Raw genomic sequence first — 57671 nt, 5'->3', positions numbered from 1 at the left:
GGAGTTCACCATGCGCACGATCTCCATCGCAGGGATAATTTCGCAAACGAGCTTGGCCATTTCTGTTTCAATTTTGGTTGGTGCTCCGAAACTTGTGCCGTGTTCTGTCACCTTTTTTAAGGCTTCGATGACAACCGGATGAGCATGTCCCAAAATGAGTGGCCCCCAGGAACCCACATAATCGATGTACTCATTTCCATCGACATCATATACTTTGGAGCCAGCCCCTCGTTCTATAAATAAGGGAGACATGCCAACGGAGCGAAAAGCTCGTACAGGGCTATTTACCCCACCAGGTATGTACTTCTTTGATTCATCAAAATACAATTCAGACTGCCTGTGACTTTTTCCCATAATACGCCTCCTGCTTCTTTCACTTCTGTACTACGTCGAATCCTCCCCTTGCAAAGAAGTAATCTAGTTGTCCTGGTGAGGGCTTCTACTAGCGGTTTGCGATCTACCTCGAATGTACATTCCTTCGCAAACCATTTAGTGGTCCTTTAGGGCTTTATTGTTCTTTCAACCAGCGTGCAGCATCTTTTGAAAAATAAGTAAGGATTAGATCTGCTCCAGCACGTTTAAAGCCAGTTAGCATTTCTAACGTTACCGCTCTCTCATCAATCCAACCGTTCAAGGCGGCTGCCTTAATCATTGCATACTCACCACTAACATTATAGGCAACAACGGGCAAATTAAAGTTGTCGCGAACAAGGCTAATGATATCCATGTAAGCCATAGCCGGTTTAACCATTAAAAAGTCTGCCCCTTCCTCTACATCGGAAGCTGCTTCGCGTAAGGCTTCTCGCTTATTTGCTGGATCCATCTGATAAGTTTTGCGATCCCCAAATTGTGGTGTAGAATGTGCGGCTTCGCGGAAAGGACCATAAAAGGCAGAAGCATATTTTACTGCATAAGACATCACAGGAATCTGGCTGAAACCCGCTTCATCCAATCCCTGTCGAATGGCAGCAACAAAACCGTCCATCATATTTGACGGTGCTATCACGTCAGCACCGGCTTTCGCTTGAGAAACTGCTGTTTTCACTAACAATTCCAAGGAAGGATCGTTATCCACCTCTCCATCACAAATGACTCCGCAATGACCATGGTCAGTATACTGGCATAAACAGGTATCAGCAATGACAACAAGCTGTGGAGCCCATTCCTTTACCTTGCGAATCGCCTGTTGAACGATTCCGTTATCATTATACGCCTCGCTCCCTACCTCATCTTTATGTTCAGGAACCCCAAACATCATAACCGATTGGATACCAAGCGAAACCACTTCCTCAATTTCTTCCCGCAGCAGATCCAATGAATAATGATAAACACCAGGCATCGAGGAAATCTCTTCTTTTACTCCCTCACCTTCAACAACAAAAAGCGGGTAAATAAAATCTTCTACACGCAGTTGATTCTCCCGAATCATATTCCGCATGGCTGCACTGCTGCGTAATCTTCTATGTCTTTGAAACATCGTGATTCCTCCTTTAAATTCTCGCCAACAAATTCACCAAATCTTCAATCGTAGATTTCTCCGCGATCCCGTCAACTTCTAACCCTAGCGAACGAGCTGTCTGCGCGGTAATAGGGCCAATACAGGCAATTTTGATGCCATCAAGAAGAGCGTGATCAGACTCCATATCGAGCATTTCACAGAAGTTCTTCACTGTACTAGAACTGGTGAAGGTCACTATATCGATTTTCCCTTGCTTTAATTCCGCTTGAATTGCTGCAATGCCTTCCCTGTTCTGTACGGTTTCATAGACAACGACATCATCAACCCGCATCCCCCATTCTAATAATTGCTCTGGCAATACTTTTCGAGCAATATTCGCCCGTGGTAATAACAGGCTTGTTCCAACTTGAATAGATGAGCCTAGTTCCTGCAGAAGGCCTTCTGCTGTATATTCCTTGGCAACCACGTCTACATGTAAACCATACGTTTCAAGGACGGAAGCTGTGCGAGGTCCCACCGCACCGATCTGCGAACGAAGGGATGAAATCTCCACCCCTAATTCCTCCATCCTTTTCATAAAAAAGTGGACGCCATTGACACTAGTAAAGAGTATCCAATCATAATGTTCGATATCGTGTATGACTTGATCTAATTTGGTTAAATCACGTGGAGGTAAAAGCTGAATGACAGGAAACTCCACAACCTCTCCGCCCAGCTGCCTGATTTTCTCCGTCATCTCACCTGCCTGGCTTTTTGCCCGTGTGACCAAAATTGTTTTTCCCTGAAGCGGTCTATCTGTCATATATGATTCTCTTCACGGACTTGGTCTAAAATCTCAGATGCTCCTTTTTCAACAAGTAATTTCCCAAGCTTTTGACCAAGTTCCTGTGCTTCATGTCCTTGAAGTGTTTCCTTTAAAACAAGTTTACCCTTTGGATCAGCCACAAGCCCAGTAAGAACACATAAACCATCTTCACCGATTTCACCGTGTGCAGCAATCGGAACTTGACAGCCCCCTTCCAACGTGCTTAAGAAGGCCCGCTCAGCCCGAACAGCCTTTTCCGTATCGGGATGATTAATTTTTTCAAGAAGCGCTAGTAGCTCCTTATCGTTTTCTCTGCATTCAATACTTAATGCCCCTTGACCAACAGCCGGAAGACTAATTTCGACGGGGAGAAATTGGCTGATCTGCCCATTCCAATCCATTCTTTCCAAACCAGCAGCAGCTAGAATAATCGCATCGTAATCTTCTTCTTCTAACTTACGAATTCTTGTACCGATATTCCCTCGAATCCATTTCATCTGCAAATCTGGTCGATAAGCAAGCAATTGCGCCCCACGCCGAAGACTACTTGTACCGATGATTGCACCTTCGGGGAGCTCGTTTAAGGTCTGTCCTTTTTTGCTAATTAGTACATCCCTTACATCTACCCGTTTGGGCACGGCACCAATCGTTAAACCCGGGGGTAAAATAGCGGGCATATCTTTCATACTATGAACCGCCATATCAATTTCCTTATCTAATAGGGCTTGTTCAATTTCCTTAACAAAAAGACCTTTTCCTCCAACCTTGGATAAGGTCACATCTAGAATCTGATCGCCTTTGGTGACGATATTTTTGATTTCAAATTCATAAGGCAAACCTAGGTTTTTCAACTCCTGTATCACCCATTTTGTTTGCGTCATCGCCAGTTCACTCTGTCTAGAGCCTACAATGATTTTTCTCATATGGATCCTCCATCTATATGTCTATTTTTTTCGTCTCTACCTTAACCATTGATGAAAAGAAGAGATGGAGCCTGATACCAGGTAATTCAGTAGAATGGTTGTAAAAGCCACAACATTTAATCTTGCAAGCTTCTTTCCCTGAGAGCTGGCAGTAATTCGCTGATAAAGATAAGTCCCATAACCAAAAATAACAACGAGGGACATTAAGACTTTAGGATCCAGCCATACACTGTGCTTCACAACTACATAAGCCCATATCATTCCTAAAATCAAGGCCAGAAGTAGTGTCGGAACACCAATCATAGCCAGCCGGTATGCATATAATTCCAAGATGCCCAAGCTTGGCAATTTTAATAATAGCGGATTCCACTTTTTTTCTTTCAACAATTTATTTTGCAATAAATACATACCAGAAAGAACGGACGAGATGGAAAGCGCACCATAGCTGATAAATGCTAGACTGATATGGATAAAAAGCAATTCAGAAGTCAGCTGTGAAGACAGCGCAGGTGTTGCATTCGGATTCGCGAACAAGGCAATTGCCATCACTGCAAAACCAATAATATTGGAAAAAAAGACAAGCAAGTGCATTTTAAATATATAGTTAATAATTAATGAAAGACTTACTATAATCCAGGAGTATAAAAACAATGTCTCGAACAAGGTTAAAACAGGGAAATAATCCTTTGCAACCATCTGCGTCACAAAAAACGCCGTTTGTAATATCCAAACCACAGCAAGCAACCAGAAGGCAGAACGATTCACCCTCCGGTTGCTTTGCATAAAGTCTGAAAAATAGAGAAGTACACTAGCAGCATAGATGTAAATGGTAACATCAAATACCCAGCTTTGGATCCACATCTTATTTCCCCCTTATATTAGGAGCGGACAGGGGCTTCACTGACTCCTAACGTCGGAAAGCGCAATTCAGTCTTCTCTGATTCAGCTCTTTCTTTTATTTCCTTTTGTTTTTTCATTTCCTCTTCCAAAGCAAAGATCTTTACGAATAACTCCAAGGCTTCTTCCCCGTTCGATTGACCAGCCATTTCCTTCATCCTCACAAGGGGATCATGGAGCATCTGGTTGACAATCGATTTGGAGTATTTACGAATTAAGCGCAATTGCTTCTCGTTCAATTCCGGAAGTTTATTTTCAATATTTTTCATAGCTTCTTCCTGAATGGCTACCGACTTTTCCCGAAGAGCTGTAATCAAGGGGACAACGCCCAAGGTATTCAGCCATGATTTAAACATCCCTACTTCTTCACCGATCATAACACCAATTTTCTCTGCTTCTCTCGCCCGCTCTTGAAGGTTGGCTTCGACGATCCCTTCCAGGTCATCGATATCATATAAGTATACATTATCTAGATCGTTAATGGCCGGATCCAAGTCTCTTGGCACAGCAATATCGATCATAAACAAGGGACGATGCTTCCGTTTGCGAGAGATCGTCTGAATATCCTGCTTGGTTACCACATATCCCTCTGCCCCTGTGGAACTTATGACAATATCCGCCTTAACCAAAGCCGTAAATAAGTCGTCCATAATATACGCTTTGCCGTCCAATTTTTCAGCAAGGCTTTGCGCTCTCTCAAACGTGCGGTTGACCACGAGCACATGGTTTACACCGTTTGCTCGAAGATGTTTTCCAGTCAGTTCGCCCATTTTTCCGGCCCCAAGGATCACAACCGTTTTATCATCAAAATATCCAAAAATTTTCTTTCCTAGCTCAATCGCTGCATAACTAACAGAGACGGCATTTTTACCGATATCTGTTTCTGAGTGAGCTCGCTTCGCCAATGTAACGGCCTGTTTAAACAGCGTATTGAAAATGGTTCCGGTTGCCTTAAGTCCTTGACTTAGAAGAAAACCCTCTCTAATCTGGCCCAAAATTTGCGTTTCCCCAAGAACCATCGAATCCAAGCCGCATACCACCCGAAATAGGTGCCGAATCGCTTGATCGTCTTCCTTTATATAGAGGGAATCTACAAATTCTTCTTTAGCAATCCCAAACCAGCCAGCAAGAAAAGTCTTGATGTAATGTCTGCCAGTATGAAGTTGGTCAACTACAGCATAGATTTCCGTCCGATTGCAGGTGCCAACAATAACACACTCCTGAATACTTCTCGTTGCCTTTAAGGTTTGGACAGCCGATTCTTTTAGTTCTTCTTTAAAGGCAAATCGTTCTCGGATTTCAACTGGTGCCGTTTTGTAATTCAAGCCAATGACCAGGATGTGCATGCTTACCACCCCAACTACTTTTAATTTATATTCTAGTCTACCCGAGTTTTTTATAAGTAGACGTGACAAATCTCACGAACAGGATCAAATCCTTTATTCACCAACGAACATTATACCATGAAATTCCCTCCATGTTTAGACAATTTATGATAGCTTTGTGACACGCACACTTTTTTCCAATGTTCATAGGATAGACTGAAGCCCAGTTAGATGTAAGAGGTGAGAAATGGGGGGAATTTGCCTATCGGGCCGGCAGAAAGATTTTTAGATAACAAGCGGGAGGTATTAGAAGTGAAGAATTGGTTGAAAACTCTAGGGATGATTACGATAATTGCTTCCCTATCCATCGTCTCCGCGTGTGGAGGGGGAAGTTCTAGCCCGGAAAAGATTCGGCTCTTTGAAGTAACGCATTCCATTTTTTATGCTCCTCAATATGTAGCTTTGGAAAAGGGATTTTTTGCCGAAGAGGGTCTTGATGTTGAACTATCCAACGCAAATGGCGGAGACAAGGCAATGACGGCACTGCTAAGCGAGAATGCAGAAATTATTTTAATGGGGGCAGAAGCCACCATTTATGTGAAAAATCAGGGTGCTAGCGACCCCGCCATAAACTTTGCGCAAGTAACCCAAACAGATGGGTCCTTCTTGGTTTCGCGGGAACCTATTCCCAATTTTAGCTGGGATATGCTAAAAGGGAAGACATTAATCGGGCAAAGACCCGGAGGAATGCCTGAGATGGTCAGCGAATATGTGCAGATGAAAAATGGCATTACACCATTTAAGGATGTCAATATCATTACCAACATAGATTTTGCTAATCTGGGCAGTGCCTTTGCCTCTGGTACAGGTGACTTCGTACAATTATTTGAGCCTGTTGCTTCTGCCCTTGAATTGCAAGGAAAAGGCCATGTTGTTGCTTCCTTTGGAAAAGACAGCGGAAAGCTTCCTTATACCGTGTACATTGCAAAACAAAGCTTTATAAATGAGCATCCTGAAACCATTCAAAAATTCACGAATGCAGTTTATAAGGCACAACAATGGGTAGAAAATGCTTCTATCGAAGAAATGGCCAAAGTCCTTGCTCCCTACTTTGATGGAATCGATCAGGAAACCATGTTAAAAGTTTTGGACCGCTATAAGTCGCAAGGCTCTTGGGCTACGGATCCCATTCTTGATGAGGAAGAATACCATAACTTAGAGGCTGTCATGGAGAATTCGGGAGAGCTAAAACAAAAGGTTGAGTATCATGAAATCGTCAATACCGAATTTGCCCAAAAAGCCATGGAAACAAAATAATCTCTACAAGGCCTTCCTTCATGGAGGGCCTTATTATGTCGGATAAATAGTCCATATTGGGGACACCCTATTGCATACCATAGTAATACGTTGGGGGAAGATTATGGCAATCAAAACCAAACACGGACTTTTTTATCGTTGGGGAAAAGCGCTAAACGAGGTACCAGATGATAAAAGGACACTTTTCCATACCGAACTAGGTTCTCAAGGGCGTTTGCTTGTCTTGGTCCACACCCTCTTTCTTTTATCTGAAGCATTATCCGGAACGTTTGTTAACGTTTACCTTTGGAAAGAAAACGTTGGCTACGCCTTAATCGGGTGGTATAACGTTTCGTTTTTTTTAGCGATGCAAATCACCTTTATGATGTCGGGAAAATGGGTAAAGGTTTACAATAAAATGTCCTGTTTGCGGACAGGGATTGCCGTAGCCGCATCCTTTTACCTGGCTGTTTTGCTTTTAGGTGATCTGGCCCCGAAACTAATTATTCCTTTAGGATTTTTACAAGGTGTTGGACATGGTTTTTTTTGGTTTTCCTATAATATCGTACTTTTTGAAATCACTAACCGCGCAAATCGGAATAAATTCAACGGGCTTGCAGGGGTCTTCGGGTCTTTAGTCGGAATGACAGCTCCACTTGGAGCAGGATACTTGATCTCGGAAATGACAGGCTTAAAGGGATATACCACAATCTTTGCCATCTCCTTAGGAATCTACGTAGGGGCAGTTATATTAAGCTTCTTCTTACGTAAAAGAAAATCAGGAGGTACATTCACACTTACTGAGACCTATACTGTTTACCGGAGAAGTCGTACCTGGAAAAAAATTTTCCTTGCTATGATTGGACAAGGGGCAAATGAGTCGATATTTAACTTCCTGGTCGGCCTGCTTGTCTTCATTGCCACAAACACAGAGTGGAAGCTTGGGATGTATACGTTTATTACATCGGCTGTTGCTTTTGTATCGTTCTATATTGCGGGTAAATTTCTTAGCAGCAAATGGCGAAGTCAAGCCTTACTTTTGGGAACGATCCTAACCACCCTTGCCGTTGTCCCCTTATTCTTTGAGTTAAACTATACTACGCTATTAATTATGGGGATCGGAATCAGCTTATTTAGCCCATTATTTTTCATCCCAGCTGTCTCCACAATTTTTGATGCGATCGGGAAAAGCTCTCAATCCGCTCAGTGGAAAGTGGAATATATTATTATTCGGGAAACTGGGTTAAACATCGGCAGATTAATTACCCTTGGCATTTTTATCGCCCTGGTTCATTGGCGTGATGATGCCCTGGTTTTAAACACCTTACTTTTAGCTGCGAGCATTGTTCAGCTTATGACCTGGTATTACTTAAAGAAGGTTCACGTCTAGCCATTCACCCATTTTTTCCTTCTTGAATAACATACAAGAAGGAGGTGGGGACGATGCAGTCCGATCATCTAATTTCCTTCGAACACGTAACCAAAACCTTTATCACCTGGGATGGCGAAACCCATGCTGTAGAGAATGTAAGCTTTTCGGTTAACGAAGGGGAATTTGTTACCCTTCTTGGTCCTAGCGGATGTGGAAAAAGCACTCTTCTATCCATCCTGGCAGGTTTAATTAAACCTACAAACGGAGAAGTTCATATTCGAAATGAAAAGGTTACTGGTACCTCTAAACATATTGGTTATATGCTGCAGCAGGATTACCTGCTAGGTTGGAGAACCATAAAAGAAAACATTTTTCTTGGATTGGAAATTCAAGGCTTGGAAACGGAGCAAAATCAGAAGAAAGCGCTCAAGCTGTTGGCTGAGATGGGATTGTTATCCTATAAGGATCATTATCCTAGTCAGTTGTCTGGTGGAATGAGACAGCGCGTAGCTTTGGTTCGGACACTGGCTACAAATCCGGACATTCTATTGCTTGATGAACCCTTTTCAGCCTTAGATTATCAAACTAAATTGAAACTGGAAGATCTTGTTATTGATACACTACGGCGCAAAAAGAAGACAGCTGTTCTTGTCACCCACGATATTTCAGAAGCCATCGCGATGTCTGATCGAATAATTATTCTTTCTCCTAATCCAGGGCGGATTAAGACAGTCATTGAAATTCCAGATGTCATTCGAACCCCTTTACCGTTTGCTAGTCGTGAGGTACCCGAATTTCAAAGCTACTTTCAAATGGTTTGGAAGGAGCTGAATTATTCATGAAGCCTCTTGAAGACTGGTTAACACGAGGGAAAATTTCTGAGGAGCATGGAAAGTATTTAAAGAAAGAGCGGCTTTACAGTTTTCTTGTTGGCGTTTCTCAACTAGTCATTCTGATCCTGTTTATTGGATTTTGGGAAATTGCCTCCACCTATAAATGGATTGATCCTCTTTTGTTTAGTAGCCCATCACGGATTTGGGAAACCTTCATTACCATGTTATTAGCGGGTGAACTACACCAGCATATTATCGCAACGGTATGGGAAACGATCGTCGGCTTCCTGTTAGGAACGATCCTTGGCACAGTAATCGCAATCGTTATATGGTGGTCTAAATTCTTATCAAGGGTGCTTGACCCCTACCTCGTCGTATTAAATGGCATGCCTAAAGTTGCTCTTGGTCCGCTGTTCATCGTTGCTTTCGGCGGAGGTTTTATGGCCACGATTGCGATGGCTATCGCGATTTCCATTGTCATTACAACGATTGTTGTTTACGGAAGTTTTAAAGAAGTTGATCCAAATTATATCAAATTGGTGCAAACCTTTGGAGCAAAGAAACAACAAATCTTCAGCAAAATCGTCCTCCCCGTATCCTTCCCTACGATTATTTCCACATTAAAAGTAAATGTAGGTTTGGCCTGGGTTGGGGTTATTGTTGGCGAGTTTCTCGTTTCAAAACTGGGTCTTGGGTATTTGATTATATACGGCTTCCAGGTTTTTAACTTAACCTTAGTTTTTGTCAGTTTATTTATTATTGCTGTCTGTGCTACGATCATGTATCACTTAGTGCAATATGTAGAAAAGCTGCTATTGAAGAACAGAAATTAATTTCCTAGGACAAAAATCAAAAAGCCGATCTTATTAGATAAGGTCGGCAATTTTAATGTGTTCTACAACATCGCAGTTAAATTTTACTCACAATCGATTTATAGTCCAGCCAGTGACAAGCCATTTCTATTTACTTAGAACTCTTCCACTCCTTTTTCTTTCCTACTGGTGATTTTTCTTTTCTTTCTGCTGCTGTATAATGGATAGAAAAAATGGGGGAATGGTTGTTGCAAAAGTCATGGCTTGCTGATTTAAGTTTGTTACTGGTGGCCTTTGTTTGGGGGACCACTTTTGTCATTGTACAAAATGCAATCTCCGTGCTGCCGCCGCACACGTTTAACGGGATTCGTTTTTTTCTGGCTTCAGTTTTCTTGTTTCTTGTCCTGCTCTTTTTGTATCCGCAGCAATTAAAGCAACTATCAAAAAAAATGGTTTTTGCTGGCGTGATTCTTGGTGTTTGGCTGTTTGGTGGATATGCCTTTCAAACCGTAGGCCTTTTATACACAACTTCCTCAAAGGCGGGATTTATTACTGGGCTCTCCGTCGTTTTAGTTCCCATCTTTGCGTTGTTTGTTTTAGGGCAAAGGCCAAAATGGCCAGCGGTTTTGGGTGTTGTGGCTGCCACGATTGGACTTTATCTGCTTACCTTGGGTGACTCGTTGAATTTAAATCGGGGAGATGTGTTTGTCTTTTTTTGTGCGATCTCTTTTGCCGGACAAATTATTTTAACAGGAAAATACGCGCCGAATTTCCCTTCCATGGCACTGGCTCTCATTCAAATTGCCACTGTATCCGTCCTAAGTATTATCGCTTCTTTTCTTTTTGAAGATTGGCAGCATGCCTGGCAGGCTTCCACGATATTGAATCGTGACGTATTGTGGGCTTTGTTAATTACGGCAGGGCCGGCGACAGCCTTAGCCTTTTTGGCGCAGACCATCTGTCAACGGTTTACCACGCCGACAAGGGTTGCTTTAATTTTTGCCATGGAGCCTGTTTTTGCCGCCTTAACCGCTTTTATTTGGACGGATGAAATACTCGGTACGAAAGCGATTAGTGGATGTCTGCTGATCTTTGTGGGAATGATTCTATCTGAGCTTAAACCCGAGCAATTAACCTTAAAAAAAAGAACAAATTTGGTGAATAGGTAGGTGAGAAAATGAAATATAAAATGATTACAATTGATGTGGATGATACACTTTTAAACGACGATGCTGAGGTCACCCCCCAAACAATTGAAGCTCTCCGGGCTGCTGTAGACCTGGGAGTCATTGTGACTTTAGCTACAGGGCGGATGTTTGCATCTGCTAAACAAATAGCCAAGAGAATTGAACTGAATGTTCCACTCATCACCTATCAAGGTTCATTAGTCAAAAATTTATTAGATGAGGAAGTTCTTTATGAACGAAATATCCCCGTAGAGGTGGGCGCCTTTTTATTTAAATATGCGATGAATCATGAAATACACTTGCAAGGATATTATAACGATGAACTGATTAGCCCTATGGAAAACCAATGGCTGAGAGAATATGCGAGTCTGTCCCGGGTGCCCTACCGAATTGAACCAGACCTTGCTGTCCTGGCAGGGAAATCTCACACTAAGCTGGTTTTTATCGATGATCCGAAAAAGCTAGATTTGGTTGCAAGAGATTTGGCAGGCTTGGTTGGAGACCAAGTGCATATTACCAAATCCAAACCGCACTTCTTGGAGATTGTCCATAAGGAAGCTACTAAAGGACATGCCGTAAGGTTTTTGGCCGATTATTTTGGCTGTAGCCTGGAACAGGTGATTGCAATCGGTGATAGCTGGAACGATCGGGAGATGATTGAGGTGGCTGGTTTGGGAGTAGCCATGGGAAATGCGGTGCCTGCTTTGAAGGATGTCGCTGATTTTGTGACGAAGAGCAATAATGAGGATGGAGTCCGGTATGTGATTGAGAGGTTTGTGCTATAGGGGGAGGGGGATGCGCAAGGGGTCTGACTCCTTGCGTACAAATAAGATCTTCGAAATAAATCGGACCGTATAGCCGCTAATTCTTACCAAATGCCCCAATTCGAGGGGCATCCGGACTTAAAGGCCGCTATTCCGTTGTTAGGCATCAATTATCCAAGGATTTTAAGCAAATAAGGTCCACTGAGTCCTCCAACCACGGTGGAAAGGGGGATTTCACCCAAATAAGGTCGCCTCAGTCCGACCCAGGACAAATCTCCCCCAATTCACACTACTTAATCCGCGCAAAAATCTCTTTCCACGCTTCGTCTTTTCCCAGCCCAGTTTCAGAAGAGAAGAGAATTAAACTGTCTTCCTTTTCCAGTCGTAAGGTTTCTTTTGTCACCTTTAGGTGCTTCTGCCACTGATTTTTAGATATTTTATCGGCTTTAGTAGCAACAATGATAATAGGAATTTGATGGTGTTTCAAAAATTGGTACATAGCAATATCATCGCGGGTCGGAGGATGGCGTAAATCTACAATTTGAACGACTGCCTTTAATTCTTCACGGCCCGTAAAATATTCTTCAATCATCCGCCCCCACTTTTCTTTCTCAGACTTTGAAACTTTCGCAAAGCCATAGCCAGGGACGTCGACAAAATAGAGTTGATCGTTGATCTTATAAAAATTTAGCGTTTGTGTCTTTCCTGGTTTGGAGGAGGTCCGCGCCAAATTTTTCCGATTTAGTAATGTATTGATGAATGAAGACTTTCCTACATTAGAACGCCCAGCCAGAGCAATTTCTGGCAGGGCATCCTCAGGATATTGTTTGGAACTTACTGCACTAATAACAATGTCTGCGGAAACTACTTTCATACAGAAACCTTCTTTTTCACCAAGGCCACTTCCAGCACTTGATCCAAATGCTCAACAGGAATAAAAGTTAAGTCTTCACGAACCGTTTCCGGAATTTCATCAATATCCTTTTCATTTTCTTTTGGGATAATAATGGTCTTCAATCCAGCACGATGGGCTGCCAAAGACTTCTCTTTGAGTCCTCCAATTGGAAGCACTCGGCCCCTTAATGTAATTTCTCCCGTCATACCAACTTCCCGTGAAACAGGGTATCCCGTTAACGCAGAGATCAGCGCTGTTGCCATAGTGATCCCGGCAGAAGGACCGTCCTTTGGAATTGCCCCTTCAGGAACGTGGATATGGATATCATTTTTCTCATGGAATTCTTCATCGATATCCCATTCTTTCGCCTTGGAGCGGATATAACTAAACGCAGCCTGTGCTGACTCCTTCATCACATCGCCCAATTGCCCGGTTAAAGTCAATTTGCCTTTTCCCGGCAGGACAGCGACTTCAATCGTAAGCGTATCGCCGCCGGTCTCTGTCCAAGCAAGTCCAGTAGCAGCACCTACCTGATCTTCTGTTTCAGCCAAACCATAGCGAAACTTTGGTTTACCCATTAATTCTTCCAGCGTTTCGGGGGTGACGGTGACTTTCTCTTTCTCTCCCCCAACAATAATCTTCGCCGCCTTTCGGCAGATCGTTTCCATCATTCGGTTTAGATTGCGGACTCCTGCTTCCCTGGTGTATAAACGAATGGCCTCTAGCAATGCTGCTTCATTTACCTCTAGTTGGTCATTCGTTAATCCGTGGTCCTCCATTTGCTTTGGAAGGAGATATTTTTCCGCTATTTTTAGCTTTTCAATCTCCGTGTAACCCGGGATGTACAGCATCTCCATGCGGTCCAGCAGTGGACGCGGAATATTATGCATGGCATTTGCTGTGGTTATAAACATCACGGAAGACAAGTTATAAGGTTCTTCAATATAATGATCGCTAAATGTATCATTTTGATTTGGGTCTAGTACTTCCAGAAGAGCAGCTGCCGGGTCTCCACGGAAATCATTGGCCATCTTGTCAATCTCATCTAGAAGAAATACCGGATTGACAGTCCCTGCTGTCTTCATTCCCTGAATCACCCGACCAGGCATAGCACCTACATAGGTCCGACGATGTCCGCGAATTTCCGCTTCATCGCGTACACCACCAAGAGAAATTCGGACAAACTCGCGGCCCAAGGCTCTTGCCACAGAGCGTGCGAGAGAGGTTTTTCCGACACCAGGCGGTCCTACTAAGCAAAGAATCGGTCCTTTCAGTCTTTCCACGAGTTTTTGCACAGCAAGATATTCCAAAACCCGTTCTTTTGCTTTTTCTAAGCCGTAGTGGTCCTCATCTAAAACCTTTTCGGCATTTTTAATATCCAAATTATCTTCGGTCCTCTTGGTCCACGGCAAGGCCATTAACCAATCTATATAAGTACGGACAACGTTGCCTTCAGCGGAGGTTGTCGGCATTTTTTCCAGACGTTCGATTTCTTTTTCGATCTTTTCCTTGACTCTCTCCGGTGCTTCTAATTCCGCCAATTGCTTGCGCAGTTCTTCAATTTCACCTGCGCGACCTTCTTTATCGCCAAGCTCTTTTTGAATCGCCTTCATTTGTTCACGCAAATAATATTCCTTTTGCGTTTTTTCCATTTGCTTTTTCACGCGCTGACCAATCTTTCGTTCAAGCTCTAGAACTTCTCGTTCATTGTTTAATATTTGCAGCAATGTTTCAAGCCGATCCTTCACACTTGTCTGTTCGAGTATCTCCTGTTTATCCTTCATCTTTAAGGTCAAATGCGACGTGATGACATCCGCTAGACGCCCCGGTTCTTCTATATCGGAGACTGAAGCTAGGGTTTCTGGCGTAATTTTTTTAGAAAGCTTGATATATTGCTCAAAGGAATTGAGGATTGTACGTTTTAGAGCTTCAATTTCGGAAATATCATCGATAATATCTTCGAGCATCGTAATATGTACTTCAAAAAACTCATCTTCTTTGACAAACTGATTAATCTTTGCACGCTTCAATCCCTCTACTAAGACACGGATCGTTCCGTTTGGCAGCTTCAACATTTGTTTAATGCGGGAAACCGTACCAACTTGATAAATCTGGTCTTTCGTCGGTTCTTCCAATTGAACTTCTTCTTGTGTTGCAAGCAGGATTAAATTATCATCGACCATGGACTTTTCCAGGGCTTTAACCGATTTCTCCCGGCCAACATCTAAGTGAAGAACCATACTAGGGAAAACAAGCAACCCCCTAAGCGGGAGCAATGGTATATCTCTTTCTCTCTCTGTTGTTCCCATCCTGACACCTCCACGGCACTCTTTGGACATTATTGTATCTTAACTATTACCTGTTGTCTAATATTAACAGTTTACAAACTGACTGAAGGGGATGCGGATAAAACATCCGTGGCAGCAGGTAAGATCAGAGAATCCTTTTCAGCGTCCTTTTCTATTAACGCCAACCCAAATACTTCTTCCACATGATCGACTGGTATCACTTTAATATCATCCATCGTATCAAAAATAGCCTGCCAATTTTCTCTTGGAATAATTACCTTCTTACATCCAGCCTGCTTGGCAGCTTCTACTTTTGCTACAACTCCGCCAATCGGTTTAACCCTTCCATGAATGCTGACTTCACCGGTCATAGCAACAAGATTATCAACAGGTATTTTATGAATAGCTGAATAAACGGCTGTAGCCATCGTAATTCCTGCAGAAGGCCCGTCAATCGGTGTTCCCCCCGGGAAATTAATATGCAGATCATAATCTGCAATCCTCATCCCTTGTGATGTTAACACTGTCAACACATTTTCTACAGATCCCTTTGCCATAGATTTGCGGCGAATCGATCTTTGGCTTCCACCCATCTGCTCTTCTTCCACTACTCCGGTAATATTCACTTTGCCTTGTCCATGAACTTCTGCCTTGCGTGCAGTCACTTCAATTTCCAAGAGCATTCCCATATTAGGACCATAGACTGCCAAACCATTAACCAATCCCACCTGTGGACGCTCATGGACTTTTCGTTCTGGACGCGGAGATTTCTGACTGCTATGGACAACCCATTCGACGTCTGAAGCTATGATCTTTTTGCGATGTTCTGATATGGCCAGTCCTGCAGAGATTTGTACTGTGTTTACCGCTTCCCGACCGTTTGTTGCGTATTTCGCAATCACATCTATTGCTGCTGGATCTACCTCAAAGTCGATTTTTTGAATGGCGTTTTTCGCAATCACCTTAATTTCATTGGACAATAAAGGACGGAAGAACACTTCCAGACACCGTGAACGAATGGCTGGCGGAATTTCATCTGGGGTGCGCGTTGTCGCTCCCACTAGACGAAAATCAGCAGGCAGACCATTTTGAAAAATATCATGGATATGGTTTGGAATTGTAGGATTCTCTTCACTATAATATGCGCTTTCCAAGAAAACCTTCCTATCCTCAAGTACCTTTAAAAGTTTGTTCATTTGAATCGGATGCAATTCACCGATCTCGTCTATGAATAACATCCCCCCATGAGCCTTGGTCACTGCCCCTGGTTTCGGCTGGGGAATCCCGGCCTGCCCCATTGCACCAGCACCTTGATAAATCGGATCGTGTACTGATCCGATTAAAGGATCGGCAATTCCACGTTCATCAAATCTTGCGGTTGTTGCATCTAACTCGATAAACTTCGACCCCGCATTAAAAGGTGAATGCTCATTCTTCTTAGCCTCTTCCAAGACAACACGCGCTGCAGCGGTTTTCCCTACACCTGGAGGCCCGTAAATAATGACATGCTGTGGATTAGGACCGCAAAGAGCAGCCTTTAACGCTTTAATACCATCTGTCTGACCGATAATATCCTGTAAGGTGGATGGTCTAGTTTTTTCTGCAATCGGTTCTGTAAGAGAAACAGCTCGCAGTTTTCGCAAAGCCTCCATTTCTTTTCGTGACTCACGATCCACAGCCGTTTTACTGGTTCTTTGATTCTTAAGCAAGTTCCAGAAGTACACCCCTATAATCACTGCGAAGAATACCTGAACAACCATAAGTATCATTGACCAATTCAATGCAATCCCTCCCGTTAAATGACTAACTCCCATTCTCATGTTAAAGAAGAAAAACCTGATGGAAAGATAGTCTTATATATGGTGTAGTATTGCCTTTAGCATGCTTAGCTAAACTTAGCATAAAAAAAAGAGCCTGGCCTCTGTAAACTGGCCAAAGCTCTTCTTTTGAAATCTAAGCACTTTCTTTCGGTTTTTCAATTAACCCCTGCTCGGTATACATTTTGGGTTCACTCTTATCCCGAACAGTCTCCTCAGTGATTACACATTTAACTATGTTCTCTTGGGATGGAAGGTCATACATAATATCCAGCATGATCCCTTCAATAATAGAACGCAGTCCACGGGCGCCTGTATTGCGTTTAATGGCTTCCTTAGCAATTTGCTTAAGGGCACCTTCGGTAAACTCCAGTTCGACATCATCCATTTCAAGAAGCTTCTGATATTGTTTAATCAAAGCATTCTTCGGCTTCGTCAAGATGAGGATTAAGGCCTCTTCATCAAGAGGTTCCAACATTGACATGACAGGCAAACGTCCAACAAATTCAGGGATTAGACCGAATTTCAGCAAATCTTCTGGCAATGCCATTTTGAGATACTCACCAGGCTTTAAATCGCGCTTGCCATCAGCACCCTCTGAACCAAATCCAATGACCTTTTTACCAATACGACGTTTAATAATTTGTTCAATCCCGTCGAAGGCACCTCCACAAATAAATAGAATATTTGAGGTGTCAATTTGAATAAATTCTTGATGCGGATGTTTGCGCCCCCCTTGCGGTGGAACACTTGCAACTGTTCCTTCAAGGATTTTTAATAGCGCTTGTTGAACACCTTCACCAGATACATCGCGGGTAATCGATGGATTTTCAGATTTACGAGCTACTTTATCGATCTCATCGATGTAAATAATCCCTCTCTCTGCTTTTTCCACATCGTAATCCGCTGCCTGAATCAGTTTTAACAAGATATTCTCTACATCTTCCCCGACGTATCCTGCCTCCGTTAATGAAGTCGCATCGGCAATAGCGAACGGAACGTTCAGAATTCTAGCCAACGTCTGAGCTAACAAAGTCTTACCGCTACCAGTAGGACCAAGCATAAGGATATTACTCTTTTGCAGCTCTACATCATCAATTTTAGCGCCTGTATTAATCCGTTTATAATGATTATACACAGCAACTGCTAAAGACTTTTTGGCTTGATCTTGGCCAATCACATAATCATCAAGGAATTGACGGATTTCATAAGGTTTCGGGATTTCTTTCAGATCCACTTCGTCCTCTGTTCCCAATTCTTCTTCTACAATTTCTGTACAAAGTTCAATACATTCATCACAAATGTAAACGCCGGGACCAGCAACAAGCTTTCTCACTTGATCCTGTGATTTCCCACAAAATGAACACTTCAATTGACCTTTTTCATCGTTAAATTTAAACATGAAATCACCCCTTAGGCTTGATCTTTACGGGTGATGACCTCATCGATTAACCCGTATTCTTTGGCCTCTAGTGCACCCATAAAATGGTCCCGATCCGTATCCCCTTCAATTCTTTCCAAGGGTTGACCGGTTTTTTCAGCTAAAATTTCATTTAGTTGTTTTTTCGTTTTTAAAATCCATTCGGCATGAATTTTTATATCACTAGCTTGCCCTCTCACACCGCCTAACGGCTGGTGAATCATGACTTCACTGTTGGGAAGGGAATACCTTTTACCTTTGGCCCCAGAGGCAAGCAAAACTGCAGCCATACTTGCAGCAAGGCCAATACAGATTGTAGAAACATCTGGTTTGATAAACTGCATGGTATCATAGATCGCCATGCCAGCTGTAACAGAGCCGCCGGGAGAATTAATATACAGATGAATATCCTTATCAGGGTCTTCTGCAGCTAAGAACAATAACTGAGCGACCACTGCATTTGCAATATCGTCGTCAATTTCACTGCCCAGAAAAATAATTCGGTCTTTTAGGAGACGCGAATAAATATCGTAGGCTCGTTCACCACGATTGGTGGATTCAATAACCATAGGAATCAAAGGCATCTTTACGTATTCCCCCTTTCAGCCATTATATCATTTTTGGAAAAACAAGGCACGATATCATCTCGTGCCTTGTTTTTTCGTAATTCTTGATCTTTAAGCTACAGCCTTGCTGCTTTCTACAAGAAGGTCAATAGTTTTACGGATACGAATATCATTTTTTAGACCTTCTAATTGATCTTGAGCTGCAAAGATTTGACGGATTTCATCTGCAGAACGGCGATACATTTCTGCTAGGTTGTTGATTTCTTCATCTACCTCTTCATCTGTTACTTCAACATTTTCAGCTTTGGAAATAGCTTCAAGGGTTAAGGAATTGCGAACACGCCCTGTTGCATCTTCCTTCATCTGTCCTCTTAGCTGTTCTTCATCCAAACCTGAGAACTGATAATAGAGGTCAAGATTAATTCCTTGAGAAAGTAGACGCTGTTCGAAATCTTTCATCATATGATCTACTTCATGTTCAATCATAATTTCCGGAATGTCTATCGTTGCATTAGCAGCGACTTTTTCAATAACTGCTTGCCTCTGATAATTTTCCTTATCTTCTTCAGCCTTCTTCTCTAGCTTATTCTTAATATCAACTTTCAATTCTTCCAAAGTTTCAAATTCGCTAACATCCTTTGCGAATTCATCGTCAAGCTCAGGGAGGTTCTTACGCTTAATTTCGTTTAGTTTCACTTTAAAAGTAGCTTCTTTACCAGCTAAGTTCTCAGCATGATAGTTTTCAGGGAATGTTACAACGATATCTTTCTCTTCGTCTTTTTTCATTCCGATCACTTGTTCTTCGAATCCTGGGATAAAGGTATTGGAACCAATTTCAAGGTTGTAATTTTCGCCTGCTCCACCTTCGAAGGCTTCTCCATCAACAAATCCTTCAAAATCAATGATAGCATAATCGCCATTCTCAACAGATCCGTCTTCTACTACATTTAATTCTGCACTGCGTTCTTGCATTGTCTTCAATTCATTTTCAATGTCTTCTTCAGTGACAGCAAAATCTTTTGATTCAATTTCGATTCCTTTGTAGTCACCCAAGGCAACTTCCGGTTTCACTGTAACGGTCGCTTTAATTACCCAGTTTTGATCTTTTCCGATTTGTTCTAGGTCCACTTCTGGACGATCCACTGGGTTAATGCCAGTTTCACTGACAGCTTGTCCATAAACAACAGGGAACATCAGATCAAATGCATCTTGATATAAGGATTCTACACCAAAACGGGCTTCAAATATCTTGCGAGGTACTTTCCCTTTACGGAAACCAGGAATATTAACCTTCTTAACTGCTTTCTTAAAAGCCTGATCAATGGCTTCATTTACTTGCTCAGGTTCTACCTCAATGGTAAGAATTCCTGTGTTATTTTCAAGTTTTTCCCAATTTGCTTTCATTTTATTCTTTCTCCTCCTAAATAAGGTACAGATTCCGTATCAATCGTAAGCACCGAATTATTCATGGAAAGGATTCCATGGGTATATTTCAAATTATAACCACTTTATTATATATCATAAACCAAGCGGATATCAACCGCTCGTCTTCCGTCAGTTTTTCGGTAAATGTTGGTGAAGAATTTCATTGAGTTGACTATATTTTTTGTTCAAAGTCATGGGTGTAATTTTATAAAGTTCTGCAATTTGCCTTTTGGAAAAGGATTGGCTTAATAATTCACCTGCTGCAAGATGCAATGCTGCTGCCCAACTATTTGGCTTTTTAATGATCGGCTGGATCGGGAAAGAAGCGTACAAATAATCCTTCCAAAGCTGTTCAGCAAATGAAACCAACACAGGATCCTCATGGTAGGATGTTTCATACAAACAGTTCAGCACATTGTTCTGATCTGCTGATTCGTCTTCCAAAGCTTGGATATCGGAAACATCGAGAAGAAATTTCTGATCAAACTTTACAACTTCCACCTTCTCTGTTAAGTTAAATCTCTTTAACGCTTTTAAAGCAAAGGTTTTCAAAATCGGATCATAGTCTGGATTTTTCAAAAACACCTTAAACCCCTGGACAACAACTTCCTTTTCAACATACTGCAGCTGTTCAATCGCTTGTAATTGTTGATCGAATTCCGGATCATTTAGCTGGTCCAGTAATCTTTCTACATAGGTTGGATCTTCCTCCAGTTTTTCTTCAACGGTGTTTCGAAGTAAATCATTTTCCTCACCAATTTCCGGATGATTTTCCCTCATGACCAAACATGTTTCTAATATTTCCTCGAACTCCATCACCTTTTCCGGGGGTAGAGGGATATTTTTAAGGACACTTGTAAGAACTTCACATATTTTTTCATATTCCTCCAGTTGCAGCGACGAGGCAATGAAAAAGTGGAGAACCTCCGATATCTCACCTATCCCGGAAACAAGCAATTGTTCTGCCAGTTCTACCGCTTCGCGGTACATTCCCTGTTCATAATAAGCCATGTTCAATCCAATCATGGCCGGGTAATGGTCCGGATCTAATTGCAGGACCTTCTGAAAATGATTCTGTGCTTCCTGATATCGCCCTCTATCCCTTGCTTCATAAGCGAGTTCCAAATGTCTCTGGGCCAAATTGGGGAAGAACAAAACGTTTCCCTTTTTTACGATCTTCATATGTACTCCTTTATCCAGGGCGGAAAACAAAAAATGAAAAAGAAGGTTTTCACCCTCTTTTCCCTTTTCATAACCCCTTTTCGATCCTTGTAAGAAATTGACGCATAGCCTGTCCGCGATGACTGATTTGATTTTTTTCTTCCTTTGTTAACTGAGCCATTGTTTTCCTTAACTCGGGTAAAAAAAAGAGCGGATCATAGCCAAATCCATTACTTCCTGTTGGGCTGCGCAAAATCTGACCCCCACATGTTCCTTCACATGTCCAGGTTTCTTCTCCGGGAATAGCCAAAGCAAGGACACAGTGAAAAGACGCAAAACGTTCTCCATCTGGTACATCATGAAGGGCGTTGATCAGCTTTTGATTATTTTCCTCATCTGATGCATGTAAACTGGCATAACGAGCTGAATACACACCTGGCTGTCCGTTTAATGCTTCCACTTTCAGCCCAGAGTCATCAGCTAGCGCAGGTAGTTGTAGATATTCGGAAATCGTTTCGGCCTTTTTCTTTGCATTCTCGATAAAGGTCTGGCCATCTTCAACGACCTCAGGACATTCCGGGAATTGGTCGAGACCAAGCACCTCAATATCAAACCCTTGAAGCATGTGCTTCATTTCTTCTATTTTTCCGTTATTTCTTGTTGCCAAAACCAGTTGTCTAGCCATGCTTAAGCTTCTCCTCCGATAAATAATACCCAATCAGACAAGACTTCTTTTTGTTTGGAGACCAGCTCGTCAATCCCTTTTTTCCCCAACTCCAACAATCCAGTCAGCTGTTCACTAGAAAAGGGAGATTCCTCACCCGTTCCTTGCACCTCGACAAACTGCCCTTTTCCTGTCATTACAATATTCATATCCACTTCAGCACTCGAATCCTCTACATAAGCTAAATCCAACACCAGCTCATCATTCACGATTCCCACGCTTGTAGCCGCAAGAAAATCTATGATGGGAAGCTTTTCCCACCCATTCTTTTCCTTTAGTTTTCCCAATGCATCAACCATGGCAACGAAGGCCCCTGTGATGGAAGCTGTTCTAGTTCCTCCATCAGCCTGTATGACATCGCAATCCAGCCAAACAGTTTTTTCTCCTAATCTTTGGAGATCAACCACGGAACGCAAGGCACGACCAATCAATCGCTGAATTTCCATTGTTCTGCCGCTTAATTTTCCTTTACTAGACTCCCTGATATTTCTCGTTTCCGTAGCCCGTGGCAGCATGGAATATTCCGCTGTAATCCAACCCTTCCCTTGACCGCGCATAAAAGGGGGGACTTTATCCTCAATTGAAGCCGTACAGATGACTTTTGTATCACCAATCTCAATAAGTACGGAACCTTCCGCGTGTTTTATGTAATCCTTCGTTATTTTTATAGGTCTTAATTCATTGCTACGCCGTTGATCTGGTCTCATCAACCATCCCTCCCAACTAAATACTGGCTTATTATAACATTATTTACCACATGGCTACAGCTAAACATCGAAAAAAGAAAAAGAGGTGTTTTTCACCTCCCACCTCATAGCTTGCTTGGATTTACATAGTCTGGGCGCGATACAGGCTTGCTAAAGTCCTTATCACCAGCTGTAACATTCGCTTTTCCATTGACCATAAATTGAACCTTGCCAGCTCCCGTATTTTCAGTTAGGGATAACAAAACGGAATCCAGTGCAGCCGGATTGGCCTTGCCATCGTTAAAGCTTAAAAGCTTATCATCAAAGTTAACGACCGCTACCCCATTTTCAACTTGCACTCCAAGGATCTTCGTCGTTGGAAGCATCACTGGGAAAAGATTTGTACCTTGTTTTGGCCCCTTAATCAACTCTTCCACTGTTGCCAGTGCAGGATCCTCGGAACGTGGGATGAGCCTAGTAACAGGCACATAATAGTTTGTACTATCTGCACTTTCACCCTGGAAGTATAAAGTAACCGGTGTGGTTTCACCCATCGTTACATTATTTGTCAATTCTAGATTAATCCCATTCTCACGTGTTAATGAGGAAATGGGGGTGCCATTTACCGGCATAACATCCTGCGGGTACCCATTGATCCATACATTGACCTCTTTGATTGTATTAAAACTAGTCAAGGCAAAGGTTAATGCATCCACAATTTTTCTCTCATCCTTCGGATCATATTTGCCAAATTCAGGCGAGAAGTCTACGGTTGCTACACCTTCTTTAATTGTCATTCCAAGGATTTTTGTTCCTTCTGGGAGTACAGCGTTGAATCCTTCGGGAAGCATAGATTCAACCGGGCCGCCTTTCACCATGTAAGTAAGCATTTGGGTTGCTGGTTCTGCTGACTTCGGCAGGCTTAAAGAAAGTGGAACAACGTACCCGTCAGGGTCTAGAGCATAAACTGGCCTTGTAACACTTTGCTCCACCGCTGCCATTTCTTTTTCTGTCCCTTCCTCAGGGGTCACTTCAATCGTCACTTCTTTGCTTGGACCTAAAGGTTTGCTCTGTGACATTTGTGGCGGGTCAATTTGCTGCGGGCTTGACGATTCCTCCGGACCAAAGAGACCGCAACCAGATAAAAGAATGACAGTAGATAACGCTGTAGACATTGCTACATATTTCCGAGACATGTGTTTCCCTCCTCAAGGTGTTTTGTAATACTATGTATACGAGCCTTGAGGAGTTTTATACTAACTTTTTGTCCCAAAAAATGTACAACTTTTCTTTTTTAGCTAGTTTCCAAGATCCGCTTGAAAAATTCGGTAACTATCAGTAATGAAAGTGGAGGCCATTTCATCCATCACTGTGGGATCTCCGCTGACAAAAAGTTTATGCTTTGGTTTTTCATTGCCTTCTCTTTCCCTTAGCAGACCACGATAATAAAGTACAGTACTTAGTTCAAGCGCCGTTTCTTCTGCTGAACTAATTAATTTGACCCGTTCTCCTAACACTTTCCCTATAATGTCTGTTAAAAATGGGTAATGTGTACAGCCAAGGATTAGCGTATCAATCGGTAAATCCTGTAACGGCTGCAAGGACTCCTGAACAATTCGAAAAGCATATTCCTTATCATGGATCCCGGATTCTACCAACGGAACAAGTTTGGGACAGGCAAGACTATAGACTTCTGCCTTGGGGTTCAACCGGTTTAAGGCCTTCTCATAGGCCCCACTGCGAATCGTCCCGATGGTCCCAATAACCCCTACTTTTCCCGTCTTTGTTTCTTTTAATGCTGCTCTGGCCCCCGGGTCAATCACTCCGATCACTGGAATCGGAGATTCCTGTTCAATTTCCTTCAACACGACCGCGGTTGCCGTATTACATGCAATAACAAGTGCCTTCAAATGAAATTGGTCCAAAAAACGAATCATCTGGAGCGTATAAGCCTTCACTTCTTCTTTTGGTCTTGGCCCATATGGACAGCGGGCAGTATCACCAAAATAATAAATAGATTCCCTGGGCAACTGCCGCATGATTTCTTTTGCCACGGTTAATCCGCCTACTCCGGAATCTATCACACCTATATGATTTTTCAAGTTGTCTCATCTCTCTTTTAGTATGCTGCTATATCCTATTCAGGTGGAAAGAAAACTCTACCCTTTTTAGCGTTTTTTCATGAAACGCTGTAAGATCTGCTGAAAGTCTTTCTTGGTGATGACCCGAAAGAGCATGAGGCCAATCACATAGCTAATGATCCCGATGCCAATCGTTATGCTTAACGAATACAGAGCAGCACCTCTTGTGTGTGAGGTGGATGCTGTTAAATTCCCGTAATTGCACAGTATCAATATTCCTCCCATCAACAGGGATGGAAGAATCCACCGGGCGATTTCCTTGGCGGAAAGCAAACGAAGGCTTGGATGAAAATAGCGAATAGTCCATATGCTTACCAGGGCTATGAGGGCATAAGTAATGACCGTTGAATAAGCGGCCCCCAAGATCCCGTATATCGGTGTTAGCCATAGGTTGAACACCACTTTGAGCACTATCCCCACTGCTAAGAAAATCGCAGGCCAGCTTGCTTTTCCTAACCCTTGCAAAATCCCCGAAGCACTAACTGCAAGCGACAAAAATAACGTCGAAACAGCTAATACCGCAAGGGCATTGCTGCCTTGGCCATCTCCGTAAAACAACACATTTAATGGTTGAGCAATAAGCATCATCCCGATACTGGCAGGAATTCCGATGAGCAGGGAAATTTTTAGCGTATTGCGAATTTGGGTATCCTTTTCAGCGTTTGTGCGCGCTGAGGATAAGGCTGGAACGACTGCTACAGAAAGACCTGTTGCATAGAAGGCGGCAAATTGTACAATTGGCACCCCACGGCTATAGACACCAAATTCCTTGGTTGCCTGAGCAGCCATCTCGCCAGATGTCTTCAACATATTAATGATCGTTAATGAGTCGACCATCCCCAAAACAGGGATCATTAGCGTACTCAGACTTACAGGAATGGCAATCGCCAGGATTTTCTTGATATATCCACTGTGTTCCAGTGTTTGTGCTGATCCGATTGTTCGATGCCGTAGATAACCAACAACCAGAATTAGAAAAGCCACTGAAACACCTGCTACACTGCTGAAAGCTGCTCCAGAGGCAATAACTTCCATTGTTTTCCCGGATTTTAGAAACCAATAAACCAGAAAGATCATAGTGAATACCCTGGCAAATTGCTCAATCACTTGGGAAACGGCGGATAGCTGCATTAACTGAAACCCGTAAAAATATCCACGCAGAACCGCGACAAACGGGACGAGCAGCATGGCATAGGCAATCGCCTGAATGGATAATGTCGTTCTGAGGTCTCCGATCCAAAGGGCAATCGTTTTTGAACCCATGAATAGAACGGCAAATCCTAGTAAGGCCACAACAATCATACTTCTAATTGCCGATCTTGTAATTGGAGCGACCTCACCCCGCTGACCTGATGAAACTTTTTCAGAGATCAATTTCGATAGAGCAATCGGGATACCCGATACAGACAAAATTAGTAGTGTATTATAAATAGGAAAAACAGCCTGATACAGAGCAAGTCCTTCATCCCCAGCAAGATGTTTAAGAGGGATCACATAAAAAACCCCCAACAGCTTGGAAATGAAGGCAGCTGCACTAAGGATCAGGGCTCCTTTGAGAAATGATGATCCAGCCACGCGAAGCCCAACCTTTCTAAAAAAATTACATCCCATTATAGCACATTGGAATCGGCTTTGTGATTTTTTAGATTTAGCGGGGCTAAGCCAGGCTAAAAATGAAAAGGGGTGCCCAAATGGACACCTCTTTCTCATTACCAGCGCGTCGTTATCATCTTTTTACGTGTATAAAACTCCACTCCATCTGAACCATTGGCATGAAGATCCCCATAGAAGGAGTTCTTCCAGCCAGAGAACGGGAAGAAAGCCATAGGAGCAGGCACACCCAAGTTTACGCCCAGCATTCCTGCATCGATTTCATCGCGGAATTTGCGTACATTGCCCCCATCTTTGGTATAAATACAGGCTCCGTTGGCAAATTCCGACTGGTTGGTTAGCTCTATGGCCTCATCCAATGTATCCACTCGGACAATTGATAAAACGGGGGCAAAGATCTCATCCTGCCAAATCTTCATGTTTGTTTTCACATGATCGAAAATCGTCGGCCCGACAAAATAGCCCTCTTTGTCTTCGATTACATCCTTTCGTCCATCGCGGACAAGGCTAGCCCCTTCCTCTGCCCCAATCTCAATATATTTAAGGGTTTTCTCTTTATGTGACTCACGAATCACCGGGCCCAAAAACACACCTTCTTCAAGTCCATTTCCGATTTTGATTTCATCTGCCGCTTGAACCAATTTTTCCAAGAAAGGTTCAGCCACCCCTCCAACCGCAACAATTACAGATGCAGCCATACATCTTTCCCCGGCCGAACCAAAGGCCGCATTGATGATTTGATTTATAGCTAAATCCAAATCCGCATCAGGCATGACAATGGAGTGATTTTTTGCGCCTGCTAATGCTTGTACGCGTTTCCCGTGGTTGGCTGCTGTTTTGTACACATATTCGGCAACAGGTTGCGAACCGACGAAGGAAATCGCCTTGACATCAGAATGCTCCAATAAGCCATTTACGATATCCTTCCCACCGTGAACAATGTTTAGGACCCCGTCCGGAAGACCGGCTTCTTTAAACAGCTCAGCCAGTCGATTGGCGAGCAGCGGTGTGCGCTCCGAAGGTTTTAGAACAAATGTATTTCCGCAAGCAATCGCCAACGGGTACATCCAGCAGGGTACCATCATCGGGAAGTTAAAAGGAGTAATGCCTCCGACCACTCCGATCGGATAGCGGTACATCCCGGATTCAAGATTGGTTGCGATATCAGGAAGCTGTTTACCCATCATAAGGGTTGGTGCACCAGCTGCGAATTCAACACATTCAATTCCGCGCTGTACCTCTCCATAAGCTTCACCATAGCTTTTTCCATTTTCCAAAGTAACTAGACGAGCTAACTCCTCCCAATTTTCAACCAATAGCTGCTGATATCGAAAGAGAATCCTTGCTCGGCGGGGAACCGCTGTTTTGCTCCAGGTTTTGAAAGCTTCTTTCGCTATTGATACGGCTTGATCCAAGTCTTCGCGATTGGATAACGGGACATAAGCCAGAATGTCACCTGTTGCCGGATTAGGTACTGGTTCTGCCCTTCCTGATGTTGAGGTCACCCACTCCCCACCTACAAAATTTTTCAATGTATGAACACCCATTACAACTCTCTCCTCTCAAATTAAACTATTTTTAGATGTTTTCTTTTGTCATACGAACCAACTGGGAAAAGGTTTGTGACATCACGGTTGTCGCAGCTACAGCAACGTATGTCGCACCTCTTTTAAATTCATGAATAGAGGACTCGGTGTTTCCGGATAACGTCCCAACTGGAACTCCCATCTTTCTTCCCTTTTCGTACAAGTCAGTTAATACCCTTTGTACCTCGGGATGCTTTGCACCTTCAACTGTGTATCCCATACTTACAGATAAATCCGTTGGCCCAAGGAAAGCCACATCGATCCCAGGAACACTCATAATTTCTTCAAAGTTTTCTGCAGCTTCCATCGTTTCAATATGTGCAAGGATTAACACATCCTCGTTAGCTGCATCAAGATAGGCTTTTCCGGAATCTTTGCCGAACCGAGCGGCACGAATGGAATAGGCGGTCCCTCTTTGACCGATCGGAGGAAACTTGGCTTTTTTCACGACCATCTCCGCATCCTCCTTTGTATTCACCATCGGCACATGGATTCCTTTTGCCCCCCGGTCTAAAGCCTTCTGAATACTAGAAGGATCATACGAAACCCTAACAATCGGAATCATATTCACATTTTCCGCAGTGCGAATCATATCTTCCAATTCAGAATAACTAAATGCACCATGTTCATCATCAATTACAACAAATTCAAAACCTGCATACCCCATAATTTCGATAAGAGCCGGAGAATAGATCCCCACAAATCCACCCAAACATGGTTCACCATTGATTAATTTTTGCTTTACGATGTTATTCATCCTATTTCGCCCCCTATTGGTTTTCTATGACCATTTCCCACTCGTGAATTTCGTAGTCTCTAGCTTGTTCTACCACATATGGATCTCTTTTCACGCAAGATTCAACCTGTTTGTATGAATCTGCTTGATAGATGACTAATTCCCCTGCTCCATCGACAAATTGTCCATGGGCGTAAACTCTGCCTTCCAATTTCAACTTTCTGAGAAACTCAAGATGCTGTGTTTGAAATCGATCGCTTTTTTCTGAGTTGAGCATCGGAAGGAAGACCGAAAAATATTTCAAACTCTGACCACCACCCGTTATTTACCTATTCAGATATTTCTAAAGCAAGAAGTATGCCAAGAGGTATGTTTTCGGTGGATACATCTCAATGGAAAAAGCCCTTCATGACCTTACCCTTATGAAGGGCTAATCTCAATCCGCAGGCAAGGTCTTCCTAGCGGTGGTTATAGAAGAGAAGTTCTATCTTAATCTGAAACACTTTGTTTCAAAAATACTATTTTGTTTCAAAGTGCATTAAATCGTTTCGATGTTTAACTCCCTAATTTTTCTCCACAAAGTTGTCCGACTGATTCCTAGTTCATTGGCTGCTTTTCCTTTGTTAAAATGGGATTTTCTCAGTACATGAACGATTCGTTCCCGCTCAGAGTAATTCGCTCTCGCTAGGGCACCTTCACTTTTAATTGGAATATCTCCTTCTTGTATATGAGGCCCGATCCATTTTTCCACATCAATCAAATCAATTGTCCTTCCATTACTCAGGACAACCAACCGTTCACAGAAATTTTTCAAATGACGAATATTTCCTTCCCAGTTGTGTGCAGTTAATTTTCTTTTAGCTGCATCCGTTATGGTTACCTCTGCTTGTCCCGCCATCTTCTCGTGGATAAATGCATCGACTAAAAGAGGTATATCTTCTCTACGTTCGCGCAAAGGCGGCAAGGTTAATCGAAGGATGTCGAGTCGGTAGTATAGGTCTTCACGGAAATCCCCCTTTTTCACCATTTGGAACAGATCCTTATTGGTTGCAGACAGAACCCGGACATCGACCGGAATTACTTTATCATCACCAATCCGCATAATTTCTCTTTCCTGCAGAACACGCAAAAGCCTGCTTTGCAATGTGGGAGAAATTTCACCGATTTCATCCAAAAATATCGTACCTCCGTGGGCCAATTCAAAAAAACCTTGTTTCCCACCTTTCATTGCCCCCGTAAAGGCGCCTTCAACATAACCAAACAATTCACTCTCCAATAAATTTTCTGGTAATGCGGCGCAATTGATGGCAACGAAGGGGCCGTATTTACGATTGCTGTGGTTATGGATGCTCTGGGCAAACATTTCTTTGCCTGTTCCCGTTTCGCCAATGATAAGAATATTTGAATCTACTTCACCATAACGCTTTGCTGTCTCGATCGTCTCGCCAATCTTCCTGCTTACATGCAAAATGTCATCAAATGTATGCTTCGCAATATGACCCCGCAAATAGATTTTTTTCCGTATCTTACGTTCCATCGCTTGAATACCCGTTACATCTTGAAAGGTAACCATATTCCCTACTTTTTTTCCCTTTAAAAATATTGCTACTTTTTTAATGGCAAGCTGGATCGCCTGGTATGTAATAATATGTTCGTGATAATCCTCTGTATTTAACAAAATCGCTCGCAATTTCCCCTGTGGCAAGACATCGTAAACAGACCTCCCTATTAACAAAGGTTCTGGGATGGACAGCGTTTGCTGTGCAGCCGTATTAAAGACAGTCACTCTTCCTTTCCCATCAATGGCAATAACCCCTTCGTAGGCGTGATCTAGTATGGTTTGATAACGTTTTGCCTTCTCTTGCTCTCGTCGGCTGACAAGCGCTAATCGTTTCGCCTCGCTAAGGGCTTGACAAAAAGATTCCTTTCCTGTACGTATCAGAAGGTTGGCAAGTCCTCTTGAATGGGCATAGCCACACGTTTTCACTCCGCTTAAAATAACTTCACATCCGTCATCTACTGCTTGATCCACCAATTGTTCAGATTCCTCATTATCGTTCATAATGTAGGACTGAATAGGCAAGCCAACAATATCGCTCAGTTCCTCTACCCCGTATATCATGTTAAGCGAACCAATGACAGCCACTTTTTTCTTTCCAAAACGAATTTTGCAGTCGTACAGACATCGAATCAAATCGATCCCTTGTACCGGAATATCAACTACTGGAATAAACTGAGTTTCCTTTAAAAGCTGCGCAGTAATCCCTCGCGACAATAAAACATCGGCATCCAACTTCAGTTTAATAACTTCATCACCAATGGCAACCACTTCCTCCAGTTCAAACACTATCGCTTCATCGTCAAGGTGATCCATTTCATTAAGATGCATATATTCATTGAAAATTTCAAAAGCATTTTCGATAAAGCCCTCACATGGAACTACTAGTTTGATTTTTATCACTGTGAAAAGACCTCCACGGAGTTTGTCAGTACAATTATTATAGCACGCCCACAATCTGCATAAAATTAGGAATAGGATTGAAAAAGAGGGTACCCAATTTTCATTGGGATACCCTCTTAGTTTGAGACCAAGTTGCACAGCCGATGGTCCTAAAAACCAACTGAAGATGAAAACTATTCGGGAAAACGTAGTTCTCCACATTTCAACAGTTCCACAACGGCTTGAGCTCTACCTTTAACCCCAAGCTTTTGCATGACATTGCTGATGTGATTGCGTACTGTTTTCTCGCTGATAAATAGCTGTTTTGCAATCTCTTTCGTGGTTTTATCTTGAACCAATAGCTCGAACACTTCTCGTTCTCGATTAGTGAGTAATGGTTTCGCTTTCTGATCGTTTCCCTTCAATATGCCACCCCTCCTTGCTATGGGCTCGATAACAAGGCTAAGGATACAGTCATAATATTGTATGACTGGGCATGGTTGGCGGTGCGGACTCCAGCGGGATTGGGCCTACGCCCACATTATATTCACAAAGCTTCAATTGGTGCTTTTATTTCAACTTTACTACTTGAATATGAAATTGACCAATCTCCCCCAGATCTAACGGGATAAAGTATCCCTCTCCGAATCTATGGTTCTGTTCTGCGGGATCGAGAAGCATCGGTGGTGTTATATCAATATTAATGCCTTGATTGTAAAGGATTGCACTTGCATTTCCAGAAATCATATTGCCAAGTTCGGAAATTGCGCTTTTCCCTATTTCGTCGATCTCTGTAATCGTAAAGCCGCCCATCATGGCGGAAATAATTTTTAGAGCTACCTGTTCATGGAGACCAAAAATAACATCGCCCTCCAATTGGCCATTGACACCAATCTTTATCCATAAGTGGTCCTCTTCCAGCTTAATATCTTTTACCGTAAGATCTCCTCTTGAAGGTGTCACGTTGCAAACCTGTTCGATTACTAACTGGGCAGAATCCAAAAAAGGATTGATGTAACTTTCAGCCATCTGAAGGACCTTCCTTTACTACACTTTTTTGTCATTATACTTGATTTATCCAAAATTCGACAAGGGAAATTTCAGAATTTGTAAAAAAACAATGGTTTATCCGGAAACCTTTTAACTATTTCTTTCTTTAACTCTTTTTTCTGGAAAAAAATAAAATGGCAATTCCGCACATCCAGCACAGGTACTGCAATTTCATGGAGACTAATTTGCCAGATGGGACTATGTAATCTTTTAAAGGCAAATACCAACTCTCCAAATTGTATACACTCTTTCAAACATCTTATCATTGAATACTGATCGCTTGATTCCAATAAATGAATGGGTTCAAATCCAAATTTCTGGATTAAATGATTACGGTCATTCAACTGTTCCTGTCTTTTCGTCGACAGATTACGATCCGGGTATAAAATAGGGTACTGTTTCAACAAATAGTTAAGATCAATTCCGTGAAAAAACACCTGTTCCTCCATTTTAATACGCATTTTTTATTAAGCATTCCCCTCAGAAAAGAAAAAAAGACCAATTCCAAAAGGCGATTGCAACACCTTTGGAATTGGCCGTTATCATCATTAACTTTGGAAGAACTTCTTGATACTATGGATGGTTGTTGCACGGTTCATAGCTGCAATGGAAGTGGTTAAAGGAATACCTTTTGGACAGGACTGAACACAGTTTTGCGAGTTACCGCAATCCGTAATCCCACCTTCACCCATTAACCCTTCTAAACGCTCATCGGCATTCATTTTTCCGGTTGGGTGTGTATTAAACAAACGAACTTGAGAAATGGCGAAAGGTCCGATAAAAGGAGATTTATCATTTACATTTGGACAAGCTTCCAAACAAACGCCACAAGTCATACACTTGGATAATTCATAAGCCCATTGACGATCTATTTCAGGCATCCGTGGTCCTGGTCCCAAGTCATGGGTACCGTCAATAGGAATCCATGCTTTTACACGTTTTAGCGCATCAAACATGCGTTGACGATTAACAATTAAGTCCCGCTGAACTGGGAAAGTACTCATCGGTTCCAAACGAACCGGTTGCTCTAGTTTATCGATAAGTGCGGTACAAGCTTGACGTGGTTTCCCGTTGATAACCATTGAACAAGCTCCACAAACTTCTTCTAAACAGTTCGATTCCCAGTTTACAGGGGCTACTTTTTTCCCTGTAGAGTTAAGTGGATTACGCTGAATTTCCATCAAGGCACTTATAACGTTCATATTTGGACGGTACGGGATTTTAAATTCCTCTTTATAAGGTGTAGCATCCGGACCATCCTGCCTTGTAATAATAAATGTTACCGTTTTTTGCTCAGCCATCACTTCTTCGCCTCCTTATTACTTACGGCATAGTTCCGCTCACGTGGAGGAATCAGCGATGCATCGACATCTTCGTAATGGAATTTAGGTCCTTCTGGTGTGAAGTTGGCCATTGTTGTTTTCATGAAATCTTTATCATTACGTTCCGGGAAATCAGGTTTGTAATGGGCTCCACGGCTTTCATTACGGTTCAAGGCACCGATCGTCATCACGCGGGCCAATTCAAACATATTCCACAATTGTCTTGTAAAGGATGCAGCCTGGTTGCTCCATTTTGCCGTATCGTTAACATTGATATTCTTATATCTTTGCATTAACTCTTGGATCTTTTCATCCGTCTGTTTTAGTTTATCATTGTAACGAACAACTGTCATGTTCTTGGTCATCCACTCACCAAGCTCTTTATGAAGTACATAAGCATTCTCGGTACCATCCATCTTCAGGATGTTATCATATTTCTCTTGTTCCTTCTTAGCCTGTTGTTCATAAACCGTACTGGAGATATCTGCGCTTGATTTTTGAAGGCCCTTCATATATTTTACAGCATTCGGACCTGCCACCATACCGCCGAATACAGCAGATAATAAAGAGTTAGCCCCTAAGCGGTTTGCTCCGTGCTGGGAGAAGTCACATTCGCCAGCGGCGAATAGACCTTTGATGCTGGTTTGTTGATTGTAATCAACCCATAATCCCCCCATTGAATAGTGAACGGCTGGGAAGATTTTCATTGGAACCTTATGCGGATCCTCACCCATGAATTTCTCATAAATCTCGATGATTCCGCCAAGTTTAACATCCAATTCATGTGGATCTTTATGAGAAAGGTCCAAATAGACCATGTTTTCGCCGTTAATCCCAAGCTTCATATCTACGCACACATGGAAAATTTCCCGTGTTGCAATATCACGAGGAACCAGGTTTCCGTACGCTGGATATTTTTCTTCTAGGAAGTACCAAGGCTTACCATCCTTATAGGTCCAAACACGCCCACCTTCACCACGTGCAGATTCACTCATGAGGCGAAGCTTATCATCTCCTGGAATTGCTGTTGGGTGAATTTGAATGAATTCTCCGTTGGCATAGGCTGCACCTTGCTGATATACGGCAGAAGCTGCTGTACCTGTATTGATAATGGAGTTTGTAGATTTCCCGAAGATAATTCCAGGACCACCTGTTGCCATAATAACAGCATCAGCAGGGAATGATTTGAATTCCATCGAACGAAGATTCTGTGCCACGATTCCACGGCAAGTCCCTTCATCGTCCTGCACGATGGAGGTGAATTCCCAGTGCTCATACTTTGTAACCAATCCGTTCACTTCATGACGGCGAACCTGTTCGTCCAAGGCATACAAAAGTTGTTGCCCTGTTGTCGCTCCAGCAAATGCTGTCCGGTGATGCTGTGTTCCACCAAAACGGCGGAAATCAATCAATCCTTCAGGTGTTCTGTTAAACATAACACCCATCCGATCAAACATGTAGATAATTCCAGGTGCCGCATCAGTCATTGCCTTTACCGGAGGCTGATTGGCAAGGAAGTCCCCACCATAAATCGTGTCATCAAAGTGGATCCAGGGAGAGTCCCCTTCCCCTTTTGTATTTACTGCTCCGTTAATCCCCCCTTGGGCACATACGGAGTGTGATCTTTTAACTGGTACTAATGAAAATAAATCTACAGCGACGCCGGCTTCCGCACACTTAATGGTAGCCATTAAACCGGCAAGTCCTCCACCAACGATGATGATTTTACTCATTTATTGTTTCCTCCTACCCTTTGATGCTTGCCATTTAAACTGGATTAATGAAAGCGAACATGGCCATCAGACCTATATAGGAAAGGATGACAAAAAAGCCTAACCAAACATAAGTGGAGATTCGCTGTGCGCGTGGCCCAACGGTAATTCCCCAACTTACTAGGAATGACCACATTCCGTTGCTGAAGTGGAATGTAGCGGATAATAAACCGATCACATAGAAAGCAACCATCGCTCCGCTGCTGAATACATTCACCATAAGATCAAAGAACCCTTCTGGTGCTACGGAACCTATCGCAATTTGTATACGGGTTTGCCATACATGCCAAACAACGAAGATAAGAGTAATAACACCGGTTACCCGTTGTAAGAAAAACATCATATTACGGAAATAACCGTAATTATTTACGTTATGCTTGGCTTGGAAAGCAATATAAAGTCCGTACACTGCATGATATAACAGCGGTAAAAAGATAAATAAAATCTCAACAATAATCAAAAATGGAATGGTCTCCATAAATTCTACCTGCTCCGTAAAGCGCTCCCGGCCAAGCGTAGCTAAGTAGTTCGTGTAAAGGTGAACAAGCAAAAATGCACCTACAGGGATTACTCCCAATAAAGAGTGAAGTTTTCTGTTAAAAAAATGACGATCAGTCGCCATCCATAGGCCCCCTTTCATAGTGTCCAAGTTGCAGAAATACAGCTCCCACTATTTTACAGCTTTTCTTTCTGCTTCAAATAATAGCTTCTCTTATTTCTCCCCATCTTCCTTCTATTCCATTCTTTATAGCATGCCCCCTCGCCCCGGCCCTTTTTAGATTCCCACATAGATAAAAGCTTCCATTGGAAGCCAAAGGGGATGAACATTTTGTGACAAACCCAAACCTATTTTACTCCTCGATCATTGAAGCGTCAAGGAATCCTGAGGGATAATTCGTTATTGTTTTCATAATTATGCAAATCCCATCATAGACTAAAAAAAATGCCCAAGGAGGATCAAAAAACTATGAGACAAAGTCTCGCAGTATCTACCCTTTTCAAAGAAAGTATCCTACTCCCTCCTGAGAATGTTTCCAACTCTTTGTTAGGCTACCTCTTTTTTAGAGAGAAATTACTGGAAATTGTCCTTGGAGACAGCGAAACAAATATCTTGTATTGGGTCGGTAAAGAATTGGGAAATTCTCTTATTGTTCAGGTGATTGAAGAAATAGAAGATATTTTTCTACAGCTTGATTTGGGACAGGTCCAACTAGACAGCCAATCTTCTTCTTTTTTATGTTATCGAGTGACACATAACCGATATAATCTTTTAAGAAAAGAAAGACTGGAAAAAACACTTCACCTAGAAGCAGGACTTATGGCAGGTATAGCAGAGAATGTTTTAAAGCGATACTGTGCTGCCACTGTTCAAATGGATCAAAAAAATGGAATGTCTGCTTTAATTCAAATTGCTGTGGATTAAAGGGGAGCCTGTTGTTCAGGTTTCCCTCTTTACCTTTCTTCTGTTCGTAATTTATTTAATATTTCCTTTGCCAATTTATCGCCAATTCCTAAACTCCGAAAATCGTCCACGGTTGCTTCGCGTATCTTCTTTAATGAACCAAAATGTTTCAATAACAGTTTTTTTCTTTTCGGCCCAATCCCCGGAATATCGTCCAACTGAGAATAGAGCATGGATTTCCCTCGGCTTTGCCGATGAAAAGTGATGGCAAAACGGTGTACCTCGTCTTGGATCCGTTGTAGTAGATAGAATTCCTGGCTATCATGCCGAATTTGAACCAGGACAGGGGGGTCTCCCATTAATAGCTGAGAGGTTTTATGCTTTTCGTCTTTTGCCAAGCCACATACTGGAATGAACAATCCTAATTCATTTTCCAATATATCAATCGCAGCGGCTATTTGCCCTTTTCCACCATCAATAACAATGAGATCGGGAAGTTGCAGCTTTTCTTGCAGGGCTCTAGTATATCTCCTACGTACAACCTCCCTCATGGATTCATAATCATCTGGACCATCAACTGTTTTCAAATTAAATTTCCGGTATTCTTTTTTATCTGGTTTTCCATCGATGAAAACAACCATGGCCGAAACGGGATTTTTCCCTTGAATATTGGAATTGTCAAACGCTTCAATGCGTCTGGGAAATCCAATCCCTAAGAGCTCACCTAAATTTTTCACGGCTTGGGTAGTCCGTTCCTCATCTCTTGCGATTAATTGAAACTTCTCAACAAGTGCAATCCTTGCGTTCTCCTCAGCCATTTCTACCAGCTTTTTCTTTTCCCCACGCTTTGGTATGATAACCTTCATTTCCAATACCTGTTCCATAAGCTCCACATCTTTTTCATCTATTTCAGGCAGGTGGACTTCCTTTGGCTTCAGATGATTCTGTAGATAAAATTGGGTGACATAGGAAAGAAAGTCATCCACTTCCTCCCCATAAAAAGGAAACATGGAAACATTTCGTTCGATCCATTTTCCTTGGCGGATATGAAAGATTTGAACACACATCCACCCCTTATCCGTTTGATATCCAATAATATCCCGGTCGGTCTGGTCGGTAAAAGTCACATTTTGCTTCACCATTAATGCCTCAATCGCCTGTATTTGATCTCGATATTCCTTAGCTGCTTCGAAATCCAATTGCTCAGCTGCAGCAAGCATCTTTTGCTCTAGCTGCTGTTTGATTTCACCGTGTCCTCCGTTAAGAAAACGCTGAATCACTTCAATCATTTCCTTATACTGCGAAGGGTCAATATCAAACTCACAGGGTGCCACACATTGTTCTAAGTGATAATAAAGACAAACCTTTTTCGGGATATTTTTGCATTTGCGAAGTGGGTACAGCTTGTCTAGCAAATTTTTTGTTTGCGATGCCGCACCTGCATGCGGGTACGGTCCAAAATACTTCCCACCATCCTTCACAACAGTCCGTGTGACTTCCAAGCGTGGATGGTTCTCGTTGGTAATCTTGATATAAGGATAGGTTTTATCATCCTTCAGTAAAACATTATAGCGAGGATGATGTTGTTTAATTAAATTGCATTCTAAAAGCAACGCTTCCGCATTACTCCTGGTGACAATATATTCAAAATCGGTGATTTCACTGACTAATAGTTGGGTTTTCCCATCGTGACTACCCGTGAAATAAGATTTAACTCTATTTTTTAAAACCTTTGCTTTACCTACATAGATAATTTTCCCTTCACTATTCTTCATAATATAGCAACCAGGTTTATCCGGTAGAAGAGCTAATTTTTCTTTAAGATTATTCATTATCGTTCTCCCTCTATCGTAAAAAGAAGATGTACATAGGAGTATTTTATCATAGACTGGCTGGCGAGGTGGAGAGGGGATGATTGGTGGAGGGAGGGGGACCCGTGGCTGCAAACCTAGTTGGATGAAGATGAAATAGGGGGGAGAAGTTCCACTCCCCTGTGAAAGGTTGCTAAATCACATGAAATAAGGGGAGTTTTTACTCCTAAACCAAGAAAATGCCTTATGTTAGGCAACTTTTACTGGATTAGAAGTAATTTCTCCCCTTAAATTCAGAGTGACCAAAAAAGGGGGGCTGGCCCCCGAATTCCTTATAGATGTTTATTTAACGTTCCAACCAACGCATCTTTCGGCTGGAAACCAACGATCTTATCAACCACTTGACCGTCCTTAAACACTAACAATGTAGGAATGCTCATTACCCCAAAACGGCTTGCAGTTTCTGGGTTTTCATCAACATTTAATTTTGTAATCTTTAGTTTATCGCCAATTTCAGAATCGATCTCTTCTAGAACAGGCGCAATCATCTTGCAAGGTCCACACCAAGGTGCCCAGAAATCGACCAAAACAGATCCGCTTTGTTCAACTACTTGAGAAAAATCGTTATCTGTAACATTTACAATCGCCATTATTGTTCCTCCTTCATTCCTCTTACTTACTTTACAAAAGGAAGTATACCATTTTTCACTTCAAAATGCCACTAGAGGTACTCTTCCCTAAGACTTCAGAATGTGTTTCAGTTCTTCCGTCAGCATGGGAACAACTTCGAACAAATCACCGACTATTCCGTAGTCTGCCACACTGAAAATAGGGGCCTCAGGGTCTTTATTAATGGCTACAATGACTTTGGAGCTCGACATCCCGGCTAAATGCTGTATCGCACCGGAAATTCCGCAGGCAATATATAAATCCGGGGTCACAACCTTTCCAGTTTGTCCAATTTGCAGGGAGTAATCGCAATACTCGGCATCACAGGCACCACGTGATGCGCCCACAGCGCCCCCGAGTAAATCGGCCAATTCCTGAAGCGGTGCAAAACCTTCCTTACTTTTCACACCTCGTCCTCCGGAAATGACAATCTTCGCCTCGGACAGGTCAACACCTCCAACGGCTTTCCGCGCTACTTCTTTCACAATGGTCCGCAAATCCTTGATTTCTACAGGGAAAGCAATTTCCTCTGCTTGGCGGCTAGGATCGGCTTCCACAAGAGCGATATTATTCGGACGGATCGTTGCAAATACCTTTCCATCGATGATCTTTTTCTTCTGGAAAGCCTTGCCAGAGTAGATTGGTCGGGTGAAGATGATTTCTCCTCCATCCAAAGCAAGTTCGGTTGCATCGGAAATTAATCCCAGGCCAAGCTTCGCTGCTACACGAGGGGCTAGATCCTTACCGATCGCAGTATGCCCAAGCAGGATCACGTCTGGTTCTACCTTAGCCAAAATTTGTACCGTGGCTTGTGTGAAAGCATCCGGCGTATATTGTTTTAGATTCTCATCTTCCACAAGGTACACTTGGTTTGCCCCATACTGTGCCAGTTGGGAAGCTACCCCAGAAATACCTTGACCAAATACAGCTGCTGCAATTTCTCCACCTTCAGCAATTTTTTGCGCTGCTGATAACGCTTCAAAAGAAACATTTCTTAAAACACCATCGCGAGTTTCTGCTAATACAAGAACTTTTCTGCCCATGTTCATTCTCCCCCTCTTTTCTCTAGATTACTTTCGCTTCATTACGCAGAAGTTGTACCAATTCCTTCACTTGATCCTGTAATTCCCCGGACAACACTCGTCCCGCTTCTTTTTTTGGAGGAAGATATTGTTCCACGATCGCTGTTTTTGCCTTAATGGTTTCCGGATCGAGTTCCAAATCATCTGCACTAAGCCGCTCCATTGGCTTTTTCTTCGCTTTCATGATTCCCGGTAAAGAAGGATACCGCGGCTCGTTAAGTCCCTGTTGGGCTGTAACCAGCAAAGGTAATTTTACATCGACTGTTTCCGTATCCCCTTCTACATCTCTAACTAATGTAGCCACTGCACCTTCAATCGATAGTTTGGTAATCGTAGCAACATGCGCGATTCCCAGTTCTTCGGCCAATCGGGGGCCAACTTGACCTGCTCCATTATCAACCGAAGTATTTCCGGTCAGAATGATATCATAGTCACGATCCTTGATTACATGGGCTAAAGCTTTCGAAATAGTATATTCATCGCCAAATAATTCTTCGTCGTCAACGATGACCGCCTTGTCAGCTCCCATGGCTAACGCGGTGCGCAACGCATTTTCTGCGCGTGATGGTCCCACCGTCATAACAGTGACTTCCCCGCCAAACTCTTCTTTTAGCTTTATAGCCTCTTCGATCGCGTATTCATCATAAGGATTTATAATAAATTCCACTCCATCTTCAACGATCTGTCCATTCTGAATGGAAACCTTCTCTTCTGTATCGAAGGTTTGTTTCATCACCACTATAATGTTCATTCTCTTTCCTCCTCAATTCTAGTTATTTGTCTTTAAATTCCGCTTTACGTTTTTCTATGAAAGCAGAAACCCCTTCCTGGACATCTTCTGTATTAAACATCTGGGCAAATAATTCCGCCTCGAGCTTCTGCCCTTCTTCTAAGGACATTTCCAACCCTTTTGAAACAGCCTGGATCGCTGCCGCAAGAGAAGGTGCACTCTTTTCCTGAGCAATCATATCGGCATAGCGCCTAGCCGTTACCATCAATTCCTCCTGGGGTACAGACAGATTCACAATCCCTTGTTTTTCAGCTTCCTTCCCATCTATGAACTGACTGGTTAAAATAAGCTCCAAGGCTTTTGCCTTGTTCGTCAGTCTCGCCAATCGCTGCGTTCCGCCAAAACCAGGGATCAAACCCAGCTTTAGTTCTGGCAGCCCTAATGTCGCTTGATCTGATGCAATTCTCAGGTGGCAGCTTAGCGCTAGTTCAAATCCGCCACCCAATGCTGCCCCATTAATCGCAGCGATAACCGGCTTACCCAACTGCTCAATTTTATTAAAGACCTGTTGACCGTTTTCCGCAAAAGCTCTGCCTTTTGCTGCATTACCGTATGCGGAAGGGAATTCTTTGATATCTGCTCCAGCAATAAAAAATCGCCCGGAACCAGTAATGATCACAACTTTAATCTCTTGATTCTCCTGAATGTAGTCGATACAATCGGACAATCCTTTCAAGGTATCTGCATTTAAAGCGTTTGCAGGTGGATGGTCTATCATCACAATGCCTACTCGATCTTCAATAGACAGCTTCACATTTTTAAAATCCACAGTATTTCCCCCTCGTAAAAGCTAAAAGCTACTGTTTGTCCGCCTTCAATCCGTTAATAAAAAGAGTGTGTATGGGAATTACTTGATTCATCAATTCATACTTTCGATCATTCATTAACCATGCCGTAACTGCTTCATCCAAGGTGCCAAAAACCATCTTGCGAATCGTAAAGAGCTGGATGTCTGAGCGAAATACCCCTTCCTTCATTCCCAATTCTATGACTTCATCTATTAAATTGAGATAACTTTTTACAGATCTGCGCACTCCCTCGCGGATCCTCGGATTCGATTGTCTCATTTCCACCTGTGTCACATAGGCAAAATTCAAGTGCGTCGACAAATGGTAGAAATGCGTATGAATCAAAGTTAACAATTTTTCCGGGGCTGTTTTCGCTTGCTCAATGGCCTCTTTGGTAACCATGATCCACTCACCCATTTTCTGATGAAAAAGGGAAATCAGTAGATCTTCTTTATTTTTGAAATAGAGATAGATGGTTCCATCAGCAACATTCGCTTCCTTAGCAATTTTGGATACTTGGGCGTTATGGTAGCCATGCTCGGCAATTACCTTAACTGCAGCTTCAATAATAGCCTGATATTTTTCACCTGTTTTTTTTGCCATGAATAAAACCTCGATATGGTATGTGAATGACTATTCATTCGAGTTTAGTTTAGTACTCCTCTCTACTTTTGTCAATATTAAGAAGCGAAAGAAAACTTAGGTTAGATACAAAAAAGACCAACCTTGTGACGATCATCAGGTTGGGTCATCGCTTGCTTCCTTATTTTCAATGAGCTCTTTTTTAAGAACCTTTCCTACCATTGTTTTCGGCAATTCACTTCTAAACTCATACAGTCTTGGAACTTTATAAGCTGCTAACCTTTCTCGACAAAAGATGTTTAATTCCTGCTCACTTACAGCTGCATTCTTTTTAACAACAATAAAAGCTTTGACCGTTTCCCCACGATAAGGATCTGGTACACCCACTACAGCCGCTTCGGAAACTGCCTTATGTTCATACAACACTTCCTCCACTTCACGGGGATATATATTAAAGCCACCTGCAATAATCATGTCCTTTTTACGATCCACAATATAAAAATAGCCCTTTTCATCCATAAAAGCCAGGTCGCCGGTATAAAGCCAGCCCTCTCGCAGAACTTGTTCCGTTTCTTCTGGTTTCTTCCAATACCCCTTCATCACTTGTGGCCCGCGCACAACCAGTTCTCCAATTTCCCCAGGTGGTAAAGGGGCATCTGTTTTAAGATCAACAATTTTAGCTTCTGTGTCCGGCCATGGCAATCCAATACTCCCCGTAACCCTTTGGTCCCAAATCGGATTGGCATGTGTGACCGGAGAGCATTCGGTTAAACCATATCCTTCAACAAGTCTTCCCTTTGTCAACTCTTCAAAAGATTCTTGGACTTCTGTTGGCAATGGGGCAGAGCCGCTAATACATGCTTCAATTGAAGAAAGATCATATTTACTGAGCTGTGAATGGTTAATTAGAGCAATGTACATGGTGGGCGCCCCAGGGAAAACAGTTGGTTTTTCTTTGGTGATTGTCTTAAGTAAAAGGTCTACATCAAATTTTGGCACCATCACAAGGGTCCCCGCCATCCGTATGGAAAGATTCATCGCTACTGTCATTCCATATACATGAAAAAAGGGAACAGCCCCGAGAAACCTCTCTTTACCTGCTTCTGATTTATAAAACCAAGCATGGCACTGTATGACATTGGCAACCAAATTTTTGTGTGTTAACATCACACCTTTTGCCCTCCCGGTTGTTCCACCGGTATACTGCAATAAAGCCAAATCAGCCTTAGGGGAGATTTTAGCCGGTTCTACGAATTCATCCGCGTCTTTCATCAAGTTCTTCAATGACAGACATCCATCGCCCAAAAAGTCGATAGTCGGATGTAGTCCTTTTCTCTTTTGGACCAGCGGATATAGAAGGTTTTTTGGAAATGGCAGATAATCCTCCATCCTTGTGACGATAATATTTTTTAATTTTGTTTTGGGTTTTGCTTTACTTACCTTCGAGTACACAAGATCTAGACAGACAATGGTTTCAACCTCTGCGTCATTTAGCTGGAAAATCAGCTCTCTTTCCATATAGAGCGGATTGGTTTGAACGACAATGGCTCCGATCCATAAAGCGCCATAGTAACAAAAGACCGCCTGCGGACAGTTAGGAAGCATAACAGCCACCCGGTCTCCTTTTGCCACCCCTAGTTGCCTTAGAATCCCAGCAAATTTTTTAACCTCTTTAGCAAGACTTCGAAAATCTATTTTTTTACCTAAGAAACTAAGCGCTTGTTTGTCCGGATGATGCTCAGCAGCTTCTTCTAAAAAATAGGTAAGCGGAACTTCGGGATAATGTAGGTGAGCGGGAATTTGCGGAGGATAGTAGGCTAACCACGGTTTGTTCTCCATAGAACCACTCCTTTTTTCTGAATGTTAGAGGTTAAGTAGTGGTTGGAATGGTATTTACTCATTTATATGTATGAGAACGCGGTTTGTACTTATTCTGGGATCTGATGTGTTAATGATGATGACCAAATTGCTCCTTGGTAATTATAAAAATGGTCATCATCGAGGCGATGATGACCAAATTGCTCCTTGGTAATTATAAAAATGGTCATCATCGAGGCGATGATGACCAAATTGCTCCTTGATAATTATAAAAACGGTCATCATTGAAGCTATGATGACCAAATTGCTCCTTGGTAATTATAAAAATGGTCATCATCGAGGCGATGATGACCAAAATGCTCCCTGGTAATTATAAAATGGTCATCATCGAGGCGATGATGACCAAAATACTCCCTCCCTGGTAATTATGAAAACGGTGACCACCCTTTACTTTGCTGTAGTAACATTGGGCTCTGATCCAGCCAGGGTATCTTCAATAATTGTTTTAATGCGGTTACGTTCCTCCTGATCGACAAGATAAAACCAAAGGTTGTAGCCATGCATCGGGATTCGGCGGTTCGTCCCCTGGATCTCCACGGACTTAATACTAGATGATGAGAAATTGCGGAATTGGAGAAATAACCCGCGTATTTTTTCTTCAGTGAAATCCGTTTTTACGTGTTCCCCTAATATATCCATCATCTTGAACACTTTGAATACAGAACTTAGTTCTGTTGCTTTATCGGCAATTTTACGAATAATTTCTTGTTGACGATCCATTCGATCAAAATCACTGGCAGCTGATCCAATATCACTTTTGCGAAACCTTGCATAATCCAAAGCATTTTCTCCATCAAGCAGTTGAAGGCCCGGCTGCAAATCAATGGAAGTACCATCGACCGGATCATGATATTTCATTCTCCGCTTTACATTAACCTCCACCCCACCTAGAGCGTCCACAATTTTAATAAACCCATCAAAGTCAACGGCAGCATAGTGATCTACTTTAATATCAAAGAAGTTTTCCATCGTTTGCTTTACTAAAGGAGGGCCCCCGTAAAACATGGAATGATTAAATTTGTCCTGACCATATCCTGGAATGTCCGCCAGCGTATCCCTCGGAATGGACATTAATACTGCCTTTTGATTTTTCGGATGAACCGCAGCAAGCATAATGGTATCTGATCGTGATTTTTTCTCTCCTTCCCGTGAATCGACACCTAATAACAGAACGGTAAAAGGAGCTAATTCCACCTTTTCTTCAGCAGGCGGTTTATTTTTCTTTTCCCCGGCATATTCTCCGGGTTCCAATGGCATATACCAGCGCTCTACCATGTTTTGATATTTAACGTATCCATACCCTGCGAAGCCTAATCCAACTAGAAGAACAAGCGAGAAAAACATCAACAGAAGTTTCTTCATCATTTAAACTCCTCATTCTACTGATTCCTATTATTATGGGAGAATTTGTCCTCTCCCATTCTAATTTTGTCTAAATAGCACTTGTTTTGTAGAGCTGGAAGGATTCTACTTAAGGATGTAGAAAACCCCTTTTACAAAAGTTTGTAAAAGGGGTGATACAATTTGAAAACCATTCAAGAGGCAAATGAAGAGTTGCTTCAACTTCTGTTTTGTTGGAAAAGAAAGGAGGGGAAATTCATCCGTTTCTCCATTGAGCAAGTCGAAGAGAACTGGGTCCTTTCCTTTTACTCGGTAAATACTCAGGAACAGGATAAACACCTCTTTGCATCATTCACAGGAAAAAGCCATGATGAACTAAAGAGATGGGCGCTTGATCGGCTTGTAACCTATACGCTCTCTATCCAAACCTAGCTATTTTATCAACTCCATAACCTTGTTTGCCGGCCTCATGGCTAAGTCTTTTAATTGTTCGGCTTTCGTCTGGAGATCTTGTTTGGCTTTCTCTTCCTGCCCTAACACAGACTTGACAGAGACATAGAGCTGATCAGGATCCAGGCTTCCGGAATAACCCGCAGCTTTTTCATTGATTAAGTGCAAGAAGGCGTCAATTTTTGGATCATAAGAAATTCCCACACAGGGAACTTGCCTGGCCGCAGCGAAAATCAGCGCATGTAGCCTCATCGCCACCATCATTTTCCCAACCGAAACCATATCCATCAGTTCGGACGGAGAATAACTTCCTTGAACAACATGCGCTTTCTTCTTCATGCGGGCCACTATGTCAATTGATGCATTCAAATCATCGGGATAATGAAAAGGCAAGAAAACGATCTCTTCATTTTCTTCCACTAATCGATCACATAACTGAGCAAATACATCAAAGTCTCCTTCCCCTTCTTTCCATTTGCGAATGGAAAGAAGAAGGGGAGGTTTTTTCAGATCAATTCCCTCTGCCAACAAAAGCTGCCTGCCACGTTCTTCCCCTGATGAATGCAAAAGGAAAACAGGATCAACAACCTGATCAATTTTTTCCTCTGCTACGCCCCAGTCTAGCAACAATTTTCTAGAGTCCGAGTCCCTGACCGAAACATATGCCAACGATCGAAAAAGCCGAGCAATCCACTTCTGAAACATCGGTTTTTCCACCGGACCAATTCCTTGAGCAAACACGGCTACGGGAACCTTAGCAAGCTTCGCAAGATGAATCACACCCAGATAATAAGGGATGGTTAGACTCCCGGTTTTATCCTGAAGTAAACTACCTCCCCCGCTAATAAATAGATCTGTCTTCCTAAGTGCTTTCCAAATGGCCGCTAGATCCGTCCGATTTACAGCCTCCACCCCATATCGATCCCGCGTTTTCTCCGGATTCCCGGAAAGTACGATGATCTCAAGATTGGGTTCAAGGGCCTTGAGAGACTGGATCATGGCTTCGCAGATGGCCTCATCGCCTGCATTATCGAAGCCGAAATAACCAGAAAGCATGATTCTTTTAATCGACATGTGTCACTATTCTCTCCCTTTTTCTAAGGAATCGACCAATCCACTCCACAATTAAAATTAGGATCACTCCAACAATCGCCCCAACAAGCATACCGTTGAAAGTACGAACGATTGAAATGAGAAGCGGTGTATGAATATGTGTAAAAGTACTGACCATAGACATCTGACCGATGACACCCAAAATGAACAGCCATTTTCCTTTTTTATATTTAAACATCATATAAGTAGCTAATAGGAAGAACGGATGTCCAAGGAAAATTTCCTTTGTCCTCGGGCGGACCCCCATGACATCGTCAAGCCACTGGCGAAACTCCAATTCAAAGGGCAAAGTCGTGGCCGCATTCCCTGAACGGGAAAGAAAATACCCGATTGCCGCAAGTGCAATGCCCGCAAGTACAAGATGCTTAACATATAAAGGCCTGTTCAGAATATAAATCGGTAATTCCCACAAGTTTTTCAGATTGATCCAACTTCTGAAACAGTATAGGAATATCAGCACAATCGGAGCAAAATATAAAAGCTTAACACCTCTAAATTGCTCTAAATATTGAATGAACACCAAGTTGTTAAGCAGTGAAACGACAGTGACAGCGCCATACAAACTGATCACACTTGCCACAACAAAGCTTAGCAAGGAAGCAAGCCAGGGTTTCCAAGCAAATCGGCTGGCGTAGTCCACAACCAAGATGGTTGAAAGAACCGGGGCCATGATCGCTCCCAATAGAGCAAAAAATTGAAAGAGCAGAATTTCCTGATGCAATAATTGCGCACCTGCATATAAGATGAGTCCAAAAGGAATCGGCAAGTATAGAAAAATACGATGAAACTTGGCCAAGGCCAAACTGGTTAAAGAAAGCAAACCTATAATTAGGACAAGATTATACCAGCCTCTTTCCGCAATTTGCGGATTGAAAAAAGGCTTTGTTTCTTTAAAAACATAACCATGTGCAGAAATATCCTGGTTTATGTTTTTTATTGCATCCAATGTTTTTCCCAGGAGAACAGTGGAAGGGATCTGGTCACTATTCCATATTGGCATATGGAGGTAGGCCATTCGTACATTACGCTCCTGAATCCCGAGGGAAAACATATCTGCCACTTCCCCTGTCGAGGTGGAGGCCATTTTTTGATCTGAAATACTTAATACTCGAAAAGTGTGCAGATCATTTAGTTTACCCAATGTTTTATAACCTTGCTGCTCGTAAAAATCAACAAGTCCAAAGGACATTCCATATTTTCTCATCCAAGCAGCGGTTTGTTCCATATTCTCCGGGACCGGAAATCCAAGAACCCCTTTTCCTTCAAAGATCATTTTTTTGACACCATGTGTGCCTAATTTATTAAATTGCCAGGCCAAAAAATTTTCATTCCAATAGCGATCTGAGTTGATTCTCGCCACAATATGAAAGCCACGATCTTGGTACTTCTTCACCCTGTTGAAATCGATGCCGAGAAAAATCCGTTCGATTTCAACCAGTGGATGCGGAATGAGAAGTGCTTCTTGATTGTTCCATTTGTAGTCCCTCGCCCCCTGAAAGGCTTGTTTCATCATCGTTTGGTAATTCAATTTTTCCTCCGGGCTTAGGTCCGAACGGAACAAAACGATCGATTGCTGCTGAGGTAGAGACGGTGCCATCGTTCGCAGGAACTGATCTGATGTACTATATGTATTTACAATTCCACGCCTCGTCAAATCCTGCAAGGTTAATTCATAAAGGGCAATCGAAGTAACACCGTTATCCTTTAGTTTTTGCAGGACTTCATCTTCTGTAAAAGTATTGTAGACCTTTGAGGTCAGCTTTAATATTTCCGCATCTTCTACGACGGATTCAACTGCCTTTGTGGAGGTTTCAGCATGAAACCGATCCGCGATCAACGGAATTGAAGAAAGTAAAGAAAGGGCCATAATGACCCAGAGCATTTTTCTTATCATTTTGAACGACCTTCCATTTTCTCGATTACATCTAATTTCTGCATAATCCCAGCAACAAGGGAATAGCATTCCGCTGTTGTCAGCACCCGATTTTCGACCAAGCTTGATGTCAAGTGAGGCTCAACAAGGTTCCGTTTCGTTACCCATGCCCAAGGGTCTTTTGACTTCGTCCCGGAAACCATATATTCGATAAACCGAGCCGCCTGATCCCTTTTTATTTCCTGCCCTTCCGTTACAAGATAGCGAACTTGCGTAAGCCGTTCCTTCAGTTTGACATAAAGGTCTGCATTCTTACGCTCGATACCGTTCATCAATAAATTGACGAGGGCCATCTCTTTCATTGGGCTATCGACAGGGAACTCATTTTTATATCCACCCGAGATTAGACCATAGGTTAAGAGTTCGCGAATATCGGGATAAAACCATTCCCCTTGATATGGATATTCCAATTCATAGGCGTAAAGTAAAGCCCCCTGTTTGGTTAGTATTTCCTGGAGATTGGAAATCATTTCTTTACTTTTTGTCATTTCTCGAAAATCCACGTTGTTTCGGATGGATAAAACTGCAGCAACTCCAGCTGCCTCTGCTACTGTCATCCCTGTCGGAACCACCCGTGCACTTCCCGCCGCTAGAGAAGAATATCCAGCTGCCTTACTTGCCACTAATAATTGATCAATCTCAAGCGGAACCAGGGAACGAAAAGGAATAGCATATTGAATCGGGTCTGTCAGGACATAACCTGTGTTTTGTGTTGAAGTCGCCTGAATATCCACAGGATAGGAGCCAAAGCCGATTCGGTCTGGGTGATCCCTATTTTCCCATACATCTGATATGGGGAGTTGATATTCCGCTAACACATGCCTGGTTTCCCTTACATACAACTCCGTAGGGAAGGAGGCAATCTGCGCGTTTTCAAACCCAGGAAATTCCTTTCTTAGGAATTGTACTATATGTTCCGTTTCCTTTCGTCCTTTTTCTTTGGCTTTTTCCAAGGAGTCAGAATCTAAGCCGTCTATCCCAAAAATTTGCAAGGCATTAATATAGATCATGTTATCGCTAGAACGAACCATATTAAAACCGCGCAATCGAACATCTGGCTGGCTCGGTTTATAAGCAGTGAGTAGTCCCCCAAACCCCCACGCAGCAGTTACATTCGCTTTAGCCGGACCAAATTTATGGGTGTATGCCGTTGCCAGCACTTTATCCCAATCTACTCCTTTCAAGTGAATCATTAGGGTAGTAGACATCTTTTGGGAAACTCCAATGTCCTGATTTCCAATAAAATACGGTACACCTGCTAGAGCAGCGAGGTCAGCGTTTTGGGTAGAGTCGATGAAACGATTGGCATAGTAGGTTTGCTTACCCGATTCCCCCTGTACTTCCACCCCAATGATTCTCTTGCCCTCAAGGATCGGTTTGGTTAGCTCCGTACCCAGCAGCAGGGAAAGATTAGGTTCGTTCTGGACCAGTTTAAGAAAGGCCTTTTTTGCGGTTTCGATGTCGAAGGTTACCCTTCCCCCAACCATCCGATGCCATTCTTTGAAGATCCCGGCATTTGCCACCTCTCCTCGCATCTCATGATCGATATCCAGGAAATTCAACATCCCGAAGGTTAATAATCCGCCTAACCCCTCTCGATGTTCAACTAAAAGCGTTTTTGCACCATTCCTTGCTGCTGAAACAGCTGCTGCAACCCCTTCAGGCTCGCCCCCCACGACGATGACGTCATAATTCTGACTAGTTATTTCCTTACTATAAGGAGCGACCTGAATGTCTATGCTGCGGAGCCGCTCCAACAAGATCCACTCGTATGTTTTCCAAGTTCCATAAAGGATAACAGGAATAAGCAGAACGGCTCCAAAGAGCCAAATGTACCATTTTTTCAGCATTGATCTTTTCCTTTACATTATTCTTTGATAAAGAAAACTTCCATTAGAAGGGGGCCTCGTCCCCCCTCTAATGGTTAGTTGCACTTATCGGGCATTTACGGGCAGTTATCCCCCACTTCTCCTATTTCATTTGAAAAGAAGTGGGGGGTCTTAATGCCCGTTAATGCCGGACAAAAGCTCTCAATAGGACGGTTGCCATTTCCGCACGAGTAATGTCTTTACGAGGATAGAATTGTTGATTGGCTCCCCCAAAGATCTTCTTTTCCGATAATAAAAGAACAGCAGACTGTGCCCATTCTGGTATCTCATTTGCATCTTTGTAAAGCCCCTCTAAACTTGCAGTATCCCCGTCAAAAGATTCCTGCTCAAGAAGTCTGGCAAGAATGACGGAAACCTCCATCCGGCTGATCGATTGTCCGGGATTCATCAAACCTTTTTCATCACCCATCATAATCTCGTGATACTTAGCATATTGCAGGGCAGGGAGGGCATATTTCGGCATCTCTTCGGTAAATGTAACGGCCTTTTCTTCATCACCTAATTGCCACCCCTGAATCCTTGAGAGAAAGACAATGAAATCAGCGCGTGTCAGGGATTCGTTTGGCCCAAAAATTCTTGGCTGCAAACCTTTTGCATACCCTTTGACGGCCATTTGTTCAATGTTTTTCTGTGCCCAGTGGCCATCTATATCATCAAAGTAGCCCACTTTGACTTCAATTTCAGCACTCACGCCTGCCACCTTCGCGGTTAAGAAAGTACTTCCTGTCTTATCACCAGCGACAAACTGATTATTTTTAATCTGACCCATTTCCGCTTGTTCTACTTCCCATGTTACTTGAGATGAAGTTGGAACAATAGTCGAGCCATCTTTAAGAACAATCTTTATTTCTAAATTTTGTTGCTGAAGTGGAGCCACTTCAATCACTTCTGGAACAATCTCTAGCTTCTCAATTTGTTCCTTTCCAACTACGGAAACAGGCAAGCTTACAGACTTCCCATCGATCGAGGCGGTAATCTGGGTGTCTCCCCCTTTGATCCATTTCACCTGATTGTTCACAAGGGTAGCAAATTCTTCAGGAATCTTCCAAGATACCTTTTGCGGGTCAAGAGAATGATAGTTTTTATCATATCCCTTAAATGTATATACAGCCTCCGAATCCACTAAAACCTTCTGTGGTCCCTGGATCATCAACTCCATTGGTTCAGCCTTAGGGGCTACGTTAAATACAGCCAATGCATCGGCGACACTTCGTTCAAAAGCAGGACCATTTACGCGCGTCACCCCTAGATCACCTGGTTTCTGAACAGCAAGGGAGGTTGATCCACCTCCATCCAGATTCACACCCGTATAAGCACCTAATTCAATTAAGATATCAGCCAATTGCTGCAGCGTCACACCCGGTTGCGCCTCGGTTTTCTCAATAGCTATTAAATAAAGGGTTGTTCCATTTCTATTAATTCCAATTGCAGAGCGAGCATTTTTCCCTAACAGCGCGGAGTCTGTTGGAAATTCGGCAATAGGTTTGCCATCTGTAACAAGCAAAAAGTTTACTCCAATCGCTTCTTCAATCTCATAGGCTTCAGGCGAATAGCCGTATTCTATTTCTACTGAATCTCCTAAACCAAAATGATCCAGAATAAACTGTGACGCCTTGCCATGTGCCAAAAGTACATACCCATTTTCGGGAATAGGCTGGGCTCCTTCATTGATTCGAATATCCGAAACGAGTCCATCTGTTACTTCCATTTCGACTACATCGCGATACCCGGTTGGAGTCCCACGACTAAGTGAACCCCATTCTTTTGTAAAAAGATGAAGGGAACCGGAATAATTGCTTGCTGGGGAATCAGGCGGGAAATATTCTGTTTTGTTCATTCCCTTAATCGGAAATGGATCCCCATTAGGAGCAATAATCTGTCCGTTAAACAGGATATCTGGAAGAACGGTTGCTTGTCCATCCTTCAGAAGTGCAAACGTATTCCACCCAGGAACTTCCGCTGCATTGGACAATAGCTTGCCATCCTTAACAAGCATCCCTAATGTTCCACCTTCGTTGTTCATTCTAAAAAAGCTGGAATTAATCGCTGCAACAGCCTGATTCTGATTAGCCATCGTCGTTACCTTGGCCCTGCTTCCAATTTGCCCAGAATCACCAAAGATAGGAGCAATTTGTACAGATGGATTCTTCAAATCTACTTCTACCACGTTGACTTGAATCTGCTTCTCATCTATTAATTTTGAAAATACTTTGTAGACAGCACCATGTGCCAACTTTTTTTCTTCCTTCAACTGCAAGGAATTCGCCCCAGCTGCCTGAGCGCTAAGACCCGTAGTAAAAACCATCACGAACGCCAGTAAAAAAACGGTTGCTTTCTGAAAGTTTGACTTCACTTGTTGCATGTACTCCTCTCCCTCAATGTAAACTATTTCTCTCTTTTAATGGATCAATACTATTAGACGTAAAATGCTAAGTAAATGTTTCATAATCTAGCAAATTACATGAGAAATCGACAAAAAATGAGCCGAACGGTCCATCCTTGGTTTTCACCAAAAAGTTGATTATAATTTTAGTAATTGATCAATGGAGGAAAACCAATGTTATTAAGACTTGCAATTATTCTTGGGATTTTCGCTTTAATTTTTATAGGTGGCGGGATGTTGTATTGGGTCTTCGCATCATAATTATGTAGAAACCTAAAAAAAGAGCGGTCACTATCGTGACCGCCAATACTCCCAACCCAACAATTAGGTTGTTACATACATATTACCGATTTCTAGGTTACTTTGTAAACACAGAAAAATTTCCACAAGATAAAAATTTATACTATACTGGCACCAATCACATAAGAAAGACCGATGGAAATAGTCATGGAGAGCAAACCAACCGCTTTATTATTGTTCTCAATTTCTTCATCTACTTTAAACTTGGGAGTCATAAATTCAAAGATAAAATAGGCAATCAGCAATAGAAGAAAGCCAAACCCGCCCCATACGAGGGCTTGTCCGATTGTATCATGATGCTCAATGGAATGACGAAAAATATTGCAGATCCCAAATATTTTCCCCCCCAAAGCCATCGCTACAGAGATATTCCCGCTTTTAATTTGCTCCCAATCATCGTAACGGGTAACCAATTCAAAAATTGCCAAAAAGATAATAATGGCAAGAATGGTAACTGCAAAGAAAGCTGTCATTAAAATATATGGATTTTTCAACAACCCCGAGACCATATGCCTCCCCCTTCTTTAGTGGGTAGTCCTCTCCCTTATTTCAATTCAACGATCGTTGCCCCTAATCCGCCTTCGCCCTGTCCACCGATTCGAAAAGACTTGACACTGCGATGTTTTTTTAAGAAATTATGGACCCCAATGCGAAGTGCTCCGGTTCCTTTTCCATGGATTAATGAAACCTGATGCAGATTAGAAATCACCGCATCATCCAGATATTTATCAATTGCAGAAAGCGCCTCCTCAACTGTAAATCCACGCAAATCCAACTCTGGTCTTACCGTATCACGAGCTATTTTCACCCTGGTAAAAGCCACCGGTTCTTTTTTCTTCGCTGCTTTTAGCACTTGCAAATCCGCAGCCTTGATATTCATCTTTAGGATTCCAATCTGCACCTGGTATTCATCACTTCCTAGTTCAGAGATGATTTCCCCTTTCTGACCAAGGGAAAGAACCTTCACTTCATCTCCTACCTTTGGCTTTGCATCTTCTCTTGCCTTCCGCTTCTCTTTTTCTTTCTCAAAGGAAGGAATCGCTTCCTCCAACCTTTTCTTCGCTTCAATTAAACGATGCTCCTTAATGCCATATTGCTCTTCTTGTGCCATCTTCCTTAATTCGGTAATAATTTCCTCTGCTTCTTGTTTAGCTTTAGCTACAGCCTTCGCAGCATCTTCTTCTGTTTTCTGCAACAATCTGTTCCGGTCTTGAATAAACTGCAGTCTTTCCTGTTCAAACTCTTCACGGTGCCGTTCCATTTCCTTGCGCAGTCGGATCGCTTCATTTCTTTCCTGCTCAGCGGCCAATGTATTCTCTTCCAAGGAGGCAATCATCGTCTCCACTTTCTTGTCTTCTACACTTACCAGCTTTCCCGCTTCGGAAATAATTACATCTGGCAACCCCAAGCGACTGGCAATCGCAAAAGCATTGCTTCGTCCTGGTATCCCGATCAATAAACGATAGGTTGGACGCAAGGTCTCCACATCAAATTCCACGCTTGCATTCAGGACCTTCTCTGAATTATAAGCGTATGCCTTTAGTTCACTATAGTGTGTTGTAGCAACAACCGTTGCACCTTTTCGATAAATAAAATCTAGAATCGAAATAGCCAAGGCTGCTCCTTCTGTCGGATCCGTACCGGCCCCTAATTCGTCGAATAAAATAAGACTTTTCTCATCCATATGACGCAAAATATCGTTAATATTTTTCATATGGCCGGAAAAAGTACTTAGATTCTGCTCAATGCTTTGTTCATCACCAATGTCAGCAAAAACGTGTGAAAATACCGCCATTTGACTATCCTCTTCAGCAGGGATATGCAAACCAGAGGCTGCCATCAAAGCATGCAATCCGATGGTTTTCAAGGTAACTGTCTTTCCCCCGGTATTGGGTCCAGTGATAATTAATGAGGTATAACGATCGCCTAATTCCACATCAATCGGGACAACCTGTTCAGGCGCAATTAATGGATGTCTTGCCTTTCGCAAACGCATGTAGCCACGGTCGTTAAGCTTTGGTTGAACCGCTTTAATCTGATGTGCATGAGAGGCCTTAGCAAAAACGAAATCCAACTCAGACAAGGTTTCCACATTATCCATGAGAAGATCATTGTGCTCCGCAACAATCGCAGATAGTTGCATTAGAATGCGTTCAATTTCACGTTCTTCTTTCATCCGAAGTTCACGCAATTGATTGTTTGCCTGCACTACAACTTCAGGTTCGATGAAAAGCGTAGCCCCTGAAGCCGATTGATCATGAATCATCCCGCCAAACACATGCCGGTACTCTTGCTTAACAGGTATAACATAGCGGTCCCCTCTGACTGAAACAAGATTTTCCTGCAGCATTTTTTGGTACTGAGAGGAACGAAGAATTTGCTCAAGTCTCTCCTTAATCCTTGCTTCCGCCGTACGAAGTTGGGAACGAATCTGCGCTAAAGCGGCTGAAGCATGATCAACAACGACTGCATTTTCATCAATACAGGCGGTAATTTCATCCTCCACATTTTGCAAGCGTTCGATCGTTGAGACAAGCTCTTGCAACAAAGGAAGTTCTTGCTCCTCCCCCATTCCCTCAAGAAATTTACGTAGTCTCCATCCCCCATAAATCGTGCCCGCTACATCGAGGAGCTCTGCCGCAGCCAACATGGATCCTAGTTTTGCCCTGCTAATAAAACGTCGGATATCACGGATTCCGCCAAAAGGAACACTTCCCTTTAGCCGCAAGACTGTATATCCTTCAAAGGTTAAATTCTGTAACCGAGTCGCTTCCTCCAAGTTTGAAGTAGGGCGAAGTTTCTCTATTTTTTCTCTTCCTAATGAAGTAGATGTATGTTGTTTTAATCGTTCCAATACCTTTACAAATTCCAAAGTGCGAAAAATTCGCTCGTTCAACTTGAATCCCCTTCCTCAACCTGATGTCTGCTATATTATATCATTCTTCCTCAAAGGGAAAAGTATATGTTGGTTACCCAGAGGAAAAACTAGATATACAGGAATTATAAAGGAGCGATGTTTTTGCCTTACATCAACCACCTCATCCGATTTCTGGTTAGTGCATTCATTCTTCTTCTGGTCGGATACCTTGTACCAGGGTTCAGTATACGTGGGTTCGGAACAGCCATCTTGGCTGCAGCAGTGATTACAGCCATTGGGTGGATTGCCGAAGCGTTCTTGGGCCGCGAAATCTCCCCTTACGGACGGGGACTTGTCGGTTTTCTTTCCACTGCCCTTATCATCTATATCACAAAGTTTATTGTTCCTGGAGTATCCGTAACCATTATTGGAGCGTTGTTAGCTGCGCTCTTGATGGGTATTATCGATCTCTTCTTGCCATCCCGGTCTAGATTTTGGCGTGCAAATCGCCCGAAATAGATTAATCACATTGTAATGACGTGGGAATGACTTTTGAGGGCCTAATCTGAAAAGGAAATGAAGGGACGATTCCCCCTGTTTGCCTGTATTTACAGAGCATTAGCTTCTCCATTTTACATACCCTAAGTGTACATCCTTTATGGATGGATGTCTGGTAAAAACCAAGGAGGTATACGATGGCTAGCCAAAACAAACTGATTGTCCCACAGTCGTCTTCCTTAATCGATGAGATCAAATATGAAATTGCAAATGAATTTGGTGTATATGATTTTGGAGCCTACGCTACATCCCGTGCAAATGGATCTGTTGGTGGAGAAATAACGAAGCGTTTAGTGAAAATGGCAGAAAGTGCATTGGCCGGGGGACAACAATAAAATACAGTGGAAAAAGAGACTGTTTTTACAGTCTCTTTTGTTTTGTTTCTTCATACTTATAAAGTTTTCAACGAATCATTTGTCTTTGGGTTTTCTAACTCTGGAGTAGATGGGGCCCAATTCATTTGTTTTGAGATAAATGGGGATACCTCCAAAATATATTGTGAAATGTATGATTGATAAATACTTTCTTTCCA

Annotated in this window: 54 protein-coding genes (2 of these 54 only partly in view); 10 read left to right on the top strand and 44 right to left on the bottom strand. The window is 42.6% G+C overall.

The features are described from left to right. The 6 genes from hemL to hemA form a co-directional block, all read right to left on the bottom strand. Positions 1-354, bottom strand: partial view of a glutamate-1-semialdehyde 2,1-aminomutase gene (hemL, locus tag J2Z37_RS01880; protein ID WP_209808352.1) — the 5' portion only. It extends 936 nt beyond the left edge of the window; only the first 354 of its 1290 coding nucleotides appear in the window; it begins with the start codon at positions 352-354; the stop codon falls past the left edge of the window. 154 nt (positions 355-508) lie between these two features. Continuing rightward, entirely contained in the window at positions 509-1483 is a 975-nt protein-coding gene (hemB, locus tag J2Z37_RS01875) for a porphobilinogen synthase (RefSeq protein WP_342453776.1), read from the bottom strand. A gap of 7 nt (positions 1484-1490) precedes the next feature. Next, positions 1491-2261 (bottom strand): uroporphyrinogen-III synthase, encoded by a 771-nt coding sequence (locus tag J2Z37_RS01870; protein ID WP_209808348.1) that lies wholly within the window; start codon positions 2259-2261, stop codon positions 1491-1493. Beyond that, complete coding sequence (gene hemC / locus J2Z37_RS01865; RefSeq protein ID WP_209808346.1) at positions 2258-3187, bottom strand: hydroxymethylbilane synthase; 930 nt, start codon at positions 3185-3187, stop codon at positions 2258-2260. The genes J2Z37_RS01870 and hemC overlap by 4 nt, the downstream gene beginning before the upstream one ends. Before the next feature lie 36 nt (positions 3188-3223). Next, positions 3224-4048, bottom strand: coding sequence for a cytochrome c biogenesis protein (locus J2Z37_RS01860; protein ID WP_209808344.1), 825 nt, complete (start codon positions 4046-4048; stop codon positions 3224-3226). Positions 4049-4065: 17 nt separating this feature from the next. Further along, positions 4066-5430 (bottom strand): glutamyl-tRNA reductase, encoded by a 1365-nt coding sequence (gene hemA, locus J2Z37_RS01855; RefSeq protein ID WP_209808342.1) that lies wholly within the window; start codon positions 5428-5430, stop codon positions 4066-4068. Positions 5431-5721: 291 nt separating this feature from the next. Between hemA and J2Z37_RS01850 the strand changes: the two genes are divergently transcribed. The 6 genes from J2Z37_RS01850 (at position 5722) to J2Z37_RS01825 (ending at position 11694) form a co-directional block, all read left to right on the top strand. Next, on the top strand, positions 5722-6726 hold the full coding sequence (locus J2Z37_RS01850; RefSeq protein ID WP_342453764.1) for an ABC transporter substrate-binding protein: 1005 nt from the start codon (positions 5722-5724) through the stop codon (positions 6724-6726). A 103-nt stretch (positions 6727-6829) separates the two neighbouring features. Next, positions 6830-8095, top strand: coding sequence for an MFS transporter (locus J2Z37_RS01845; RefSeq protein ID WP_209808340.1), 1266 nt, complete (start codon positions 6830-6832; stop codon positions 8093-8095). A gap of 53 nt (positions 8096-8148) precedes the next feature. After that, a complete protein-coding gene (locus J2Z37_RS01840) occupies positions 8149-8919 on the top strand; it encodes an ABC transporter ATP-binding protein (RefSeq protein ID WP_209808338.1) in 771 nt (256 codons plus the stop codon). Beyond that, positions 8916-9743 (top strand): ABC transporter permease, encoded by an 828-nt coding sequence (locus J2Z37_RS01835; protein ID WP_209808336.1) that lies wholly within the window; start codon positions 8916-8918, stop codon positions 9741-9743. The genes J2Z37_RS01840 and J2Z37_RS01835 overlap by 4 nt, the downstream gene beginning before the upstream one ends. A 227-nt stretch (positions 9744-9970) precedes the next feature. Next, entirely contained in the window at positions 9971-10891 is a 921-nt protein-coding gene (locus tag J2Z37_RS01830; RefSeq protein ID WP_209808334.1) for a DMT family transporter, read from the top strand. A gap of 8 nt (positions 10892-10899) precedes the next feature. Further along, positions 10900-11694 carry a Cof-type HAD-IIB family hydrolase gene (locus J2Z37_RS01825; RefSeq protein WP_209808332.1) on the top strand — a complete coding sequence of 265 codons (795 nt, stop codon included), beginning with the start codon at positions 10900-10902 and terminating at the stop codon, positions 11692-11694. A 268-nt stretch (positions 11695-11962) separates the two neighbouring features. On the opposite strand, the gene yihA is transcribed toward J2Z37_RS01825, so the two are convergent. The 22 genes from yihA to J2Z37_RS01715 all read right to left on the bottom strand — a co-directional run bounded on the left by yihA (position 11963) and on the right by J2Z37_RS01715 (position 35935). Beyond that, on the bottom strand, positions 11963-12547 hold the full coding sequence (gene yihA / locus J2Z37_RS01820; protein ID WP_209808330.1) for a ribosome biogenesis GTP-binding protein YihA/YsxC: 585 nt from the start codon (positions 12545-12547) through the stop codon (positions 11963-11965). After that, positions 12544-14877 (bottom strand): endopeptidase La, encoded by a 2334-nt coding sequence (gene lon / locus J2Z37_RS01815; RefSeq protein ID WP_209808328.1) that lies wholly within the window; start codon positions 14875-14877, stop codon positions 12544-12546. The genes yihA and lon overlap by 4 nt, the downstream gene beginning before the upstream one ends. Before the next feature lie 71 nt (positions 14878-14948). Further along, entirely contained in the window at positions 14949-16637 is a 1689-nt protein-coding gene (gene lonB / locus J2Z37_RS01810; RefSeq protein ID WP_209808326.1) for an ATP-dependent protease LonB, read from the bottom strand. Positions 16638-16809: 172 nt separating this feature from the next. After that, a complete protein-coding gene (clpX, locus tag J2Z37_RS01805; protein WP_209808324.1) occupies positions 16810-18075 on the bottom strand; it encodes an ATP-dependent protease ATP-binding subunit ClpX in 1266 nt (421 codons plus the stop codon). Positions 18076-18086: 11 nt separating this feature from the next. After that, on the bottom strand, positions 18087-18677 hold the full coding sequence (clpP, locus tag J2Z37_RS01800; protein ID WP_209808322.1) for an ATP-dependent Clp endopeptidase proteolytic subunit ClpP: 591 nt from the start codon (positions 18675-18677) through the stop codon (positions 18087-18089). A 93-nt stretch (positions 18678-18770) separates the two neighbouring features. Next, the gene (gene tig, locus J2Z37_RS01795; RefSeq protein ID WP_209808320.1) at positions 18771-20063 is read right to left on the bottom strand and encodes a trigger factor; all 1293 of its coding nucleotides are present in this window, start codon (positions 20061-20063) and stop codon (positions 18771-18773) included. 150 nt (positions 20064-20213) lie between these two features. Next, positions 20214-21266, bottom strand: coding sequence for a tetratricopeptide repeat protein (locus J2Z37_RS01790; RefSeq protein ID WP_209808318.1), 1053 nt, complete (start codon positions 21264-21266; stop codon positions 20214-20216). A gap of 67 nt (positions 21267-21333) precedes the next feature. Beyond that, positions 21334-21930, bottom strand: coding sequence for an XTP/dITP diphosphatase (locus J2Z37_RS01785; protein ID WP_209808316.1), 597 nt, complete (start codon positions 21928-21930; stop codon positions 21334-21336). Positions 21931-21932: 2 nt separating this feature from the next. Beyond that, the gene (gene rph / locus J2Z37_RS01780) at positions 21933-22676 is read right to left on the bottom strand and encodes a ribonuclease PH (protein ID WP_209808313.1); all 744 of its coding nucleotides are present in this window, start codon (positions 22674-22676) and stop codon (positions 21933-21935) included. Positions 22677-22780: 104 nt separating this feature from the next. Further along, the gene (locus J2Z37_RS01775) at positions 22781-23851 is read right to left on the bottom strand and encodes a GerMN domain-containing protein (RefSeq protein ID WP_209808311.1); all 1071 of its coding nucleotides are present in this window, start codon (positions 23849-23851) and stop codon (positions 22781-22783) included. A 102-nt stretch (positions 23852-23953) separates the two neighbouring features. Further along, the gene (racE, locus tag J2Z37_RS01770) at positions 23954-24757 is read right to left on the bottom strand and encodes a glutamate racemase (RefSeq protein ID WP_209808309.1); all 804 of its coding nucleotides are present in this window, start codon (positions 24755-24757) and stop codon (positions 23954-23956) included. Between the two features lie 66 nt (positions 24758-24823). Next, positions 24824-26371: a putative polysaccharide biosynthesis protein gene (locus J2Z37_RS01765; RefSeq protein ID WP_209808308.1), complete on the bottom strand. Its 1548-nt coding sequence runs from the start codon at positions 26369-26371 to the stop codon at positions 24824-24826. A gap of 134 nt (positions 26372-26505) precedes the next feature. Then, positions 26506-27954: a CoA-acylating methylmalonate-semialdehyde dehydrogenase gene (locus tag J2Z37_RS01760; protein ID WP_209808307.1), complete on the bottom strand. Its 1449-nt coding sequence runs from the start codon at positions 27952-27954 to the stop codon at positions 26506-26508. Between the two features lie 31 nt (positions 27955-27985). Beyond that, positions 27986-28750, bottom strand: a complete 765-nt coding sequence (locus tag J2Z37_RS01755) for an HpcH/HpaI aldolase family protein (protein ID WP_209808306.1) — start codon at positions 28748-28750, stop codon at positions 27986-27988. A 13-nt stretch (positions 28751-28763) separates the two neighbouring features. Beyond that, positions 28764-29006 carry a YciI family protein gene (locus tag J2Z37_RS01750; RefSeq protein ID WP_342453763.1) on the bottom strand — a complete coding sequence of 81 codons (243 nt, stop codon included), beginning with the start codon at positions 29004-29006 and terminating at the stop codon, positions 28764-28766. A 261-nt stretch (positions 29007-29267) separates the two neighbouring features. Beyond that, the gene (locus tag J2Z37_RS01745; protein ID WP_209808304.1) at positions 29268-31190 is read right to left on the bottom strand and encodes a sigma 54-interacting transcriptional regulator; all 1923 of its coding nucleotides are present in this window, start codon (positions 31188-31190) and stop codon (positions 29268-29270) included. Between the two features lie 173 nt (positions 31191-31363). Further along, a complete protein-coding gene (locus tag J2Z37_RS01740; RefSeq protein ID WP_209808303.1) occupies positions 31364-31594 on the bottom strand; it encodes a helix-turn-helix domain-containing protein in 231 nt (76 codons plus the stop codon). A 145-nt stretch (positions 31595-31739) separates the two neighbouring features. After that, positions 31740-32198: a chemotaxis protein CheX gene (locus tag J2Z37_RS01735; RefSeq protein ID WP_209808301.1), complete on the bottom strand. Its 459-nt coding sequence runs from the start codon at positions 32196-32198 to the stop codon at positions 31740-31742. A 71-nt stretch (positions 32199-32269) separates the two neighbouring features. Further along, positions 32270-32680 (bottom strand): hypothetical protein, encoded by a 411-nt coding sequence (locus J2Z37_RS01730; RefSeq protein WP_245203478.1) that lies wholly within the window; start codon positions 32678-32680, stop codon positions 32270-32272. An 87-nt stretch (positions 32681-32767) separates the two neighbouring features. Further along, complete coding sequence (gene sdhB / locus J2Z37_RS01725; RefSeq protein WP_209808299.1) at positions 32768-33520, bottom strand: succinate dehydrogenase iron-sulfur subunit; 753 nt, start codon at positions 33518-33520, stop codon at positions 32768-32770. Continuing rightward, entirely contained in the window at positions 33520-35274 is a 1755-nt protein-coding gene (gene sdhA / locus J2Z37_RS01720) for a succinate dehydrogenase flavoprotein subunit (RefSeq protein WP_209808297.1), read from the bottom strand. The genes sdhB and sdhA overlap by 1 nt, the downstream gene beginning before the upstream one ends. Positions 35275-35308: 34 nt before the next feature. Then, complete coding sequence (locus J2Z37_RS01715; protein ID WP_209808295.1) at positions 35309-35935, bottom strand: succinate dehydrogenase cytochrome b558 subunit; 627 nt, start codon at positions 35933-35935, stop codon at positions 35309-35311. A 345-nt stretch (positions 35936-36280) separates the two neighbouring features. Here J2Z37_RS01715 and J2Z37_RS01710 point away from each other — a divergent pair, with 345 nt between their 5' ends. Continuing rightward, positions 36281-36736, top strand: coding sequence for a DUF2507 domain-containing protein (locus J2Z37_RS01710; RefSeq protein WP_209808293.1), 456 nt, complete (start codon positions 36281-36283; stop codon positions 36734-36736). 29 nt (positions 36737-36765) lie between these two features. Here the strand turns inward: J2Z37_RS01710 and uvrC are convergent, their stop codons facing one another. The 9 genes from uvrC to J2Z37_RS01670 form a co-directional block, all read right to left on the bottom strand. Continuing rightward, positions 36766-38547, bottom strand: coding sequence for an excinuclease ABC subunit UvrC (gene uvrC / locus J2Z37_RS01705; RefSeq protein ID WP_245203477.1), 1782 nt, complete (start codon positions 38545-38547; stop codon positions 36766-36768). A gap of 311 nt (positions 38548-38858) precedes the next feature. Further along, on the bottom strand, positions 38859-39176 hold the full coding sequence (gene trxA, locus J2Z37_RS01700) for a thioredoxin (RefSeq protein WP_209808291.1): 318 nt from the start codon (positions 39174-39176) through the stop codon (positions 38859-38861). Between the two features lie 87 nt (positions 39177-39263). Next, entirely contained in the window at positions 39264-40238 is a 975-nt protein-coding gene (locus J2Z37_RS01695) for an electron transfer flavoprotein subunit alpha/FixB family protein (RefSeq protein ID WP_209808289.1), read from the bottom strand. A 22-nt stretch (positions 40239-40260) separates the two neighbouring features. Then, the gene (locus J2Z37_RS01690; protein ID WP_209808287.1) at positions 40261-41028 is read right to left on the bottom strand and encodes an electron transfer flavoprotein subunit beta/FixA family protein; all 768 of its coding nucleotides are present in this window, start codon (positions 41026-41028) and stop codon (positions 40261-40263) included. 22 nt (positions 41029-41050) lie between these two features. Then, a complete protein-coding gene (locus tag J2Z37_RS01685) occupies positions 41051-41836 on the bottom strand; it encodes an enoyl-CoA hydratase-related protein (RefSeq protein ID WP_209808285.1) in 786 nt (261 codons plus the stop codon). A 28-nt stretch (positions 41837-41864) separates the two neighbouring features. Further along, positions 41865-42458, bottom strand: a complete 594-nt coding sequence (locus tag J2Z37_RS01680; RefSeq protein ID WP_209808282.1) for a fatty acid metabolism transcriptional regulator FadR — start codon at positions 42456-42458, stop codon at positions 41865-41867. A gap of 135 nt (positions 42459-42593) precedes the next feature. Then, positions 42594-44276: a long-chain-fatty-acid--CoA ligase gene (locus J2Z37_RS01675; protein WP_209808280.1), complete on the bottom strand. Its 1683-nt coding sequence runs from the start codon at positions 44274-44276 to the stop codon at positions 42594-42596. 89 nt (positions 44277-44365) lie between these two features. Then, positions 44366-44488, bottom strand: coding sequence for a hypothetical protein (locus J2Z37_RS25705; RefSeq protein WP_280922139.1), 123 nt, complete (start codon positions 44486-44488; stop codon positions 44366-44368). A gap of 214 nt (positions 44489-44702) precedes the next feature. Next, positions 44703-45677 carry an LCP family protein gene (locus J2Z37_RS01670; RefSeq protein WP_209808278.1) on the bottom strand — a complete coding sequence of 325 codons (975 nt, stop codon included), beginning with the start codon at positions 45675-45677 and terminating at the stop codon, positions 44703-44705. A 162-nt stretch (positions 45678-45839) separates the two neighbouring features. Here J2Z37_RS01670 and J2Z37_RS01665 point away from each other — a divergent pair, with 162 nt between their 5' ends. After that, a complete protein-coding gene (locus J2Z37_RS01665; protein WP_209808276.1) occupies positions 45840-46088 on the top strand; it encodes a hypothetical protein in 249 nt (82 codons plus the stop codon). Here the strand turns inward: J2Z37_RS01665 and csaB are convergent, their stop codons facing one another. From csaB to J2Z37_RS01635, 6 genes are all read right to left on the bottom strand, one after another. Beyond that, the gene (gene csaB / locus J2Z37_RS01660) at positions 46089-47180 is read right to left on the bottom strand and encodes a polysaccharide pyruvyl transferase CsaB (protein ID WP_209808275.1); all 1092 of its coding nucleotides are present in this window, start codon (positions 47178-47180) and stop codon (positions 46089-46091) included. Further along, entirely contained in the window at positions 47170-49113 is a 1944-nt protein-coding gene (locus tag J2Z37_RS01655; RefSeq protein ID WP_209808273.1) for a DUF5693 family protein, read from the bottom strand. Before J2Z37_RS01655 ends, csaB begins: the two co-directional genes overlap by 11 nt. Continuing rightward, complete coding sequence (locus tag J2Z37_RS01650) at positions 49110-51002, bottom strand: FAD-dependent oxidoreductase (RefSeq protein WP_209808270.1); 1893 nt, start codon at positions 51000-51002, stop codon at positions 49110-49112. The genes J2Z37_RS01655 and J2Z37_RS01650 overlap by 4 nt, the downstream gene beginning before the upstream one ends. A gap of 160 nt (positions 51003-51162) precedes the next feature. Beyond that, positions 51163-53403, bottom strand: a complete 2241-nt coding sequence (locus tag J2Z37_RS01645) for a phosphodiester glycosidase family protein (RefSeq protein WP_209808268.1) — start codon at positions 53401-53403, stop codon at positions 51163-51165. Between the two features lie 419 nt (positions 53404-53822). Then, the gene (locus tag J2Z37_RS01640; protein WP_209808264.1) at positions 53823-54233 is read right to left on the bottom strand and encodes a DUF350 domain-containing protein; all 411 of its coding nucleotides are present in this window, start codon (positions 54231-54233) and stop codon (positions 53823-53825) included. A gap of 35 nt (positions 54234-54268) precedes the next feature. Continuing rightward, the gene (locus tag J2Z37_RS01635; protein WP_209808262.1) at positions 54269-56620 is read right to left on the bottom strand and encodes an endonuclease MutS2; all 2352 of its coding nucleotides are present in this window, start codon (positions 56618-56620) and stop codon (positions 54269-54271) included. 123 nt (positions 56621-56743) lie between these two features. On the opposite strand from J2Z37_RS01635, the gene J2Z37_RS01630 reads away from it, so the two are divergent. Beyond that, positions 56744-57100, top strand: coding sequence for a phage holin family protein (locus tag J2Z37_RS01630; RefSeq protein WP_209808260.1), 357 nt, complete (start codon positions 56744-56746; stop codon positions 57098-57100). Positions 57101-57276: 176 nt separating this feature from the next. Then, positions 57277-57474 carry an alpha/beta-type small acid-soluble spore protein gene (locus J2Z37_RS01625; protein WP_209808258.1) on the top strand — a complete coding sequence of 66 codons (198 nt, stop codon included), beginning with the start codon at positions 57277-57279 and terminating at the stop codon, positions 57472-57474. Between the two features lie 56 nt (positions 57475-57530). On the opposite strand, the gene J2Z37_RS01620 is transcribed toward J2Z37_RS01625, so the two are convergent. Then, positions 57531-57671, bottom strand: the 3' end of a protein-coding gene (locus J2Z37_RS01620; protein ID WP_209808256.1) for a CvpA family protein. 441 nt of this gene lie beyond the right edge of the window; 141 of the gene's 582 nt are visible here — the last part of the coding sequence; its start codon lies off the right edge, out of view — the gene reads right to left on this strand; it ends in the stop codon at positions 57531-57533.

It is taken from the genome of Ammoniphilus resinae, assembly GCF_017873965.1.
GTDB classification, from domain to species: Bacteria; Bacillota; Bacilli; order Aneurinibacillales; family RAOX-1; genus Ammoniphilus_A; species Ammoniphilus_A resinae.
Note: the sequence above shows the minus strand (reverse complement) of the source record. Positions and strands in the feature narration are given on the sequence as shown.

Bases quoted from the DNA above. Each gene is read 5' to 3' on its own strand.
- J2Z37_RS01870 (WP_209808348.1), bottom strand. From the start codon at position 2,261: ATGACAGATAGACCGCTTCAGGGAAAAACAATTTTGGTCACACGGGCA.
- hemC (WP_209808346.1), bottom strand. From the start codon at position 3,187: ATGAGAAAAATCATTGTAGGCTCTAGACAGAGTGAACTGGCGATGACG.
- J2Z37_RS01860 (WP_209808344.1), bottom strand. From the start codon at position 4,048: ATGTGGATCCAAAGCTGGGTATTTGATGTTACCATTTACATCTATGCT.
- hemA (WP_209808342.1), bottom strand. From the start codon at position 5,430: ATGCACATCCTGGTCATTGGCTTGAATTACAAAACGGCACCAGTTGAA.
- J2Z37_RS01845 (WP_209808340.1), top strand. From the start codon at position 6,830: ATGGCAATCAAAACCAAACACGGACTTTTTTATCGTTGGGGAAAAGCG.
- J2Z37_RS01840 (WP_209808338.1), top strand. From the start codon at position 8,149: ATGCAGTCCGATCATCTAATTTCCTTCGAACACGTAACCAAAACCTTT.
- J2Z37_RS01835 (WP_209808336.1), top strand. From the start codon at position 8,916: ATGAAGCCTCTTGAAGACTGGTTAACACGAGGGAAAATTTCTGAGGAG.
- J2Z37_RS01825 (WP_209808332.1), top strand. From the start codon at position 10,900: ATGAAATATAAAATGATTACAATTGATGTGGATGATACACTTTTAAAC.
- yihA (WP_209808330.1), bottom strand. From the start codon at position 12,547: ATGAAAGTAGTTTCCGCAGACATTGTTATTAGTGCAGTAAGTTCCAAA.
- lon (WP_209808328.1), bottom strand. From the start codon at position 14,877: ATGGGAACAACAGAGAGAGAAAGAGATATACCATTGCTCCCGCTTAGG.
- clpX (WP_209808324.1), bottom strand. From the start codon at position 18,075: ATGTTTAAATTTAACGATGAAAAAGGTCAATTGAAGTGTTCATTTTGT.
- clpP (WP_209808322.1), bottom strand. From the start codon at position 18,677: ATGCCTTTGATTCCTATGGTTATTGAATCCACCAATCGTGGTGAACGA.
- tig (WP_209808320.1), bottom strand. From the start codon at position 20,063: ATGAAAGCAAATTGGGAAAAACTTGAAAATAACACAGGAATTCTTACC.
- J2Z37_RS01790 (WP_209808318.1), bottom strand. From the start codon at position 21,266: ATGAAGATCGTAAAAAAGGGAAACGTTTTGTTCTTCCCCAATTTGGCC.
- J2Z37_RS01785 (WP_209808316.1), bottom strand. From the start codon at position 21,930: ATGGCTAGACAACTGGTTTTGGCAACAAGAAATAACGGAAAAATAGAA.
- rph (WP_209808313.1), bottom strand. From the start codon at position 22,676: ATGAGACCAGATCAACGGCGTAGCAATGAATTAAGACCTATAAAAATA.
- J2Z37_RS01775 (WP_209808311.1), bottom strand. From the start codon at position 23,851: ATGTCTCGGAAATATGTAGCAATGTCTACAGCGTTATCTACTGTCATT.
- J2Z37_RS01760 (WP_209808307.1), bottom strand. From the start codon at position 27,954: ATGGGTGTTCATACATTGAAAAATTTTGTAGGTGGGGAGTGGGTGACC.
- J2Z37_RS01755 (WP_209808306.1), bottom strand. From the start codon at position 28,750: ATGAATAACATCGTAAAGCAAAAATTAATCAATGGTGAACCATGTTTG.
- J2Z37_RS01750 (WP_342453763.1), bottom strand. From the start codon at position 29,006: ATGCTCAACTCAGAAAAAAGCGATCGATTTCAAACACAGCATCTTGAG.
- J2Z37_RS01735 (WP_209808301.1), bottom strand. From the start codon at position 32,198: ATGGCTGAAAGTTACATCAATCCTTTTTTGGATTCTGCCCAGTTAGTA.
- J2Z37_RS01730 (WP_245203478.1), bottom strand. From the start codon at position 32,680: ATGCGTATTAAAATGGAGGAACAGGTGTTTTTTCACGGAATTGATCTT.
- sdhB (WP_209808299.1), bottom strand. From the start codon at position 33,520: ATGGCTGAGCAAAAAACGGTAACATTTATTATTACAAGGCAGGATGGT.
- sdhA (WP_209808297.1), bottom strand. From the start codon at position 35,274: ATGAGTAAAATCATCATCGTTGGTGGAGGACTTGCCGGTTTAATGGCT.
- J2Z37_RS01715 (WP_209808295.1), bottom strand. From the start codon at position 35,935: ATGGCGACTGATCGTCATTTTTTTAACAGAAAACTTCACTCTTTATTG.
- J2Z37_RS01710 (WP_209808293.1), top strand. From the start codon at position 36,281: ATGAGACAAAGTCTCGCAGTATCTACCCTTTTCAAAGAAAGTATCCTA.
- uvrC (WP_245203477.1), bottom strand. From the start codon at position 38,547: ATGAATAATCTTAAAGAAAAATTAGCTCTTCTACCGGATAAACCTGGT.
- trxA (WP_209808291.1), bottom strand. From the start codon at position 39,176: ATGGCGATTGTAAATGTTACAGATAACGATTTTTCTCAAGTAGTTGAA.
- J2Z37_RS01695 (WP_209808289.1), bottom strand. From the start codon at position 40,238: ATGGGCAGAAAAGTTCTTGTATTAGCAGAAACTCGCGATGGTGTTTTA.
- J2Z37_RS01690 (WP_209808287.1), bottom strand. From the start codon at position 41,028: ATGAACATTATAGTGGTGATGAAACAAACCTTCGATACAGAAGAGAAG.
- J2Z37_RS01680 (WP_209808282.1), bottom strand. From the start codon at position 42,458: ATGGCAAAAAAAACAGGTGAAAAATATCAGGCTATTATTGAAGCTGCA.
- J2Z37_RS01675 (WP_209808280.1), bottom strand. From the start codon at position 44,276: ATGGAGAACAAACCGTGGTTAGCCTACTATCCTCCGCAAATTCCCGCT.
- J2Z37_RS25705 (WP_280922139.1), bottom strand. From the start codon at position 44,488: ATGATGACCATTTTTATAATTACCAAGGAGCAATTTGGTCATCATCGC.
- J2Z37_RS01670 (WP_209808278.1), bottom strand. From the start codon at position 45,677: ATGAAGAAACTTCTGTTGATGTTTTTCTCGCTTGTTCTTCTAGTTGGA.
- csaB (WP_209808275.1), bottom strand. From the start codon at position 47,180: ATGTCGATTAAAAGAATCATGCTTTCTGGTTATTTCGGCTTCGATAAT.
- J2Z37_RS01655 (WP_209808273.1), bottom strand. From the start codon at position 49,113: ATGATAAGAAAAATGCTCTGGGTCATTATGGCCCTTTCTTTACTTTCT.
- J2Z37_RS01650 (WP_209808270.1), bottom strand. From the start codon at position 51,002: ATGCTGAAAAAATGGTACATTTGGCTCTTTGGAGCCGTTCTGCTTATT.
- J2Z37_RS01645 (WP_209808268.1), bottom strand. From the start codon at position 53,403: ATGCAACAAGTGAAGTCAAACTTTCAGAAAGCAACCGTTTTTTTACTG.
- J2Z37_RS01640 (WP_209808264.1), bottom strand. From the start codon at position 54,233: ATGGTCTCGGGGTTGTTGAAAAATCCATATATTTTAATGACAGCTTTC.
- J2Z37_RS01625 (WP_209808258.1), top strand. From the start codon at position 57,277: ATGGCTAGCCAAAACAAACTGATTGTCCCACAGTCGTCTTCCTTAATC.